Genomic DNA, 56058 nt, shown 5'->3' on the forward strand with positions numbered 1-56058 from the left:
GCGTCTATGCCAACGGGAGCTTCCCGCAGATCCTCGCGTTTCGACTGTCCGAGATCGGGGCGATCGCGCCGCTGCATCTGTGGATCTTTCCGCGCACGCTCGCGCTGTTTCTGGCTGGCATCATGATCTGGCGTTCCGGTGTCCTGCGCGATGTGTCTGGTCGCCACACCATGTTGCTGCTGACGGCGCTGGCCGCCTTCGCCGTGACCATCGATGCCGGCTCATCGCTTGCGACGGTCAGTCTGGCACTGGCGTATGGCGCGCTGGTCGTGTCGGCTGCGAGCACCGGATGCGGCATCCGCCTGCTCGGCTGGGCGGCTCCGATCGGCCGGATGGCCTTCACCAACTACCTCATGCAGTCCATCATCTTCGGCCTCGTGTTCTACGGCTACGGCCTCGGCCTGTTCGGCCGGCTCAGCGTCTCGTTCGCCCTCGCCCTCGGCATCGTCGTCTATGTGCTGCAGGCGGTCATCAGCTCGTTCTGGCTGAAGCTGTATCAGTTCGGCCCGGTCGAATGGCTATGGCGCAGCCTGATGTATCATCAGCTCCAGCCGATGCGGGTACCTGCGAAAGCCTGATGCGCTCATCCGATCGATTTGCCCGTCGGGTTACTATGTCGCACCCTCAGGCCTGTTGCGCCGTCGGGCAAATCAGCTGCACATTTCCCGACGTCACGGCCTACGAGAGGGGCGCCTCGCGAACGTCACGAGCGTTGGGCCGGTGATGCGATGGCCGTCGCGGCATCAGGCGCGTTTGCGCAAGACGACTGGTGCGGCGGCGGACGGCGAAATCGTGTGGTCCTGACATCCCGACGCTGATGTCAACTCGCGACGAGGCTTCGCCTCGCGCGGGGATGGTGGCCAGAAAGCCCGGCGCACCAGGGAGATCACGTATAAGCCGTAAGCCCATCGCGCAGGGAAGGCCGGAAGTTGCGGCCAAACCTGTGGTGACTGCCGCCTGCTTTCTTGTCTGCAGGCGGGCCATGGGGGCGGCGAGCTCCCGGCCTTCCCTGCGCCCTCTTGCTTGAGAGGGCTGAGATCAGGACAAAACTCGGGCGCTGAGCGCCGCGAGATCGCGGATGCATGCGTACCTATGTAGACGGAAATTTTAGGGTGAAAGCCGTACTGGCACCCCACGGTCATCGCCCGCGAAGGCGGGCGATCCAGTATTCCAGAGGCCGTTGTGATCAAGCCGAGAGGTCTCGGCGTACGGGATGCTCCGCCTGCGCGGAGCATGACAGCGAGTCCGACAGAACCGCCGTGGAGAGCGCTCCCTCCCGCCAACTACTTCCCCGGCCACACCGGCTTGCGCTTCTCGGCGAACGCTTTCAGACCTTCCTTGGCGTCCTCGGTCATCGCCAGCAGCGCGATCTGGCTTTCGAGATAGGCGATGGACTCGTCGAACGACATCGAGGCGATCGCGCGCATCGCGTATTTGCCGCGACGGATGGCGGTCGGCGACTTGTCGACGAGGCGACCGATCAGCCAGTCGATCTTGGCATCGAGCTCGGCGGCGGGGACGACATGGTTGAGCAGACCTGCAGCTTGCGCGGCCCGCGCATCAAACGGCTCGCCCGTCAGCGCCCATTCGTTGACGAGCCGCGGCGGCGCGATGCGCTGCAACAGGCTCAGCACCTGCATCGGGAACACGCCGACCTTCACCTCCGGCAGACCAAAGACCACGTGCTCGGCGGCGACCGCCATGTCGGTCATGCACAACAGGCCCATGCCGCCGGCCATGCAGACGCCGCCGACACGCGCGATCGCGGGCTTGGTGGCGTTCTGCGAGAGTCTGAGGAGATCGGCGTAATCGACATTCGGCCGCGAGAAATCCATCGCAAACGCCGCGCCGGAATTCTGCAGGTCGGCGCCCGCGCAGAATGCCTTGTCCCCTGCTCCCGTGAGGACGATGACGCGGACATCCGGATCGTCATGCGCCTGACGATAGCCGCGCGAGATCCCCGCGATAACGTCGCCGTTGAGCGCGTTGCGCTTCTCGGGCCGGTTGATGGTGATCCAGAGGGCCTGGCCGCGCTTGTCGAGAATCACGCTGTCGTCGGTCATCGCCTTGCCTGTCGCTTGCTGTGGGACGCGAGATTGTCGCGGGATAGCCGCGAGGAGCAAGGAAAACTTGCGTCAGGAGGCCGCGCGGCGGCCGATCTCACTGATGACGCCGCGCAGCAGCGGGCGGGCCGGCTCGAACTGTCCGTCGCGCAGGAACGCGATGGTCTGCCGGAACGACGTCGGATGCACCAGCAGGCCCATATGCGAGGCCTTGATCACGGTGTAGTCCGTCATCTCGGCGAGCTTGCAGCTCTCGACCGAGACGCGGCCGTCATTGGGCCACGGCAAGAGGAACAGCCCTGCAATCGGGTCGAGGAAGCGGTTTCCGGCGATGACACCGATTTCGTAGTCGGCCGGCGGGAGCGAGGCGAGCGCGACGTTGTTCTTCGTCACCAGCTGCAGACCGGCCGGCCCGAAATAGGCGCGATAGAGCGCGACGTTCTGCAGCCGATCGGCAACTTCGCTGCCACCATTGGGCGTGCCCAGCATGACGACGCGGCCAAGCCGCGGAGGACGGTGACGGGCGATGGTGACCCGGGCCAGCAGTCCGCCCATCGAATGGGTCACGAAATGGACCGGGCCGTCGATAGCAGCGGCAAAATCCGCGATGGCCGGATCGATGTCCTCGGCGAGACGCTCCAGCGGCTTCTTGCGGCTCTCATAGTCGAGGTTCAGCGTGGCGAAGCCCGCGCGTTGCAGCCGCTTCTCCAGCGGGCGCAGCATCAATGAGCGGCCGGCGATGCCATGCAGCAGCACGACCCCCGCGTCGCGGGGGCCATTCTGTTGGCGACGTCGGCGCAGCGATGCCATCACGCGACTTCTCGCTCCTCCGCCTCGCGGTCCGGAGCAGCCCCCTTGGCGGCATCCTCGGCGAGCGTCTTCGCACCGACATAGTCGGTCTTGCCCGAGCCGAGCAGCGGGATCTTGTCCACGACCATCACGACAGCCGGCACCGCAAGCTCCGGCGCGCCTTGTGCCTTGGCCTGGCGCTGCATGGCGGCGCGCTCGGCATCCTTCTGCGTGGTGATCAGAACGATGCGCTCACCCTTGCGCTGGTCGGGGATCGACACGGCCACCGAAGTCGCCTGTGGCCACAAGGTCGCGGCGATCTGCTCGACCACCGTCAGCGACACCATCTCTCCCGCGATCTTGGCGAAGCGCTTGGCGCGGCCCTTGATCGTGATGAAGCCCTGCTCGTCGATGGTGACGATGTCGCCGGTGTCGTGCCAGCCCTCAGGCAAGGCTTCGAGCACCCCGGGATTTTCAGCACGGACATAGCCGAGCATGACGTTGGGGCCGCGGACCGAGAGACGGCCGCCCTCCTCGATGCCCGGCACCTTGTCGAGCCGATACTCCATCAGCGGCGACAGGCGGCCGACGGTGCCGACACGGTTGGCCATCGGCGTATTCATCGCCAGCACCGGCGCGGTCTCGGTCACGCCGTAGCCTTCGAGCACGCGGATTCCGTAGCGTTCCATGTAGATCTGTCGTGTGCGATCCTTGACCGGCTCGGCACCGGCGATGACCAGCCGCAGCGTGCGGAAATCATAGGCATGGGCGGAGCGGGCATAACCCGTGAGGAAGGTGTCGGTGCCGAACAGAATGGTGGCGCCGGTCTGGTAGATCAATTCCGGCACGATCCGGTAATGCAACGGCGACGGATACATGTAGATCGGGATGCCCGCCAACATGGGCATCATCATGCCGCCGGTGAGGCCGAAGGAGTGGAACACCGGCAAAACGTTGAACACAAGATCGTTAGCATTGGCGTCGACCCGCGCCAGCGCCTGTGCGGCATTGGCCAGGATGTTGCGGTGGGACAGCACGACGCCCTTCGGCGTGCCCTCCGATCCCGAGGTGAACAGAATCACCGCTGGGTGATCGGCGTTGCGCGCCACGCGCGGCTTGGTGCCGTCGAAAATGCCCTTGATCTTGTCGACCGCACTGACGGAGGCCTTGACGTCCTCCAGATAAACCAGACGGGCCTGGCCCTCGATCGCCGCGATCAGCTTGTCGAGCTTGCCCTTCTCGATGAAGGCTCGCGAGGTCAGCACCGTCGTGACCTGCGCCGCCTTCATCGCCGCCAGCACGTTCACCGGACCGGCGGAAAAGTTGAGCATCGCCGGCACACGGCCAATCGACTGCAACGCCATGAACACGACAGCGACGCCGGCGGAGTTCGGCAGCAACACGCCGATGTTCTCGCCGACCATGGTGCCATGCTCGAGCTTGCGGCTGAGCACCTGCGATCCAAGCAGCAGCTTGCGATAGGTCAGCTTGGTGCCGAGCGGATCCTCGATCATGACCTTGCCGGTGTCATGGTCGCGATGGGCATGCGCCAGCGCCTCGAACAAGGTGCGGTCGAGCATGGCGTTCTTGACCATCGCGTCGATCATGACGTCCTGCAACGCCGCGCCGGCGGCGTTACGACGGGTCTTGCCTTTGAGGGCTGCATCGATCGTGAGCTTGACCGGCGGCAGGATCGTCACGGTGACCTTCGGAAACCAGGACCGCTTGATCTGGCCGTCCTTGAGATAGCTGAGATGCGAGCGCTGCGCGCCCTCGATGCGAACCGGCACGACGACGGCATCGGCCTTGTCCGCAATCATCGCGGTGCCGTCATAGACCTTCATCAGCGAGCCCGACACGGTGATGCGGCCCTCCGGGAAGATCACCACCGGCTCCTGGCTCGCGACGAGCTTGATCAGGTCGCGGGCGCCGAGCGGCTTGGTCGGATCGATCGTGATGTGGCTCACCAGCTTCAGAAAGCCCTTCGCCCACCAGGCTTTGGAGATGCCGGTGTCGACAGCAAAGGTCGCATCGATCGGCAACACCGCATGCAGCAAGGGACCGTCGATCAGGCTGACATGGTTCGGTGCGATCAGCATCCGGGTGCCCACCGGCGGAAGGTTTTCCAGCCCGCGCACCTCGGTGCGGAACAGCGCGCGGAACAGCATCGCGCCGAAGTCGCGCACGCCTTCGCGGCCCCATTTGCTCATGACGAACCAGACGGCGCCGAAGCTCGCCAGCGCGAGGCCGAAGAAGATCCAGGCGATCGAAACGCCAGCGGCCTGAAGACCAGCAACGCCGAGCGAGCCGACCACCATGAAAGCCGCTTGCAGCACGTTGCCGGCAGCGATCACACGGGCGCGCTCATTGGACTGCGACCAGGCCTGCACGGCGGCAAACGCCGGCACCACGAACAGACCGCCGCCGAAGGCGAACAGAGCGAAATCGATCAGCATGCGCGCCCCGGCCCAGGAGCCGATGAAGCCGAGGGGCGTGAGACCACTTGCGGTGTCAGTGGTCGCGATCGCCCAGGACAGATCAAGACCGAGCACGCCCATGATGATGGCGCCAATTGGCACCAAAGCGAGATTCGGGCGGACATGGCTGAGGCTGGCGGCGAACAGCGAGCCGATGGCGATGCCGATTGCGAAGATCGCAAGGCACAGCGTGACGACGCCTTCGGTGCCGCCGACGACCTCCTTGACCAGCGCCGGCAGCAGCGACAGCACGACTGCGCCGACCAGCCAGAACCACGACACGATCACCATGCCATCCCACAGCCGCGGCGCGGCATAGAGCGACTTCAACAGATGCGACGTCGAGCTCCAGGGATTGGCCGTGATACGGAGATCCGGGGCGGACGGCGCGGTGTGCGGAATGCGCGACGCGGACGCCCAGGAGATCACGGCAAGGCCGATCACCGCGAGCGCGACCCAGCCCATATGCGAGGAGCCGGAGACCAGTTGACCGCCCGCGATCGTGCCGATCAGGATCGCCATGAAGGTCGCGCCCTCGACCAGCGCGTTGCCGGTGGCGAGTTCGCCGACCGTCAGCTGATCCGGCAGCATCGCGTATTTTACCGGGCCGAACAGCGCGGCGATGATCCCGAACATCCCCAAGGCGACGAACAGCAACGGGATGGAGTGCAGGAAGAAGCCCAGCGCGGCGAAGCCGGCGGCGAAGATCTCCGCGAATTTAAGTCGGCGCGCAACGACGCCCTTGACGTAACGATCCGCCAACTCGCCTCCGAGCCCGGACAGGATGAAGAACGGAAAAATGAAGACAGCGCCAGCTACCGTGACCAGGGCATCACCATGCGAGGCGACTGCGCCGTAGAGCAGCATGATGACGAGCGCATTCTTCAGGACATTGTCATTCAGCGCGGACGAGAACTGCGCCCAGAACAGCGGGGCGAAGCGGCGCGACGACATCAACTGCTTGATCATGGTCGTTTCCTGGTGTGCAGCGGCGGCTTGGCCGCAAGGATCGCAAGAACGTTGGAGCTTGGTGCTGAAATAAAAACGCGTGAGGTCCGAGATCTCTCTTATGCGCGGCCACTAACCTGTTTCCGTGGCCGGCTGCTCCGCAGCGGGCTTCGCGACAGCAGCGCCATCGTGTCGGCCAGCGTCAAGGAGGACCACACCAGCGCCACCAGCCCTGCTGCGAGGCCACTGCGCAGCTGCGAGCCGAGCGGCAGCGCAACGATGCCGCCGCCGACCAGCATGAAGGATATCCCGAAGGTCATGTGCGAAATGCTTATCCAGAGAGAGCGCAGTTGCACGGAAACGATGGGACCTGAGCACATGGTGACCGCTTCGTTGCATAGGGACCCGGGATTTGAGCTGAGGTCAGCTCAGTTCGCTCAGATAGTGGAAGCAGCCGAACAGGCCACCACGGCGAAGCCGGTGCCCTTCCCGAGCCGCGGCCCGGTAGAGCTGGTCGCCTGCGCCCCGCCGTGCTCGCCGCGCCGCCAGGAGACCGGCCACGTCACAAGCATTGGCAATGCGCTCAACGCGCGCCGCTACAAGGTGAGACGCTGCCCGGGCCAAACCGTTCAGCAGAGGCTGAAGTTCGACGGAAAAAGGCTGCGCACCGGGAGAACTAAGAATTTGCATCGGACGACTCCTGATATTTTGAGCAATGTTCAAAACATCTACCGCATATATGAGCGACGCTCAAGGAATTTTTCCGGGCCGGCGCGAAAGGGTGAACAGATCCTTCCCGGCGCGGCCAGCACGCCACGCCGGAACTTCAAGATACTGATAATATTGTAATTTTTGGCCGACGAAACGCCGGGCTACCCCACCGACTTACGCAGCCAGACCTTGTTGTCGTGGAAGGCCGCGCCGCCGATGGGCGCGACGGTGTCGGCCGCGGTGAGCGAGTTGATGCCGCGCCCCCCGACATGGGCGCGGTTCGGGTGGATCGATTCAGCGATCAGCACCCCACGCTGAACGCCGTCGAACAATCGGGCCAGCAGCGAGGTTTGCCCGCGCGTATTGCCGAGTGTCACGACATCGCCATCGGCGATGCCGAGCGAGGCAGCATCGAGCGGATGGATCGTCACCGACGGCGCCCCTTCCCGCGCCTGGGAGGATGGAGTCTCGTTGAACGATGTGTTGAGGAACGAGCGGGCGGGGCTCGTCGCGAGGCGGAACGGATGCCGCTCGTCCGTCTCTTCCGTCACCGCCCAGTGGTCCGGCAGAGATGGCATCCGTTCAGGCTGGCCCATGACGCGACCAAACGGCGGATGAACCCAATCCGCCTTGAAGTGAAATCTGCCGTCCTTGTGCGCAAAGCCGTCGAGGTAATGCGAGGTACGAAAATCCGGCTGCAGGTCGCGCCAGACATCGGCCTCGAGCGCGGCGATGTCGCCATGGCCGCTCTTTCTCAAAGTGGCGTCGATCAATTCGCGCGGCGTCATTTCGAACCCGGGATGGGCCGCGCCCAGCCGGCGAGCCAATCCTTGCAGCACCTCATGGTTCGAGCGGCACTCGCCTGGCGGCTCGATCAGCTTCGGCCCGACCGAGATGTGCTGATGACCACCACCGTAATAAAGGTCGTCATGCTCCATGAACATCGTCGCCGGCAGCACGATGTCGGCCATCTGCGCCGTCTCGGTCATGAACTGCTCATGGACCGCAACGAACAGATCCTCGCGTGCGAAGCCCTGGCGAACCAGATCCTGCTCAGGGGCCACCGTCATCGGGTTCGTGTTCTGGATCAGCATCGCCTTGACCGGCGGCCCACCACAGAGCGCGTCGCGATCTCCCGTCAGGATACGCCCAATCTGCGACTGGTCGAGGAAACGGATCGAGTGATCGACCGCGTCATGGCCCTCGATGATCGACTCGTCGAAGTGCCACAAAGCGGCATTGTTGAAGAACGCCCCGCCCCCCTCATATTGCCAAGCGCCGGTCACAGCGGGGATGCAGGACGCCGCATGCATTTGCGTTGCACCATTCCGGCTGCGGGTGAAGCCGTAGCCAAGCCGGAAAAACGTCCGCTTGGTCTCTCCGATCAGTCTTGCAAAGGCTTCGATCTCGTCCACCGGAACACCGCAAATCTGCGAGGCCCATTCCGGGGTGCGCGTTTGCAGGTGAGCCTCCAACTCGTCCGGACAATCCGTGTACTTGGCCATGTAGGCGCGATCGGCATGACCATCGCGAAACAGAACGTGCATCACGCCGCAAGCGAACGCGCCGTCGGTCCCGGGACGCAGGATGATCTTGATATCCGCCTGCTTCATCGTCTCGTTGTCGTAGATATCGACCGCCGCAATCTTGGCACCGCGCTCTTTTCGCGCGCGCGCCGCATGGGTCATGACATTGACCTGCGTGTTGACAGGGTTCGTGCCCCAGATGACGACCAGATCCGACAGCGCCATCTCGCGCGGATCGACGCCTGCAATCTTTCCGGTGCCGATCGCAAAGCCGATGCGCGCGACGTTGGCGCAAATCGTCGAATAGAACCGCGAGTACTTCTTGACATGCGTGAGCCGATTAAGGCCGTCGCGCATCACCAGTCCCATCGTGCCAGCATAGTAATAAGGCCAGACGGATTGCGAGCCGAACTCGCGCTCGGTCTGGAGAAACCGCTCCGCGATCTCGTCGAGCGCTTCATCCCAGGACATGCGCGCGAACTCGCCCGAGCCTTTGGGCCCGACGCGACGCATGGGATGCATGAGACGTTCGGGATGATGAATGCGCTCGGCATATCGCGCCACCTTGGCGCAGACCACCCCGGCCGTATATGTCTGCCGTTTTGAGCCGCGAACACGCCCGATCGTGTTCTGATCGATCACCTCCACGTCGAGCGCGCAGGCCGACGGGCAATCGTGCGGACAGGTGGAGTGGCGGATATCAATGCGAGTCTGCTGGTTCATGAGCCGATTGTTAACATCAAACACGGCTCCAGCCGAGAGCGTTTGCGAAACGGTCGCATGAACAAAACGCGACGGTCTCCCGCCTGGGAAGCATCCCTCTCTTGGAGATCGTCCGGCGCATCCTCCTGTCGCGACGAGCCTGAACGCGCGACATGGCGCCCGCGATTTGCTCCCATCGGGTCGTCACCGAAAAAGGCGGCTATAGTTGCAACACGCACCAACGCCTCCCATCGAGGGCCTGCTTGGCGGGGGCCGGCGCTTTGCGCCGCACCATGAGGTTGCCTCGAGTATCAGGCGTTTACTGTTGCCAAGGGAGTTTCATATATTAGTATATCAGTTGAGGAGCAATGATGCCCAGCCGTGTCCCAAGGAAATTGGCGTCTGCGCCACGCCCGGTCGCCTCTCGCATCCGCAGGAACAGACGGCCTCGCGGCGAAACCGCCGCGTCGCGGATCTATACGGATCTCCGAGCTGAGCTGGTATCGCTGGCGCGCCGACCGGGCGAGCCCATTTCGGAAGCACAGATCGCAACAGCCTACGGCGTGAGTCGTACGCCCGTTCGCGAAGCTATTCTGAAGCTTTCGGACGAGGGACTGGTGGAGATCTTCCCGCAGTCCGGCATCTTCGTATCGAGAATTCCGATTGCTGCGCTGCCGGAGACAATCATCATCCGCAAGTCTCTCGAGGAGACCACCGCGAGGACGGCGGCGGAGCGCGCGTCCCCCAGTCAGCTCCTCGATCTGCACGCAACGATCGAACGTCAGCGCGAGGCATGCGCTGCGAAGGATCGCGAAGCCTTTCACCAAGCGGACGAGATGTTCCATGCAGGTATCGCTGAGGTTGCAGGCTATCCTGGAATATGGAAGCTGATCCTGCAAGTGAAGGTTCACGTCGATCGCTATCGCCGACTGACATTGCCCCAGATCGGACGAATGTCGGAAGTGATCGCCGAACATGGATCAATCCTGGCGGCGATCGAAAAGCACAAGCCGGACATTGCGCGAGCCGCCATGGCCAGTCATCTGGAACGGCTTCTGGACAACATCTCCGAAATCCAAACTCTCAATCCAGAGTATTTCGACCAACCTACCTGGTAAACGATGGCCGCGGCATCCGACTGCCGTTCGCGATCAGGCAAAAGTCGGCGGAGGAACGCCATGAAGAGACGCGACTTCATCAAATTGACGGCCGCAATCGCCGGGGCAACGACTCTGCCGCCGTTCTCGGCCGCGCTCGCGCAATCGAATGCAGCGTTCAAAGCCTCCGATGTCCAGCCGCCCGGCTATCCAACCGTCGCAGCGACGGAAAGCCTTGGCAAGAAACTGGCGGCTGCGACGAATGGCCGACTGACAATCCAGATGTATCCATCCGCGCAACTCGGCGGTGAGAAGGAGACCATCGAACAGACCCAGATCGGGACGATTCAGATGCTGCGCGTGAGCGCCGGATCATTGGGACCGATCGTCGATGACATCAACGTCGTCAACATGCCGTTCCTGTTCAAGAGCATCGAACACTCCGAGAAGATGATGGACGGCCCGATCGGTCAGGACCTGCTCGACCGCATCAGCGCTCATCCGAGCGCGAACCTCGTAGCCCTCTGCTGGATGAACTCCGGCGCGCGCAGCATCTACAACACCAAGAGGCCGATCCGGAAGGTGGAGGACGTCAAGGGCCTCAAGATCCGCGTGATCGGCAATCCGATTTTCATCGATATGATGAATGCGCTCGGCGGGAGCGGCGTGGCGATGAGTTACGAGCAAGTCTTCAGCGCGCTACAGACAGGCGTGATCGATGGAGCTGAGAACAACCCACCGAGTTATGTCTTCAGCAATCACTACACCGCGGCGAACTACTACTCGCTGACGCAGCATCTGGTCATTCCGGAGGTCCTGGTGTTCTCGAAGCGGGCTTGGGCCAATCTTTCGAACGACGATCAGGCATTGATCAAGAAATTCGCGCGCGAAGCTCAGATGGAAGAGCGCGAACTCTGGAAGGCCTACGAGCGCGAGGCCATGGAGAAGGCCAAGGCGGGCGGAAGCGAGATCATTGCAATCACGGACAAGGCGCCTTTCCAGAAGGCGGTCAGGCCGGTCTGGGACAAATACGGCCCGAAGTACCAGGACATGATCAAGCGTATTCAGGACATCGCTTAGCGATCCGCGCACGAGGTTCAGATGATCAGGGGATTTGGGATGGCCTGATCCTGTCCCACGGAGATGAATCGTTCCATTTCGCCTGCGTTACTCCAGGCGTTATCGCACTCGTGCTGACCTCAGCAGTCATTCCGATGCGATCCTCACCCGCTCCGTTCTGAAGACCGCAGCTTCGCCGGCCGAACCATTGCCGTTGTCGACATCTGCCCTGGCAATCGTTGGGACTCCCGCCGGTTTACTCGCAACGTTCCATGAGCCTACTCGTCTCCGTCTTCTCCCGCCTCGGCGAGCCCGCGTAGCGGCTCCGGATTCAGGAGCACGATCGCCCCATGCTCGAGGCGAACCCAATCGCGCGCAGCCCAGGCGCGCAGTTGCTTGTTGATGCTTTCGCGCGTCATGCCCACCATCTCGCTGATCTCCTGCTGGGTGATGGCGATGGTGCGGCTCGCATCCACCTTCTGCTTTTCGGTGAGACCGAGCAGAGCACTGGCGAGACGTCGAGGAAGATCCTGCAGGATGACCTGTTCGACCTGGTCGCTGGTCCAGCGCAACCGATCGCAAAGCAGCTCGATGAACTTCATCGCAAGCACTGGCTGGCTCTTGACGAAGGGCAGGAACTCGCGGCGATCGATGACCAGTATTTCGCAATTCGTGTTGGCAGTCGCGTCCGCGGTTCGCTCTCTTCCGTCGAGCACCGCGACCTCGCCGAAGATTTCCCCGGCGCTGATCAGGTTCAGGATGGCGTTGCGACCGTCAGGCGACGAGACGCTGATTTTGACTGTGCCGCTGATCACGGCATACAGGCTCGAGCCGGGATCGCCTTTTGAGAAGATGGTGGCGCCGCGCTTGAGTGTGGTCGGCTTCGCGTAACGGCAGAGCTGATCCAGGGCATCCGACTCGAGTTCGCGAAAAATCGGATGCTGCCGCAGCACCGAGAGCTTGCCGCTACTCGATGATCGGCTGTTGGCCTTCTTCTCCTCAGTCACACCGCATCTCCCAGGCGCCCCTACCCTACCCACCAAGGAGATGTCCGAGCCGGTGACGGAGGCCCTGATGGCGTCAGGGCACCACGGGCTCGTCTATCGCCACCGGCGCAGACGCCCCTTCGGTCCCGACCACCCATCCCTCGATGTCCGCTTCCCCTTCGGAATACGGCAGATCGGCAGTTTGTCCAGGAAAATACAGTGAAGATCAATTGGAAGGCGGCCAAAGCCACCGTCCCGGCGGCCGGCGTGAGGCGGCTGAGGAGCCCGCGGGAGCCCCTCCTGTGTGCCCATCGGTGACTTCCCGCGCCTATCGCAAGCCACCCCCTGCTCCCGGAAACCAGTCCCGGGAGAGTCGGCTGCTCAGGCCCGGACGTATCCCGGCGTCAGGTCCGAGGCTTGGTCTGCGAATCGGCCCAGAGCAGGACCGCCGCAAAAGCCACAAAAACCGCGACCACTGCAAAGCTGACCATCATGGCATCGAACGGCATCTCTCTCCCCCTTCTTCGAGTTTGAGACACTGTCCCTCAGCGGACGCACAACAGTCTTTGATTCAAATCAATGCAAAGCGCCGCGAGCGCCTCAGGCAGCCGCCAGAGCCTCGGCACGGGCCGAATCCCGGAGCGATACGCCGCCCGGCAGGATGACAATGACTCCGTCCCGCTCGAGCTTCGTAAACGTCCTGCTCACCGTCTCGATGGTGAGTCCCAGATAGTCGGCAATGTCCTGCCGGCTCATCGGGAGCGGCACGATGTTCGACGGGCCTCGCAGTTCGACGAGCCGATCCCTCCAGCCGACCAGGAAGGTCGCGACCTTTTCCTCGGCCGATCTGCGGCCGAGCAGCACCATGTGATCCCGCGCCTGATTGAGCTCCTGGACGGCCAGTTGGTTCATCCTGCGCAGGAGGTTTGGCTTGTCTTCGGCGAAACGACCAAACGGCAGCTTGGCGAACTGACACACGGTGACCGGACCGATCGCATCGGCCGAAAATCCATGCCGTTCCTCGGTCGTCATCCCCACGAAGTCGCCGGGCAACACAAATCCGACGATCTGCCTGCGACCATCGGGCAAGAGCTTGTAGAGCCTCATGACCCCATCGAGGAGATTGTAAAAGCAGGACGACGTATCCTCCTGCGCGAAAACGGTCTCGCAGGAGCCGAAGCTGACGCGACGGCTGAGTTGCTCGAACTCCCGCATCTCGAACTGGTCCAGCGATGCGCAAACGCTGAACCCTCGCACGGCACAATCGGCGCAGCCCTGTCCGTGGAAATCGACTGCAACCAGAGACGTCTTCATACAGGGCTCCGCTGGGCCAAGCGCAAGGAGAATAGCCGCATTCTAACGGATGCTCGGAGTTCCAGTTGACTCAAATCAAATGAGGGGACGATCCGGGCACTATCGTGGCAGAAAATACCTTGTGACTTGGACGTGATGCATGCAGCGGTCTGCCTTCTGCGCTCTCCTTCTGACCCTCTCGTTTTCCCTCCCGTCCCATGCTGCATCAACTCCGGAACAGCGCGGCCGGGTCTATGTGAAGGCGCACTGCGCAAGGTGCCACGCCATCGGCAAGGTCGGAGACAGTCCATTTCGACCGGCCCCTCCGTTTCGAACGCTGCACCTGCGTTACCCGATCGAGACCTTGGGTGAAGCGCTTGCCGAAGGGATCGTCACCGGCCACCCGGCGATGCCGCAATTTGAGCTCTCTCCCCCGGAGATCAACGACCTGCTGTCCTATCTGAAGAGCCTCGAATAGATCCGGCGAACGCATCGACTAGAGAGATTGGACGGTCCAGACCAGGATTGATTTGGCGATACGGCCGAAGGCTTGGTCGAAAGCAGCGACCGTCTCAGCGGGATCGAGCTTGGCCACGGGTTGAGTATCGTCGAACAGCCGGGAAGCGATGACCTTGCCGCTCTTGTCGACGAGCCGTGCCGACAACCCGATCTCAGCCACAGCCGCCGCATCGGCATTGATCCGAAAACGACGAACGTCGATCAACAACTGAAAATCCGGCTGGCCGAGATCAGACGCCCGCAGGGGCGCGTGGCTCACGTCATAGTTCTCGAATGCATCGATCAGACGCGCCTGCAGCAGCTTGGGAATGCTGTCCGCCCACAGGAAGTCAGCGAAGCCCAGGTAATCCTTGGCCGGCGAGAACAGCATGCGCTGGGTCTGCAGCATCGCCACCGCCGTCGGGTCGGGGATCGCAAGCTGTCCCTTGATGACCTTGTTGACCGGCCCGAGATCGCGCGGTGCGGCCAGATCATAGGTGATCTTCTGGGCTGGAGTGCCGCCCCCCGTCATCTTCTCGAGCCCCGAGACGATGCCGTCGAGCTTGCCGGTATTTCGCGCCAGCCCTTCCGAGAACGTCTTGAGATTGGCGATCGTGTCCTTCAACGGCCCAGCATTCTCCGCAAGAACAGCGTCGACGCGCCGCAATGCGTCGCGTGCAGCCTGCGTCATGCTCTGGCCAGCCCCCGCCTCTGCGACCAAGATCGACACGGCGCCAGCCGCAGCGGACGACGAGCCGCCTTCCAATGCGATGACGGGAACGCCTGTCAGTCCCTGGAATTCCAGGCCGACCTTGGTATCCGCGCGCACCGGCGTGGCCGACGAGACCGAGATCGTCGCATTGACCCGGCGCGGGTTTTCCGGCGCCAAACCGAGCTCCGTCACCTCGCCAACCCGGATGCCGTTGAACAGGACCGCAGCGCCGACCAGCAGACCGGGGACGGATCCCTCGAAGTGCACATGATAGGTCGTCCTTGGCCCGAGGCCCCCCGTATTGTTGAGCCAATACACGAAGCCAAAGATTGCGACGATGGCCGCCAGCACGAAGCCGCCGATCACAGCAAAAGGGGCACGTGTTTCCATCTTTAACTCGCTTTCGGTTGCAGCATCTGGGATCGCTTGCCGTGGAAATAGGCCTTGACCCAGGGGTGTTCGGATCGGAGCAGATCGCTCATCGGACCAATCGCAACGATCTTGCCGTCGGCCAGCGCAGCGACACGATCACAGACAGTATTCAGACTGGCCAGATCATGCGTCACCATGAACACAGTCAGTCCCAAGGTCTGCTGGAGGGTCTTGATCAAAGCATCGAAATCGCCGGCGGAGATCGGATCGAGACCGGAGGTCGGCTCGTCGAGAAACACAATCGCCGGGTCGAGCGCGAGTGCCCGCGCCAGCGCCGCGCGTTTGGTCATGCCGCCGGAGAGTTCAGCTGGAAATTTGTCGCCATCCTCGGCGCGAAGGCCGACCATCTCGAGCTTGGCGATGGCAATCTCATCCATCAGACCCTGCGACATCTGCAGGTTCTCGCGCAACGGAAACTGGACGTTCTGCTTGACGGTGAGCGATGAGAACAGCGCTCCCTGTTGAAACAAGATGCCCCAGCGCGTCGCCGCCTTCTGCGTAGCACGCTCCGCTGCGCCACCAAGCGGCACGCCCATGACCTCGATGGTCCCGCTGCGCCGTGGAATGAGCCCGATGATCGTTCGCATCAGGACCGATTTGCCGCCACCGGATGCGCCGACCAATCCCAGAATCTCGCCACGACGAACATCCAGAGAGAGCTCGTTCAACACGACCTGCCTGCCGAAGCCCACGACGAGGTCGGTCACCCGAATGGCGCTCGATGTCCCAGCATCATCCATTGCTACATTCCAATGGATGCGAAGAACACGGCGAACAGACCATCAAGCACGATCACCAGAAAGATCGACTTCACGACCGATGTCGTCGTCTGTTGTCCCAATGATTCTGCGCTCCCTTTGACGCGAAGGCCCTCGCTGCAGGCAACGATGCCGATCACCAGGGCCATAAACGGCGCCTTCAACATGCCCACCTCGAAATGCGTGACGGAGATGGCCTCATGCAGTCTCGCGATGAAGATAGCCGGCCCCATGCCGCCGTAGAGCTGGGCGACCAATCCGCCGCCATAAAGCGCGGCCATTGAACCGATGAAGGCCAGTATCGGCAACGTCAAGACCAACGCGACGATACGCGGCAAAATCAGGACCTCGACGGGATCGAGCCCCATCGTCACCAGGGCATCGATTTCTTCCCGCATCTTCATCGATCCGAGCTCAGCGGTGTAGGCGCTCCCCGATCGCCCCGCGACCATAATCGCAACGATCAGAACACCCAGCTCGCGGAGGACGAGAATCCCGACCATGTCGACGACGTAGGATTCCGCGCCGAAACGCCGAAAGTGGAAGATGCCCTGCTGAGCGATGATTGCGCCGATCAGGAACGTGATCAAAATCACGATTGGAATCGCCTGCCATCCGATCCGATACATCTGATAGACGAGCGACGTAATGCGCAGCGATTGCGGCCGACGCAACGCTCGCGCCAATGCGAACGACAGCGCCGCGAGCATGTCCAGAAATACGGTGATGTCACGGGCTGCGGATAGCGTCGAACGACCGAGGTCCGTGAGCTTGGCCACGATCAGGTTCTGGTGCGGCACCGGCGCGATCTCGCGCCGGTTGACCTGTCGAACCTCCTTCACCAGTCCGAGGTAGTTCTCGGCAACGCCGGTCATTTCGACGTGGCGACCGTCAGCGGAAGCCCGGCGACCAAGCTTTTCGAGCAGCCAGGCTCCGACGGTGTCGATCTCGGTGACCTCCCGGAGGTCGAGCTTCACAGCCCTCGCGGCGCCCAGCTTGGCGCTGGCCGAGCCGGTCAAGCTCTCGAGCTCAGCGACGTTGAGAGAGACCCAGGGGCCGCTCGGACGGAGCTCGAGCACCTCTTCCGTCGCCTCGGCGGTCAATCCCGGATGAGAACGCAATCGAATGTCTCCCTCGCTCTGCTTGTCCCTGGACACAGCACGTTCCTAGATCCCACCGGCCTTCCCCGCTTGACATGCATCAAACGGCACATGGCACACGATTGAGCGAAATCAAGCTTCCCGCTGTTGCTGCTTCTACAATGGATTGACACAGGACAAAACATGGCGATCGACGCTGCAACCCTCAGGAACGAGCTGGATGCTCTGACGGACGAACTCGGGCATCTGTTGCGGCACGCTGCCGCACATCGCGGCGGCGTCAATGCGCAGACGGCGTCAGAGCCGATCGCGGCAGCGATCAGCGCCTTGGGCGTGAGTCTGAGCGATGCCGATCTTCAGCTGGAACGGCTGATACGGGCTCGTCCGATCATGGCCACGGCTGCAGCCTTTACGATCGGCGTGGCCATCGGCCTTCTCTTGCGGAGAACTTAAGTGGATACGGAGAATGTCGCTAAACATTTACGCCTTCTCTGGCGCACCGACCGCGTCATCGCGGACATCAGGCTTCGACATCTGCTCATGGGCCTCGGCCTGCGCGCCTTCGCCGCGCTGATTGCCGTTTTCGGTCTGCTGATGCTCGAACTGGCGGCCTATCTTGCGCTGGTCCAGGTCACCTCCGCAGTCCTGGCCGCCGCAGCGCTTGGCGGCTGCAATTTCGTCATTGCAGCGATCCTGCTGATCCTCGCGTCCCGCGCCCCGTCGGGTCGCGAGCTCGAGCTGGCCAACGAGATTCATTCCTCATCGATGGATGCGCTTCAACTCGAAGCGCGATCCCTGCAGGCGCACATCTCGAGCGTGGTCAATCATCCCCTCAACAAGCTCATTCCGCTTCTCATCGTTCCCCTTGCAACGATGATCATCAAGACGTTGCGCACGCATGCCGGATCTGAGACCGACTCGGCCACTCCGCCGCCCGATCGCGCCTCAGCAACCTGAACCCGCATCAGCCGGAAGCTTGCGTCGACAATCTAAAGCTTCAACTTGACGTTACAGAGGTCACGCTCGGTCGGATCGGTTCTGACCTCGAATCCAAGATTCCGGCACATTTCCAACATCACGACGTTCTCCTGCAGTACGTCGCCAGAGATCATCTTCAGGCCTTCCGCCTTCGCATATTCGATGATCAGCTGCATCAGCGCCCAACCGAGACCCCTGCCCTTCAGGTCCGACCGCAACAGGATGGCGTACTCTCCGCTTTCATAGACCGAATCGGAGTGAATCCTCACGACGCCGACCAGTTCGTTGGTCGCTTCGTCGAGGGCAACGAAAGCCATCGCGCGCGCATAGTCGAGCTGCGTCAGGCGCGCGATGAACTCGTGCGTGAATTCCTTCATCGGCGCAAAGAAACGCAGACGCAGATCCTCAGCCGTCACGTGCTTGAGGAGCTCATGAATGATCGGTTCGTCCTCAGGTCGGATCGGTCGCGCAAAGATGCGCCAGCCATCCTTCACCTGAAGATGACGCTCCCATTGGCTCGGATAGGGCCGAACGGCGAAATTCGAAGGCCCGGAGCCCTTGAATTTGGGCGGGACCTCTCCGACCGCGATCCGCGCGTCCACCGCCAGGACGCCGCTCTCGTCCGCGAGCAGCGGGTTGATGTCCAGCTCACGGATTTCAGGAACGTCAGCAGCGAGCTGTGCAAGCTTCACCAGGACCAACGCAACCGCATCCGGCTTGACGGCGGGGACGTCGCGATAGGCCCGCAGCAATCGTGAGACCCGCGTTCGCTCGATGAGGTTGCGCGCCAGCTGGAGATCAAGCGGCGGCAGAGCAAGCGCCTTGTCATTGATGATCTCGACAGCCGTGCCGCCACGACCAAACACGATCACGGTGCCGAATGTTGGATCATCGGCGAGGCCCATGATGAGCTCCCGCGCCTTGGCGCGCACCACCATGGCCTGCACGATAACCCCGGAAATCCTCGCGTCGGGCCGAACAGCCTTGGCGCGGGCCATGATTTCGTTCGCCGCGTTGCGCACGGCTTCCACCGTAGTCAGGTTGAGGACGACACCGCCGACATCCGACTTGTGAACGATATCGCGCGACAGGATCTTCAGCACGACCGTCGCCCCCTGGGCAAACAGCTGGCTTGCATAGGCGACCGCCTCGTCCACCGTCGACGCCGCGAAGGTCGGCACCATCGCGATATCGTAAGCCTCCAGCAGCCGGCTGATTTCGACGGGATCGAGCCAGGTTCGCCCGTCGGCGAGCGCGGTGTCGACGATCTTGCGAGCCGTCTCGACGTCCGGCGCAAATGAGCTCGGCATCGCCGGCGGGACGGCCGCGAGCGACTCGACCACCTCACGGTGGCGAACGAGATGCATGAAGCCCCGGACGGCATCATCCTCGGTCGGATAGTTCGGGATCCCCGCGCCGCTCAAGGTCTCGATGACCGGCTGCTCTGCGCCAACCCATGCCGCCAGCACCGGCTTCGCCCACCGTCGGTGTTGTTTGCGATAGGCGCTGACGAACTGGGTGACCGCAGTCGCGATGTCGCTGGCCGATGCAATCGCAGTCTGAACGTTCATCACGAGGATTGCGTCATTGGCCTGATCGGCCAGGAGGGCCTCGAGTGAAGCGGTGTATCGGGCAGCATCTGCATCGCCGACGATATCGACCGGGTTCGATCCGGACCAGGTCGGCGGCAGCACGGCGTCGAGCTTGTCATGGACGGGAGGTGACAGGGCCGCCGGAACTCCTCCGAGCTCGACCAGGCGATCAACGGCGAGCACGCCGATCCCACCGCCATTTGTCAAAATCGCGAGCCGCTTGCCGGTTGGAGATTCGACCCGGCCCAGCGTCTCGGCACAATCGAACAGCTCTCGCAGATCCGAGACCCGCAGAACGCCCGCGCGGCGAAACGCCGCTTCGTAGACCGCATCTGCCCCGGCCAATGCGCCGGTATGCGTTGCGGCGGCTTTGGCGCCAAGCGCGCCGCGGCCCGACTTGACCACGACGACCGGCTTGACTCTGGCTGCAGCGCGCGCCGCGGACATGAACTTTCGGGCGTCCTTGACGGCTTCGATGTAGAGCAGAATCGCGCGGGTTCCACCGTCGAGCGCGAAATGATCCAGCAGATCGGCAAGATCGACATCCAGTTGATCACCGATCGAGACGATGCCGGAAAACCCCACGCCACGCTGTGCGGCCCAATCCACCATTCCGGCAGCAATGGCACCGGATTGCGAGATCAGCGCCAAGCTCCCTGCGATCGGCATATGCGCCGAAAAACTCGCATTGAGCTTGATGGTCGGCATCATGATGCCCAGGCAATTCGGCCCGATCAAACGCATGCCGTACTTTTGCGCGGCCTTCTCGGCCTGATCCGCCAGCGATCCTGCTCCGTGTCCAAGCCCTGAGGTAATGATCAGCGCCCCCGAAGTCCCCAACGCGCCCGCGCGATCGATCAGATCAGGAATCGAAGCCGGCGGCGTCGTGATCACGATCAATTCCGGCACGAAAGGCAATTCGGCTAGACTGCCGACCGACGAAATGCCGGAGATATCCGAATATCGCGAGTTGACGAGGCCGAGCTTGCCCTCGAACTGCGCCTTGACGATATTGTCGAGAATGGCCCTTCCGACCGAGTTCGGCCGCGGACTTCCGCCGACGAGCGCGACGGAGCGAGGCAACAGCAGGTTCCGCAATCGATAAGTCGACATTTCGATATCCAGCATGAGCCTGCGAACGGCGGCCGTGTCCCGCACAAGCATCTTAGTTTCAATCCGCGACAGGTCCAGCGCGGCTTATCATCCCAGTACGGGAGAGATGTGACGCTGCTCCGTTCTCGCAGGCCCACCTCGCTCCACCGGCCGGCATTTGATAGGCTCTCCAGCGCGCATGCGACCTTGACGGACATCAAACCCCTGCGTCCTGGCATGACTTATGTCACAGGCGCGACCCTGCCCAGGAGTCCTCGATGCACGCGATGGTGTTGCAACGACCAGGAGGAGTTCTTCAGTCCGAGACACTCCCGGATCCCGAGCCTGGTCCCGGCGAGATTCGCATCCGGGTCAGCGCATGCGGCGTTTGTCGCACCGATCTGCATCTCTGTGATGGAGAACTGCCGGACATTCGCTATCCGATCATTCCTGGCCACGAGATCGTCGGCCATGTCGACCGGATCGGTGCGGGCGTCACGACGCATCAGCTTGGCGCGCGCGTGGGCGTTCCCTGGCTAGGGCACACCTGCGGCCACTGCGCGTTCTGCTCGCACGGAATGGAGAATCTGTGCGATGAGCCTCGCTTCACCGGCTACACCCGCGATGGCGGCTATGCGAGCCACGCGCTCGCCGACTCAAATTATGCCTTCCCTCTCGACGGCCTCGGTGATGACGTCGCGGCTGCGCCGCTGTTGTGCGCCGGGCTGATCGGCTGGCGGTCTCTCGTCATGGCCGGAGATGCAGAAAGGCTTGGGATTTACGGTTTCGGAGCCGCGGGACACATCGTCGCCCAGGTTGCCCGCTGGCAAGGCCGGCAGATCTACGCGTTCACTCGCGAATGTGATCGAACGGCACAGGATCTTGCCCGCCGGCTCGGCGCAACCTGGACTGGAGCATCGGACCGGCGTCCCGATGTTGCTCTGGATGCGGCCATCATCTACGCGCCTACCGGCGAACTCGTTCCAGCCGCTCTGCGGGCCGTTAGAAAAGGCGGCCGGGTCGTCTGTGCGGGTATTCACATGAGCGACATTCCGAGCTTCCCCTATTCGCTCCTCTGGGGAGAGCGTCAGATCATGTCCGTCGCCAACCTGACCCGACAAGACGGCATCGATTTCCTGCGCGTGGCTCGGGACTCCCACATCGAGACACATACGACCGCTTATCCTCTGTCGGACGCAAATGCCGTTCTTGCTCGATTGCGGCGCGGCGAGATTCTTGGTGCAGCCGTTCTTGTGCCGGACGTCTGAATGCCAACAAGGGAAGCCGCGCTCATGACGTCACCGTCCGGTCAGGATCTCGTCTTGGCGTTCTTGGGCGACGGCAACCGGCACCCAGACGTTCGCCGCATCGATACACATGCGGCGTCTGTCTTCCTGTTCAGCGACCGCGCGCTGAAGGTCAAGCGTGCAATTCAGCTCCCATTCCTGGACTATTCGACGCTCGCGCTCCGCAAAGCTGCATGCGAGAAAGAGTTGGAGATCAATCGCCCGTTTGCCCCCGACATCTATCGCCGCGTCGTTGCCATCACGAAGGCGCCGAATGGGACATTCGCTATCGATGAGGCGGGTGATCCGATCGAATATGCGGTCGAGATGCGTCGCTTCGATGACAGCCAGACGTTGGATCATCTCGCGGAACATGCGCAGATGAACGCTGATCTGGCCGACCATCTGGCGGAGACCATCGCAGCGTCACATCAGGCTGCCGCAAAGGTCACGGATAGTGCGTGGATCGATTCCGTCCCGCGCTGGATCGACGCGTCCATTACCAGCTTTGAGGCCAGCCGGCGATTTCCGGCAGGGGAGATCGCGGAGCTTCATGCGCTCTGTCGTTCGGCCTTCTTGCGTCTCAAGCCATTGCTCGAGCGGCGCGCTGCCAACGGGAATGTCCGACGCTGTCACGGCGACCTCCATCTGGCCAACATCGTCATGATCGACGGCAAGCCGGTGCTGTTCGACGCCATCGAATTCGACGACCGCATCGCCACGATCGACGTGCTCTACGATCTCGCATTTCCGCTGATGGATCTGCTGCACTTCAAGCTGGCGGTCGCGGCCAATCATCTCCTGAACCGCTACCTCCTCGTCGCGGAGCCCGAACAGACGGACGGCCTTGCTGCTCTGCCCCTGTTCCTGGCCATGAGAGCAGCCATTCGAGCTCAAGTCTTCCTTGCGAAACTCGATCGCGGAGCGGCCGAACACAGCGATCCCCATCTCTCAACGACATTTGAGATCGCCAAAAGCTACTTTCAGCTGGCGCGCCGGCTCATTCAGCCGGCCGCTCCAATGATGGTCGCCGTCGGCGGCCTGTCAGGAACTGGCAAGTCTGCTTTGGCGCGCGCGCTCGCCCCTGAGCTTGCGCCGATACCGGGAGCGATCGTTCTGCGCAGCGACGTGCTACGAAAGCAGCTGTTTGGAGTATCCCCGAGCGAACGGCTGCCGACGACCGCCTACACGCCTGAATCAAGTGCGAGGGTATATCACGAACTGATGAACCAGGCCGCGCAGGTTCTGGCTCAAGGCTTCACCGTCATCGTCGACGCCGTGTTTGCACGTGAGGCCGAACGTCAGGCAATCCAGCAATTGGCAAATCGACTGCAAGTGCCCTTTGCTGGCCTCTTCCTCGTTGCAGACCTGCGCGTCCGGCAGGAGCGTATCCAGCGCCGGGTCAACGATGCGTCCGACGCCACAGCCGAGGTCGCTCGAGAGCAGGAACGCTATGATATCGGCGCTCAGGATTGGCTGCAGGTCGATGCGTCGGGAACGCCGGAAACGACGCTGGACCGAAGCATATCGCAACTGCGGATCAACCGCTGAGGACGGCGCCGCCCGATCCGGGCAAAGGCCCGAGACGAATGCCGGGCCTAGGTGTGGACGTAGTCGCCCGGCGCACTCCCAAGCTCATTCGAATGGTCCGTCCCCAGTTGCGGCGGGGCGCACGGCGATCCAGACTGCTGCGCCAGCCAAGCGGTCCAGGTCGGCCACCACGATCCCTCGATCCGCGGCGACGTGCTCTGCCACTCGTCTGGGCCAAGGTAAGGCGCGTCAGCCGCCTTGGTGCGCACCTGATGCGAATGTCCGGGCTCACCTGGCGGCGCCACGATGCCGGCATTGTGCCCACCGCTCGCCAGGACAAAGGTGACGTCGGCGTCGACCTCGTAATGGATCTTGTAAGTCGATTTCCACGGGGCGACGTGGTCGCGCAGCGTGCCGACAACGAACATCGGGGTATGGATGTCCGAGAGGGACACCGGCTTTCCTTCGACCCTGTACCGTCCTTCGGCAAGATCGTTGTTCAAAAACAGCTTGCGCAGGTATTCGGAGTGCATCCGATACGGCAGGCGCGTGGCGTCTGCATTCCACGCCATCAGGTCACTCGGATTGGCCCGCTCACCGAGAAGATAGTCACGCGAGACCCGCGACCAGATCAGATCGTTGGACCGCAATAATTGAAAGGCGCCCGCCATCTGCGTTGTGTCGAGATAGCCACGCTCCCACATCATGTCTTCCAGAAAAGCCACCTGGCTTTCATTGATGAAAAGCGTCAGCTCTCCCGCTTCTGTAAAATCGGTCTGAGCCGCAAACAGCGTGATCGTCTTGAGACGGGCGTCTCCGTCCCGCGCCATGGCCGCCGCGGTGATCGAGAGCAGCGTTCCCCCAAGGCAGTAGCCGACGGCATGGACCGGCGTGTCCGGCACGATCTTCCCGATCTCGCCCAATGCGGCCATGACGCCCAGCGACCGGTAGTCGTCGAAGGCAAGATCCCGGTCCTTCGCTCCTGGATTTCGCCAAGAGATCATAAACACCGTGAAGCCCTGGTCGGTCAGATACCTGACCAGGGAATTGTGCGGCGACAGATCGAGGATGTAGAACTTCATGATCCATGCGGGCACGATCAGCAACGGTTCTGGGCGCACCTTTTCGGTTGTCGGCGCATATTGGATCAGCTCGATCAGACGATTTCGGAACACCACCTTGCCTGCCGCAGTCGCGACCGTCCGGCCGACAACGAACTCGGCGCTGCTCGACGTCTTTCCGGGCTGCATCACCTGCATGAGATCGGCGAGCCAATTCTGCCAGCCGAAAACGAAGTTCTCGCCACCGCTTCGAACTGCTTTTTCCAGCACCTCGGGATTGGTCGCAGCGAAGTTGGATGGCGCGAACATATCGAGCAGCTGACGAAGCGAGAAATCTACGACGGCTTCGTTGGCCGGGTTGACTCCGCGAACGCCCGTGGTCGTCTTGTGCCACCAGTCCTCGCCCAGCAGGAAAGCCTGCGCGAACAGGTTGAACGGCTGCATCGTCCATTGCGGCTTGGAAAAGCGATGATCGTTGGCCTGCGGCCTGATCAGATCCCAGGGAGCCCGGTCCGGGTCCGCAAGATGTAACGACCGCTCGGCGAGTTGCCGAGCACCGTGCCAAGCATGACGGACGATTTCGATTTGGCGTTGAGGCGCCGCCGCCAGGTGGCACGCCCAGTCCAGATAGGCCATCGATAGCGCAGCCGGCGAGATTCCGCCCGTCAGGCGTGCCAGCACCGCGCTGAAGGCCTTGTCCAGCTCATGATCCTCGCGACTGAACTCCCTGCCAATCGCCTCGGCATCCTGAGGGAGCGGCTTCGCGTCGAGGCGGGCCAGTTGGCCCGATTCCGCCAACACCGGAGCGACACCGACAACGTCCTGCGCCCGCCCTTGGTCCTGGAGGGTCTTTGCTTCGCGACGATCCGGACGCGACGGCCCCCCACTCTTCAGTTTCGCCACCGTTGCCCCACGAGATTCACACTGGCATCAATGAGGCGCTGCCCGTGCCGGAAGAGCCGGTCGCAATCCCGCCTGACAAAGTCGAGCTGATGCTGTCCGCATTCCTGGACCATCGTTTGAATTCCCTTGACGGAATGCACCCCGGCCAGCTTCGACACGAACTCGGCCAGCAGATGCGTTTCCGTCCGCGTGCGGTCCAGCGCCTCATTACTGGCGAAGAGGATCTCTTCCAGAATGATCTGCTGCGAGCCGATGAGCAACTCAAGGGCATGCTTATTGGACAGGGCGACACGCTCGGACAGCTTGGCCGTTTCCTCGGCCACGACATTTGCCCCGGAGAGCTCAGACATGGGCACCTCTCCTCTTGCTGATCGATTCACTTTTAGCCCACGTCGCGGCCGAAACCTTGAGCTGCATCAATAGCCGGGCAACCTCCTCTTTGACCTGGGTCAATTCACCGCTTGACCGCGGGATTACGGTTCTGCAGCTTTTGACATCGGAGTTCGCCATGCGCGCCCATCAGATCATGACCCGTCCCGTCATCACCGTCACGCCGGATACGACGATTGTGGACGCGGCCAACATCATGCTCCAACGCCACGTCAGCGGCCTGCCGGTGGTCGATAGCAGCGGCAAGCTGGTCGGCGTCGTCTCTGAAGGAGATTTTATCCGCCGAACGGAGATCGGCACGGGACGCAAGCGCGGCCGCTGGCTCCGCTTTATTCTCGGGCCCGGAAAATCGGCCGCCGACTTCGTCCATGAACATGGACGCAAGGTATCGGAGGTCATGACCAGGTCTCCCCTGACGATCACGGAGGACGCCGCCCTGGCGGAGATCGTGGAGCTGATGGAAAAAAACCATGTGAAGCGGCTGCCTGTGGTCAAGGGTGACCAGGTCATCGGCATCGTGTCGCGGGCGAATCTGCTGCAGGCGGTCGCCACCCTCGGCCGGCAGGTCCCGGATCCCACGGCCGATGACGATCACATCCGCAATCGCGTGATCGACGCCCTCGAGAAGAATGACTGGTGTCCTTTCGGACTGTCCGTCATCGCCAAGGACGGCATCGTTCATTTGAGCGGCGTCATCACCGAAGAACGCTCGCGGCAGGCGGCCATCGTCGCCACCGAAAACGTCACTGGTGTGAAGAAGGTGCACGACCATTTGTGCTGGGTCGATACCATGTCCGGCATGTACCTCAACTCACCGGAAGACGAGGATATGGCAAAGGCCAGCTGAGGATCTATCGAGGCCCGGCCATCTTCATTGCCAGTCACGTACGGCCAGCACGCTTGCGCTTGGCTCAAGCGACCGTCTTGATCGGCCCAAACGCGCCCTGCTGACGGAAGGCTTCGATCTCCAGGTCGCTGTGCCCCAGCCGGTCGCGCAGAATATCCGTCGTATGCTCGCCAAGACGCGGCGCGGCCCGGGGCTCGACCGCGGGCGTCATCTGCATGGTGATCGCCGGCTCGACGTTCGGGACCGAGCCCGCAGTCGGGTGCGGAATGCGACACACGCGATCCCGCGCGCGGACCTCCGGAGCGTTGAAGGCCTGCTCCACCGTGCGAACACGGCCGACGGGAACGCCGGCTTGGTTCATCCGCGAGATCCAAACCTCCATGCGATCGGTGGCGATGAGGTCGGCGAGGATGCCGCGGAGTTGGGCGCGGTTGGTCCATCTCGCCCTCCGGGTGGCAAAGCGGGGATCGCTGAGAAGATCAGCGCGGCCAAGAACCTCCGTCATGAGGCGGTGGCAGAGCCGGTCGTTCCCGCATGCGATGTAGAGCGGACCATCCGACGCCTCGAACACGCCGACCGTCGGCGAATCGTTCGGCGAATTGCCTGTCCGAGAAGGGTTCACACCGCTCATGAGATAGGCCATTCCGGAGAAGCCCGTCATCGCCAAGGCAATATCGAACAATGCGACCTCGACGTGCTGTCCCCGGCCGAGTCGCTGCCTGGCCGCGAGTGCGAGGAGGATGGCATTGCACGCCGACATGCCCGTCGCGAAGTCGATGACCGGCGGGCCGGTTCGAATCGGCGGCCCGTCGGCAAATCCGTTGAGCGACATGAAGCCGCTTTCGGCCTGAGTAATCGGATCGAAACCCGAACGCCACGCAAACGGGCCCGTGCGGCCGTAGGCCGAGATCGAGCAATAGATCAGTCCCGGATTGGTCCGCGACACCGCCGGATAGTCGAGCCCATACTTTTCCATCACCGACGACGAAAAATTTTCGACCACGATGTCGGCCTTGGCGATGAGCGCGCGGGCAATGTCTCTGGCCTGTGCGACCGCGAGATCCAACACCATCCCCTGCTTGTTGCGATTGAGGCTGAGGAAAGCTGCGCTTTCACCGCCGAGTTCAGCATGCTCATAGGCACGGGTATCGTCCCCCTTGATCGGCTGCTCGATCTTGATGACCTCGGCCCCGAAATCCGCCAAGGTTTGTGTGCATGCAGGCCCGGCGACGACACGCGTGAAATCGATCACGAGCAATCCCGCCAAGGCGGCAGGCGCATCGCTCGGCCGCGGCTTGCGATCTGACAAGACGACCTCAGCCGGCATCCCCGGAGTCCTTCCCTCACGTCGATCGTCTGAAGCGATCGTTGCATGCGCGGATCAGCGCATGGTGCAACCAAGCACAAAACTGGCCTGCGCGCCAATTCCGTTGGCCAAACCAACCTCTGCTGCGACGCAGAAAGAGGCTGATTGGCTCACGCGCGGATCATCTTGCGCCAGTAGAGCGAGTTCCCCCATGCCCAAGGCTGAGCCGGCTCGAACAGCACATATCCGCAGCGAATGAAGTTGTTCGCCGAGATGATATTGCTCGTCGTGTCCGATACGATGCAACGGAGGCCGGAACGTCGCGCGCGCTGCTCGATTGCGCGCATCATGCGGCGCTGAAGACCGTGGCCGCACCGCTCGCGAAGAACCCCCACTCTGGAGAGGTAGCCGATCCCGCTTCCCAAGACGGACGGAACAAGGCCGGCAAAGGCCGTGGGCCGTCCCAACTCGGAGGTCATCCACCAATGGCCGACGTCGAAATCGGGCAGAGGCGCCCGATCCAGAAAGATGCGCGCGTGAAGGTCCTTCAACGTATCGACGACGTCCGGCTCACATGCGTCGACCTCGCGGATGCGGAAGCGGCGCGGACGCCGCAGGGTTTGCTTCGCCACGGCTTCACTTCCCGAGCACGACTTTGATGCCGAGCCAGATCGCGCCGACGATACCGGTCGCAATGACCGTGATGACCGCCTTGAACGTATAGCTCTGCGCCTGCTCCACGCTCTTACGCCAGCGCCGCAGGTGCTGGAAGTCGGCGCGGAGCTCCTTGCGATCCTCCTCCTCGATGCCGAAAGAAGTGAGAATCGTGACGATCGCCCTCATGACCACGGCGTCCATCTCGTCGCGCTCGACCTGGTTCTGCTTGATCAGCGTCTCCGCGACGACGGCCCTGATCTCGTCATGGGTGATGTTCATCGTCTGATGATCCTTGCAACGTTTTCGAAGCCACGCTTGGCGAAGTAGAAGGAAATAACGAGGTTGGCCGTCGTCGACGCAAAACCCGCCAACGGATCGGTCGAACCAAGGCCCAGCACCTTGTCCCACACCAAAAGCTTGGCGAAATAGATCGAGACGCAGTAGCCGATGAGCTTGTCCGGCTCGTACCAGCAGCCGATTTCGGCCGCGCGCAGCCGCAGCGTCGCCTCGTTCTCCGACACCTGGGCAGCGATTTCCGTCGCCGCCAGGTCTGCGGCGATCTTCGCGTCCGTGTTGCCCGCCTTGAGCTTCGCCTGGTAGGCGTCGATCAATCCTTTGATGACGGGCCCGCCGAGGAACCCCAGAATGCTCATCCACATGTCACGGCGCCCTCTTGAGCGAACGCAGCCGCGCGACGATCGTGATGAGCGAGATCAGCAGCAAGATCCGTCCGACCGCGCGGCTGTCGCCGACCGCAGCGCTGATCTGATCCTTGAGGGCCGGATCTCCCAGCGCGTCGCTGAGACCGTCGATGATCGAGAGGAGACATCCGATGAACGCCAATACATACCCCCACGCGATCGTCAGCGAATGACGGCACGCAGCCTTGACTCTTGCCCACATGGCCTGGCCTTTCCTTGAGATGTGAAGATTGTGCCGCGCATTTCGTCGACCGCCCGAGGCGCGATGCACTGCTTGCGATTTCCGCGTCACCACCTCGGCGACCTGTCGGTGGCGCAACACCAGGCGCCAGCTCGGCAGCAGAAGCGGTTCAGCGACGGCCGAGAACGCGCATCACAAGGTCAACAAAAAGGGCTCCAATGGAGCCCTTTGCCGGATGCCTGATCGATGCTCGTGATGGGGCCGGCGGCCCACTCCGGGGCGGCGGTTTCGCCTCCTCCGGCCCTGCCGCGAAACTGATGCTCGGATCGATCTCCATCATGGCCTTCAGCAGGCCTGCACAACCTGGCTGCCGGTCGACCGCCCGGGGATCATACACCCCGTCCCTGACATATTTTCCAGCGCGATACTGGTCGGTCCCCGCCCACACGTAAGGCGAGGGCACGCCACGACGCGCATAGCCCAGCCCGTTATACTGCTCGAGCAGTGTCAAGGCGCCCCCAATCGACCAGTCCTGCCAACGCGCCGCATACGGCGCACAGTTGACGAGAGCATCGACAGCCGCCTCTTCCCACGACTCGAACGGCCCGCGCCCAGCCGGAACATGGACCGACACACGATCCCAAGGATCCCCTTGCGCCAGCGACCGTGACCAGCTTTGAGACGACTCCCGCTCGTGAATCACGGCAATGATCGCCCAGGGGACGCCGGTCCGTTTGGCCACGGACTGATACCGCGGCCTGGCTGCAACCAGGCGGCGGGCTATTGAACTGACCTCACGTGTCGCTCTAACTTTGTCCCATCGTTCACCATTCATCCTTGACAGACTCGCCACCATATCCATCGAACAAATCTCCCAACTATGGCAATAGTCGTCGCCGCGCCCTTGCTCGCCAGGACGTTGTGTGTTTTTTTGTTGCGATCAGTTTCTGACGCTTACAGGAAATGCATGAAGTACCGGCAAATTTGTGATCTGACGGTCTCAGAGGTCGCTCTGGGCTGTTCAGGTTTCTGGGGAAACAAACGGTTCGAAGAAAGAAAAGCGATTCGGATTGTGCGCGAAGCCTTCGAACTAGGTATCAATTACTTCGACACTGGGCACAACTATTGCAACTATAACGCCGAACCTAGGCTTGGAAGAGCCTTGTCGGAAATAGTAGCCTCTACGGATCGCTCAAAACTGGTAGTTTCGACCAAGGCAGGAACAATCCGTGCGCGGCCCCTACTTTCATGGAAGGAAGTGAGGACTACAGATCACAGCCCGGAATATATCGAGAGGGCCTGCATCCAAGCGATCAAGAACTTGGGGGTAGGCTACATTGACATCTTCTATCTTCATAATTTTTCCAAAGAATCTATCACCGATGAGCTTTTGACTCGCCTGCAACGCATGCAGCGGAGCGGCATGTTCCGCCTGCTAGGCATAAACACTCACCGGGAAAGTCAGATGCGATATGCTGCCGACTTGAATGGCGTATTCGATGTAGTCTTAATCGATCTAAACGTAGCCCAACTGGACCGCATTCCTATTATTGAGTATATGCACAATGCGGGACTCTCCATAGTTGCCGGGACAGTGCTTGCACAAGGCCACCTAATCACCGGGAAGATCGGACATATACGGAGGGCAGCGGATTTATGGTATCTTGCCCGAGCGACGCTCAAGCCGGAATCTCGAAAGCTCGCGGATGCAGCGCGTTTCGTCCGCCCGGCACTCGCATCAATTCGCAGCATGACTCCTGCTCAAGCAGCCATCGCTTATGTCCTATCGCTTCCTCAGGTCTCTTCCTGTGTGATCGGGACGACCGATCTTCGCAATCTCCACGAAGTTGCGGGTTCGACAGAGAAAGCTCTGTCCTCACTTGAGGTTGATTCAATTTTATCGGCGTTCCAGAAGCAGTCCGGTCGAGTAAGTGCTTAGATTATTCGGATGATGTAGTTCGTCAGGATCGTGGGCTGCAGTATGTTGTGCGAGCTTCCACCTCCCGTGTATCCGATTGAGACGCTTATACCTGTTACCGCTGCGCCCGTTGTGGTTACAGAGTTTCCATAAGTCGACGATTGGGCTCCGCCACCTGCGTTCCATTGGTTGGAAGCGTAGACTGCGATCGTCGAACTATGGACGTGAGACGGATCGTTTACCGCAGCACCATGGCTGTGGGACGGAAGCTGATCTATCGTAAGTGTATGAGTGTCAGATCCTCCAACTCCCCCCAGAGAGTGGCGGAGGGCTGCAAGGCTGCCAGCTACGAGGCGGTTTGCCGTTGCACCTCCCATATTGTCCAAACAGGCACGTACCCTCCCACGAAGATCGGGCAAATTGAACGTCGTACTGCCGTCCCCGCCGCCATACGTTGTACCGATCAGGGCGAACAATGTCGCATAAGTCGCACGGCTGATCGCCTGTCCATAAGGGAACGCGAAAGAGCTGTTGGGCGCGATCGCGCCCCAGAAGTCGAGGCCGGCGGCCAGAGGGATGTTGTAGGGGTTGCCGTAGAACCCATGCAGGTAGAAGCTACCGTCAGGGTGATTGTAGATGGCCACATAGGGCGTCCCCTGGATGATCGTTCCTGGCAAGAGGTCCGCATTCGGTCCGCTGCGGAGCGGTTTGGCGCCGAGGGAGTCGACATTGAGGGTGACCGGTGCGCCGTTGGTGACATGCGGCGTGAAGGCGATGATCTGGCCGTTGAGATTTGGCAGCGTATCGAACTGCTGATTGCTTCTCACTGCATAGGCGGTGCTCGTCCCGCTCGTCGCGAGCGCCCCCGCGATATCGTCACGGTATTTTGCGGTCGCCGCCATCATGGCGCGGGCGGAGTCGTTGATGCTCGAGGGCGCCTGCCCTTCTGACCAGTTGATCGACGGATCTGCCGTGGCGTCCGCCGATGCGGTCTGCGACCAGCGATAGAGTGTCATGCTGCTCCTCGAATAAAAAAGGCAGCCATACGGGCTGCCCGGATATCGATCCTGAACTTAGAAATGGGTGCACATCGGCAAGCCGGACGCGAGCCGCGTTTGCGGCGCCGCTACGCCTGCCGCTTCAACATCAGATATTGCTCGCACGCACATGACGGCGCCTTGGCGATCAGGAGATTGCGGATCACGCCCCTGGGCACGCCGGGACTTTCCTTTGCAATAGCGTCGACGCGGTCCTGAACGACCTGGTCGACCTCGGCGCGGATCAGCTCAATCCTGTCTTCCAGGCTGAGCACGCTGCGGTTCTGCTTCATTGGTCTGGTCCTTTTCCATTGGGGGCCGCGCAGCCCGAAGCCGGGCGAGCATCTTGTTGGCATGAGCAAGGGCGTGCTGTGTGCGCCTCAGACTCTTTTCGCGTCCGATCTCGTGGGCGGCGATGAAGACTTTGAGATCATGAGGCAGCGCCTTGAAGCGCTGCTTCCACGCATCCGGCCACGACAGAGGTGGCGAGAGCTCGGCGATATCGTCGAGCGCGAGCGCGACCGGCCCTCCCACGGTCGGATCAGCCAGCCCCAGCGTCACATGCGTGCATGAGATCTCCTGAATGGCTTGCCAGAGCGCCTCAATCCCCATGCCCGCGTGATCTCTCACGAAGCGGGCAACCACCGCCGGCGAGGCCGGGCAAAACATTTCGCGCTCGCGCTCACACCAGCGAGCGAACAGCGGCGCACGCTGCCTGCGCGCAGCAGCGAGCGCCGCAAGAACCGGGTTCGCCACGACCGGACTCACGGCCGCTCCGACCTACGAGCCTGGTAGAGCGCGACGGCGTCCTTGAGATCCCCTGATGATGTCAAGCGAGCGTTGAGCGCGCGCAGGTCGGTTCGCCCACGTTGGCCGGACGAGCCGGAGACGCCGGGACGCACCACGGGCGGAACAGCCTTCGTGACGACGGAGTCCTTCGCTTTCATCATCAGTCGATAGCGCGCCGCGTCGTACATCATTCGTTGAAATGTCGCGTGACGCATCAATGGCTCGGTCTGAAACAAGCGATTGAGTTCCGACTGAGTAATGCCGCTTTCTTTCGCTACTTCCAAGATCTCTGCCGCCACCGCTTGGCGGACGGCCGTCGGCTCATGTTTGAGCAGGCCCTCGAGCTTGCTGTCCTGCTCGTGGGCGAAGGACTGGAAACTGTTCTGAGCGAATTCCGCCTGGCGGCGCTGCTCCTGGGCCTGCTGCGCCAGCAATTGATCGGACATCGCAACCGCGGCCTGGATCCGCCCAAACTTGCCGGGATCATCCCGCGACATTCGTTCGAGCGCCAAAGGCATCTGCTCGGCCGGCATACCCGCAAACTCAGGGAATTGACTGAGAAAGCTCGCCTGGGCGATCTGAACGGCAGATGCCAGTCCATCTCGATAGGACTGGCGGGCAGCTTCGGCCTCGCCAATCCTCTGCTCGATTGCCTGCAGCACCTGCGGATGGCTCAGCGCCCGCTCCAGTTCCGACGCGAGGCGGTCGGCCTCGTCCGCCTCCGCCCTGCCCGGCTCAGGAGCGAAGTCTGCCTCCCCGCCGTCAGCCGGCCCGGATGTCGCGCCATTCCTCTCCTGCCTGGCCCCGGGATCCATCTCCGCCGTCGCATCATCCCGCTCGGCGAGTCTGATCCTGGCATGATCCCGTGCAGCCCGGTCCAAGGTGACAGCCTCTGTCGGGTCGACGACATTGCCGGACTCGTCGACATACTCCCGGACCATCACCGGCGAGCGGGAGGAGCTCCTTTGCTCGGCGGCTTCGCGCAGCGACGCTGCATCGCTCTCGATCGCCTCGCGATCCGGCCGCTCCTCGGGGTCCGGCATCGGCTTATAGCCGGCGCTCTGCAGCTCAAAGGAGGCTCCAGTCAAGAGAGCCTCGGGTTCATCGGACATTCGCAACCGCTCCATTCTAATTGGCGCCCAGCAGCACGACCGGCACCTGACTATTTCTTGATCGCGCCGATCAGGCCGCTGATGCCGCCAGCAATCTTGGCGAACTGATCCGCTCCGGACATCTCCTGTGTCCCAGTCATGGTCCCGCTGGATTGCTGGCCAAGCTGGGCGATCGGGGTCCCGATCTGTGCCAGCAGCCCGAGCGCCTGCACCGGGATGCCGCGGCGCTGCGCCTCCTCGGCGAGCGTTGCATTGGCGCCGTAGTTCTTGGCGTCGAGCGCGGCCTGCGAGGCCGTCACGCCCTGGCCCTGGTTCGCAAGATATTGCTGCTGCATGCCGCCGAGCATGCTGGCCGTCGTGTTGCCGGCGCCGTAGAGCGCGTTCGCCGCGGCGAGCTGGTTCTGGACATCCTGATTGTACTGGGCCGCGATGACAGGCGCTTCTGCCGCCGCGACGCCACGGCCGTAAGCCATCTGATTGGCGCCGCTGAAGTCGCGGCCCGCGGCTGCGAACTGGCCGTTGATGGAGGCGCCGACATCGTTCTGGATCTGCGCCAGTTGCGCCGCAAGCGCCGGATTGTTGCCGATCATACTGCCGTTGGCGTAGGGCGTCAGCTGGCCCTGCAGCGCCTGCAGATTGGCTTGAGCCGCTGGCGCCTGCGCCAGCGCATTGCCGCCATTGAGCAGCGACTGCGCATAGGAGCCGATGCCGCCCGCATAGGGATTGCCCTGCGCCGCATTCTGCTTCAGCTGATCGAGCGCGCCGGTTTCGGCGCCGGTCAGCGCGGTGTTGTTGAGGCCGCCTGACACCTGCGAGAGAATGCTCTGCAGCATCGGCTGCGCCGGCTGCCACGGCTGCGTCTGGGATTGCTGTGTCTGGGTGCTGGTTGATTGTCCGCCCATCGTATGAAAGTCCGTTCTTGTGAAACCGAATGTTCTAAATCTGCAGTCAAAAGAACCTATCGCTGCTCCAATCGCAAATTCGGCTGACTCGCTCAGCGAGCAGATGGTCTTGAGATGAGCTGTCGTGTTATGCGCGGCTTAGAAAGTGTAGGAGACGATGAGGGCGGTGGGGCTTCCCCAGGCGCGATAGAACCAAGCTTATTCATCTTCTGATAGAACTCTTCAGCGTATTGACCGCGCTCGAGATGCGCGCCGGGCACTTTCCAGTTCTTCGGACGTTCGAAGAGGAGCATCGCTTGTCCTGCTTCTGCCGGCGTCGAGGCTCCCAAAAGAGCACGATAAGCTCGCTTTTCTGGACCCTGCAATTCTGAGTGCAAGAATTCCAATTGCGTTTCGAAGTCCGTCCAGGGCACTCCTTTGGAAGCTGCATATTTCCGGAGAGCCTCCGCCCTTGTCGAATTCCATTGCGCGATCCCAATACTGTCAGTTTTATCTTGCCCGTCGCCCGGATTGATGTGAGCCGGATTGAGATCGTGACCACTTTCCCCCATGAGATTGCCGACGATGCCAGCCGCTTGATGTGGAGGGAGACCTTGTTTGACGTAGTACTCAAAGGCTCGGCGAGCATTACCAAGCTTGGTGGCTGTCCCGAGAGAGGGCCCTTGCGTCTGATCAGAGCGTTTCGGAACTACAGGATTGCCGGGCGCGCCGTTATATCCAGCGGCGAGCTGAGAAGGCTGGTATGCAGCCTGCTCCTGCTGCAGCCCGCGCAACCGATCGATCAGCGCCATCGAAGGATTGATCTCCGACCTCACGCTCAGCCCAAGTCCTGGCCCGGCGCTCTGGTCCGGCGCCGGCGGCTGCGGCTGCACCATACCTTGCAGTGTCTTCAGCAGCGCCGGTCCCCAGCCACTATACGTCTGCGGGTCGAACTCGCTCTCATCGAAACCAGCCATCACCTCATCTCCTTTTCCATGACCACATGTGTCTGCGCGTAGCCGTCGAGCACGCGTTGCCAGCCCTTCCGGCCGAAGATGCGCACGCTCCGGCATCCCTCGGCCTTGGCATAAGCCTCGATGCCGCCGATCAGCGACAGCCAGCGGCGGCATTCGGAGCCTGCACAAGCGACGATCACGCAAACCTTGCCCGCATCCGTCGCCTCGAGTCGCGTCGTGGCGACCGCTTCGATCACCACCACACCAGCGTCCCTGCCCAGCGCCAGCCACAGCAGCGCGCACCCATCCAGCACCTCGCGCTCGACATCGGCAAAAGCTGACAGCTTGGTGCGCGCTACCGCACGCCGCACGCGTGCCGCGACCAGCGGCCATATCAATCCCACCTGGCCCGGATCGACGCAGGCAAGCTCAGCCGAGCAGTGCATAGAGGAACGTCCGGGTCGACGCGGCGCTGTTGGCGTGGGTCAGCGTGAACGAGCCGTTGCTCACGGCGCTCACAAAGACCGTGCCGTTGCCGAGCTCGGTCGCCGCCGCAGCTGTGGCCGGGGTGAGGATCGGCGTCGAGCCGGCCGAGCAATTCTTGTCGGCGACCACGGTGCTCACAGCGCCCGCGGCCAGCGTGACACTGCCAACCGCATTGGATCGTCCGGATGCGAGCTGCTGCAGTGCCAGGATGATCTTCTTGAGATCCGTCTCGGTAATACCGGGAACGTAGGCTGTCATAGAGTCCCACTCACTGTCAGGTCAGGAACGACACCGGCACAGAACGTCCATGAGGACGCTGCGGGAATGCGGACCTTGAAACGGGCGTAGCGTGTGTCTCGTCGGACGTCGCAGCGGCCGGTACGATCATTGACGGCGATCTCTGCCCCCGGTGCGGCCGGCTTCGAGGGCGCGTCCCGGGAGGACACCGATCCATAAAGTGCTGTGGCATCCGTCACCGGCCGGAAGCCGCGGATCATGATCCGGTTGTCATCCGTGCCCTGCTCTGCGGTTTCGATCGTCGCCTCGAGATTGCTGCCCCGGAAGAAGCCGAGCACATGGCCTGCCGAGAACTGCGCGATCTCGGGCTGCACAGCCGTCGCATAGGCGTCGAGACTCAACGTCATCGCGTCGATCGAGGACGAGATGCTGTCGAGATTTTCGAGCGTGACGCCCGTCTGCGACATGCCGAGCAGATACTCGCCTGCCGCCGAGATCGAGAAGAAGCGATCGAGCAGGAAATCGTAGCCGAGCAGCTTGTCATAGGTACCGATCGCGCCGGAGACGGATTTGTAGGACCAGAACACCCGGGTCGAGCGCGGATCCGCTGCGCCGATCAGCAATTGCAGATTGCCCTTGTCGAGATCGGCAAGGAACGTGCGGTCCACCTTCTCGCGGCCGATCGGCTGCGGCACGCCGCCAGGCTCGATCTTGTGAAAGCCCTGCCCTGCGTAGAAGAAGATCCGTTCACCGGCGCGAATGATCGAGTATGGCGCGTAAAGCCCCTTGTCCTGGGTGATGCGGTCGATCTGAAAGATGATCGGCGACCCCGGAACGTAGGACATCCGCCGGATCGCCTGATCCTGGAAGATGATCCCGGCTTCGCCGCCGGCAACGCCGCGGACGATGCCGCCGTCGGGAAAGTCCTGATGGTCGGATCCCGCAGTAAGGCCATCCCAGGCTGTTGCGGAGTTGAAGTTGTTGAGGCCCGACCATTGGATCCGGTACGGCGTCGAGAGCAGTCCGGATAGCACGAGAAACCGTCCGACGACGCTGATATAGGCCGCCTGCGGTGGCGCTCCCAACGCGTTGTCGAATGCGGTCGACGACGTCAGATCGAACACCTGAAGCAGCGCGTTGGCCTGCGTGGCGAACACGAGATTGCCCGTCTGGGCAAACTGCCATTGCGCCGACGAGGACAGCTGCGCATAGCTCGCGCCGCCCTTGGAGACATCGAGCCAAGTGAAGTCCGTGTTGTTGAGGCGGTAGAGCCTCGTGGCCGTTCCCGCAAACGTGACGACGGTGCCGTCCGACTTCAGCGCGTAGAATGCGCCACGGCAGGACTCCGGCAGCGCCGACGTATAGGGCGAGAAGGATGGAAACGGACCGTAGCCATCGCCGCGCGGCACGACATTCTGAATGTTGCGCGTCGCCTGACCTTCATAGTCGCTCACGTCGGGCCTGTATTCGCCGAAGGCAAGAAGAGGCATGTCACATCCAAACACGGGTTGCCGCCGGCAGTTTCGCCGCGGTCGAGAAGACGTCGGATATTCGAAAGACGCGCGGGCGACGCTTGCGCCGGGCAGGGTCAGCTGATGCTGACACCTGCGCGGACGATCAGCGCACGGAGGTCAGTGGCTTTGCCAACGCTGGATCGGCAGGGGCGCGGCGTCCCACGATGTGGGTGAGACGGAAACCTCCGACCACTCGCCGGCCTCAGCCGGCGCAGGCGACCAGGATGGAGCGGGATCTTCCCCCCCTTCCCACGCGCTCTCAATGGAGCGGAGAGCGTACCAGGCTTCGAACCCGCGTCCATACGCGACGTCGCCTCCGGCACTCCAGTAAGCGCCACCTTCCACGCTCATCGCAGCGGCGAAGATCGATGCCTGCCCGTCCACAGCAACAGCTCTGCTGACCGCCAGCATCTTGCCAGTTACGGCCGTTGGAAGTCCCGAGGCCGCAAATCCGCCGCCGGAGACGGACGTCACGAGGGAATACCGGACGGATTGACCGGACATCAGGCAGGCGGCCTGCGCGCCGAAGAATACCAAACGAGCACCGACGGCGAGCCCGGCGTAACCGAGATTCCCAGAAGCGGCAGTCAGCGCGCCCTGGAACTTGAGCGCGTTGCCCGCCACTGCGAGAGTGGATGGTCCCGCTGCGAAGACGGTGTTGGTTGCGGCGTTGCGCGGGATCTGCCCGATCGCCGATCGGCCGATCGTATCGAATCCTAGCAGCGACATCAGTAGTACTCATCGATGATGATGAGGCCGGAGCCACCCGTGCCGCCGGTGGAGGGATTAGATCCTCCTCCAGGGCTGCCGCCGCTACCGCCGACGCCGATCGAATAGGAGTACGAGGCAAGAGGCGCAGTGATCAGCTTTTCGCAGTAGCCAGCCGCCTGACCGCCACCGCCGCCCGCGCCAGCGACGCCCGAGCCGCCACCGCCTCCGCCCGAGCCCGGCACAGGAGATGGTCCGCCACCAGCTCCGGACCACCCGCCATAGCCGCCACCGCCGAAGAAGGACGCCCCACCAACACCGCCCTGAATCACCGACGAGGCGCCGCCGGCGCCGAACGAGACTTGACCATAGCCGCCGGTCAAATTGAGGTCGCCGCCACTTGCTCCCCCGGGCGACAAGGCGCCGCCGCCGGCGCCGCCGCCGCCTTGACCACCAAAGGCACTGAGAAAGTTCGTCCCGAAGGTCGTCGTGCCGCCGGCGCTCCCGTTTGAGCTTCCTCCGCCTCCGCCGCCACCACCGCCGCCGCCGCCGACCATACGTACAAGCAGCGCCTTGCAGCCGGTCTTGGTCGTATACGTGCCTGAACCGCTGCCGATGACCGTTCGCGTCCAACTGCCGGGGATCGCCGCCGCCGCGATGTTCGCGCGCGCCTGCGCTTGTTGTGTGGTGCTGAACCCGTTCGGCTCCTCGATCGAGATCAGATCCTCCTTCAGCGCAACGATCGCGACCTGCGGCGCAGCGGAGAAACTGATCTTCCCCGTGCTCCCCGCCGACGTGAACAGGATGGTCGTGCGGGCCAACGTGCCGGTCGAGGAGGTGTACACCCCCTCTCCGATTTCCCATTGCGTCAGGTCGGCACTCTCGGCCCTGTATTTGTAGAGCCGACCGTTGACGGCGCCGGCCGCAGTCGGGCTCTGATAGCCCTGGACGGTCGCGGCATAGGTCCAGTCGGTCGTGCCGCCGGCCGTCGGCAGGAATCTGCAGATGTCGAGAAAGGCTGCCATCTAAAAACTACCCTGTCAGGTGATCGTCAGAATGCCGTTGACCTGGTCGAGATCGACCGTGAAGGTGTTGCCGTTGGTCAGCGTGATGGAGGTGCCGTAGTCCCACCAACCGATCAGGGGCCTGGTGGCCGAGGTCGCGTTGTAGAGCACGGCGTATTGGAACGGCCCGATGGAGCCGCCGGCCGCAGTCCATGAAGGATCGCTGCCGCCGATGAAGCGAAAGGTGCCTGAGGTCTGCCCACCGGTGATGGTGCCGATGGATACACCGCCGGCCGTATAGCCGTTCCCTGTCGCGAGGTCGGCGGGCGTGTTGTAGACGGTGTTGGTCGCCACGGGCGCCGTGTTGGTGAGATAGATCCTGTAGACCTGCGACGTTCCCGTGAGCATGTCATGCAGGGCGTGCGCGACGTCTTGAACGAAGCAGTTGAACTTGTTGAATGCGGCCATGTGAGTCTCTCGTGAGATGACGCGTCAGACGACCTGGCCCGACAGCCGCATCGTCATCGGCCCGGCGTTGAATGTCGAAGTCAGGCCCAGCGAATTGAGGTCGGCGAGCGCGCTGGTGAAGCCAAGCCCCCAGGTCTGGATGCGCGCGTCCTCCTTGAGATAGGGCGCCGATTCCAGCAAGGCGCCGTAGAGATAGAGATCCGGCGCCAACGCGAGCAGCCAGTTCGAGTCGTTCGATGCGAGCGGAGGAATGCTCCGCCGATAGACCATCTCGATCGTGTAGGCTGCATCCGGCCTCGGCGCGAGCTCGATCTGATCGCCGAAGATGGAGAAGTAGCGCGGCTGCCCGGCAACGTCGGACACGCGGAAGCGATACTCGTCGAGCTGAACGCCCGACTTGAATTCCAGCGCGGGCTGGCCGCGAGCACTGGTCAGCCGGATCCGTCGCATCGACTGAAAATCCGACGGCAACGCAATGAACTCCGGTTGAGACGCGGCGAGATTGACGACCGCGATCGCCCGCTGCTCCATCTGGCGGACGAACAGCTGCCGGTTGAACTTGGCTTCCGACAGCTGGATGAAGCTCGGAATCCGCGCAATCAGCGTGGTGTCCTGGTCACGCGCCAGATATTCGGCCACGGCAGCCTGGAGCGAGGCGTAGTTCGAGATCAGCGGCATGGTGGCCTCAATTTCCAGCCGCTCTGGAGAGCGGCCTTGTCCGTGCGTAGGTACGCCCAATCGGGATCACTGAGCTTCTTCTGCACGATCGCGTCGAATTCCGGCGTGAACAGGCGGAGCCGGGTGTTGCCCCTGGCATATTCCTCGTTCAGCCATTTGACGTAGATGACGTTCGGAATGCGCGCGACGTGGCGGCCCCAGTCGCTGTGCTGCTCGTCGCGCCGCGCCTCACGATTCCAGTCGAGGATCGGCGCGACATCCTGGACATGCTCGATGACGAGGCCCGAGCCGTCGGGATCGAGATGCGGTCGGATGCTGAGCCCCATCACGCCAGCTCCGTGACCCACAGCGTGCCGGCGGTCGCGGTGACCAGACCGTTGCTGGCGGCCTTGATCGCCGCGATGTTCTGTCCCGGCGTCACGGTGACGTACTCGACCGTATTGGCTGGAAGAAACACGTCCGCCGTGGTCGCGGTCTGGGCGCCGTCGCCGATCCGGTAGCAGCAGGCTGAGTTGGCGGCGAGCCGCAGTTGAAACGTGCCTGGCCCGAACTTGTTGGTCGCGCCGACGCTGGCGTCAAACGCAATGGTTTGCGTGGCGCCGATTCTGGAGGACGGCTGCTTGGGAAAGAACGACATCTCAGGCCCCCCGGATTGCGATCGAGAAGTGCATCGGCACTGCGGCGCCGGACGCCCCGGCGGGGGTCAGCGCGATGACGTCGTCTTCGTTGAGATAGACGGGCGATGCCGGCACGACCGAAAACAGCTGCCCTGCAGCAGAGCCGGATTGGGGAACGGTGAAGCTGGCGACGGCTGCGCCATTCACCGCGACGGTGATGGTGCCGTCGGTCGTGGTGATGGCGCCACCGAGGATGCCGGCGACCTTGAGCAGCCGACTGCGAAACGGGGCGCGAACATAGGCCGCGACGGGACTGGCGCCGCAGGACGGCGTATAGGCCGTCAGATCAGTCGTATTCAACGTGCGATTGCCGGGGAGCGGCATGAATGAACCTCCAATAAACTCCAAGAAAAAAGGCGGCCCGAGGGCCGCCCAAAGGTCAGAGTGATGAACGAACGAGCTAAGCCGTCGTGTTGTCGAAGATGCCGCCGCTTGCCTTCTCGTTGCGTGCGACCAGCGCATACTCGGCGAGGATCTGGCGCCGGTCGGAGTCACCGGTCTTGGCGAGCGGGATCGAGATCATGTTGCGGCCGTTCAGATAGGCCACGGCCCATTTGTCCATCTCGAGCACGAGCACGTCGCGCGCACGCTGGAAGCGACTGGCGACCACCTTGAGCTTGCCGAAATCAGATTCATACGCATCGACCGATGCGACGATCTTCTTCGACTTCGCCTCCTCGATGGCCGTCGAGCGGCCGGTGAAGGTCGAGAACACCTGCTTGTTGAAGGCGCCGGTCAGGATGGTGCCCGGCTTGCCGCCGTTGATCCAGATCGCCGACAGCACCGTCTTCAGCCGTGCCTCGGTGAAGGCGATCTGGGTGCCGTCCGTCCGCGTGCCCGTGCCGTCGGCTGCGGCAGGATCAGCGGCGCCGCCGGCGCTGCCCTTTGACGTATTCGACGCGATCCAGGACAGGATCGAGGCCGTCTTGCGCGGCGTCGTCGTGTTGCCGACGACCTTGGCCTGGTTGGTGCCGCACAGGATGGTCTCGAGGTCGCGCTTGAGCTCGAGGCCCTTCAGCATTTCCTGATAGGCGAGCTCGTTGTCGCGGCCGGCGTGGTCGACCGCCTGCTGGGTGCCGGAGACTCGCGCCACCTTGTAGGAGATCTGGCACTGATTGCCGAGACGAACGGTCGGCGTGGTCACATTGGTGTTGGGGTCGTCGCCTTCGAGCTGGGCATTGGTCCCGTCGGCGGGCGCCAGCGCCTGGGTCTGCCATTCGTGGTTGACGGCGGTCGCCTTCTCCTTGTCGACGCCGCTCATGAACGGAGTGTCGACCGGATCGATGCGATAGATCATGTCGCTGAGATCTTCGCGGTTGCCGACGGCTTGGTAGGTGACGAACGTAGAGGTGGGAGTTGTCATCGATGATCCCTGATGATGAAGGCGCAACCCACGGCATTGCGAGCAATCGTGCCGCCGCTTCCGGACGTCAGGATCGCGCGCTTTGCCAGACGGCGCTGCGCAGCTCTGAAGATGGTCTGAGACGTTCAGGTCCCGCAGGCACGATCGTGCGGGAGATCACTCCCGGTTCGCCCAACGAGACGTCGAAGCCGTGGCGCCCGTCGCGGACGGGGTCGGCAGTGCCGTCTTCTGCGAGCCCCCACGTCTCTCAACGCGATCAAGCTCGACAGCACGGCACATTGGTTCCAAAGCCGGATCAGTTCACCGGCTGACGAAAAAGCCCGCGGCCGGTGTGACCCGGCGCGGGCTTCGTATAAATCTTGCGATGATGCCCTTATGACGGTGATTTGCCCGACGTGTCAACGGCTGTCCTGTACAGCAAGCATCAAACTCGCCCGGTCGGGACGATCACCTCCGAACTCGACACGTGACGGTCAACTACGCGCCAACACCTTGTGACCTCGACCGGCAAACAGACCAAGACCATCGCCGCGGCGAGCGAGAGAGCGCCCCGCGAAGAAGCGCAAACGTTCCATGCGACGGGCCCTCCAATGTCTCGCTTGATCACCCCAGCGAGGACTGATCGTCAGGATTGCGGGCCACCAGTGTGGCCAGCAAATCGGCCAGAGCGCCGCCTCCGGTCTGGTCGTAGCGAGGCGCGGGAGGCGAGCCGCCGAGGCCGAACAGAACAGCCGGCCCGGCCGGACGCGACACCAGTGTACCCAGCCCTTGTCCGGGGGCGCCATTCGCTCCCGAAGCACGGCCGAGTGCGGCAAGCGCCATCAGCGCCTTCAGAGTCGCAGACGGCGTGGGTCCAGCCATCAGATCTGACGCCGACCCGGGCAGAGAGGACTGCGGATCACGCGAGGGCGGCGTCTCCCTGTAGTTCGGCAGCCACGGCGAATTGCCGGGATTGTCTCTCGCGGGATCGTCGCCAGGAAGATAGAGAGGTGATCGGCCACGAGCGAGATCCTCGACACTCGGCACCGTCCACTGCTGGCCATATCCGCGAAGCTCTCCGGCCTGGTTCGGATTGGGAACGGTTTGCATCGAAGGCAATGAAGTCCAGTCTCTCATGCTTGAGCACTCCAAAAAACAATGGTCTTGATGTTAATGCCGGTGCGAGGGCGATCATGGATCGTAGATGACATCCCGCGCACCGTAATGGTTCGCCAACGCGGTCGCCTCCTCCTGCGATTGAGGATAGGATTCGTAAATGATCTCGGCCTGGAATATTCGCTTGAGCGAGGCTGGACTCAACATCCACCCAATGAGCGGAAACCGACCTGTCTGATCATAGAGCGACTTCAGACGCTTTCGGACATGCTCACTGTCGGGGAGCGGTTGAAAATGATATCGGTCGACCACTCTGTCCTGATAGAAGCGCCCGAGCCCCGGAGCGTCGCTCGAAAAAGCGAGACGCCATTCATCACCTTTCGGACACTCAGCGCGCCAGAGCTTTGGGACCTTGGAATCGTACGACTCGCGAAACGTGACTTGGCAATCCGCCAGATTGTGCTGCCATATGACGAGCGTATTCTTCACGACATAGGTTCTCGTCGACGCCACGAAGTAATAGTTGGCGCAATGATGGATGCAGACGCCAAACACGATCACCGTCACGTTACGGCTGCGCAGCAGATCGGAGATGCTCATCGCGGCATCGCGCTTGCCTCCCAGGCCGCGCACGACGAAGAGCCCGTTTTGAGCAATCTGGCTCACGACGGACAGGTCGGGATCGATGCCGGACGTGTCGGCGAAGCAGACGATCGTCCGGTCAGGGCTGATCGCAGTAGGCTGCGGCACGTCTCCACGGCAGTAATCGACTGCGCGATGATAGGCTTCTGGGTCTAACCCGACCTGTTGCGCAGCTAGGCGTTGCGGAATGACGAGGACGAGCAGAGCAAGGCCGGCAAACAGCCCCCGACTAATGAACCGCGTCAGCTTTCGCCACATATGACACCACGATTGATCTGCCCACCAGTGACACAGCAGTTGACAGGCTATCCGACGCCACCAGCCGATCGGACCGATGCACCTTCGCATCCCCCACCACTGTCGAGCCGCCGCTTTTCGTTGCTCCGCGGCTGCTGTCTCCGCGACCATTGCGCGGCGGGAGCATATAGAACAAAGAGCGAACATGTCAACGTCGCTCTCGGCCTACCGCGCGCTCGAGCTGCTCAAAGCAGGCCGAAGCGCTTCCTTCGTTCTGCCGTTTGCGCCAGCTCCCGCAATTCGGCCTCCGCCAGCTTGCCGTTGGCGATGATCGCGCCGAGATGGTCGCGCACCTTGCCGACGATGTTGATTGCGAGGAAGAGTTTCTCACGGCCGGCAACGTCGTCGATCAGAGTCTGTCGCCAGGCTGCGCTATAGCTCGCCTCAAGCACATCGAAAGCGCCGGTGAGCAGCTCGTCGTCGAGCAGAGCCTTCACGCGCGCGCCTCGTGCCGCCGTCTGTTGCAGGTTGCTCTCGTCAGTCATCGCCCTGCTCCATCTTGCCTTGGGTCTCACGAGTATGTGCAGCGGCGGCCGCAAGGCCCACCGCGGCTTCAGCAATCTTCATGTCGTGAGCCGTGTGCGCCTGCTCGCGCTTCTGCGCCGCCTCGACCGACTTGAGATGCGCATCGAGCAGCGCGATCTTCGCATCCAGCCCGGCCTTGATCTTGGCCAGCTCGATCTCGGCTTGCATCTTCACCTGCTGATGGACGAGATCGTTGTGCGCCTGCTGTTGCGCCAGTTGCGCCTTGTGCGCGGCGATCGCCTGCTCGGTCTGAACGCGCGCCTGCGCCGCGAGCAGCTTCGGATCGGGCGGCGGCTGCGGCGGGGCCGGCGGCGCATGCAGCAGGCGCCCGGTCTGCGGATCGACGGCGGCCGGATCGTTGAAGAAGCGGCCGGGATTCTTGTGACCCATGATCCGCGTCAGCTCGGCCGCCGTGTTGTAGAGCTCGCGGTCGCCGACCAGGTTGGCCTTGCCGGCCATTGCCAGCTCCTTCTGCACATTGGCGATCGCCATCGTCTGTGCGAACTGTTGCGCTTTGCCGCCCGAGCCGAGGCCGACCTCGATCGTCATGTCGTCCCGCGTCTTCCAGCTGCGCGGATCGACCTGGACCCAGGCATTGCGAAGGCGCACCGTCTGGCGCTGCTGGCCATGCTTGCGGATCGTTGCATGCAGCAGGCCGAACATGTCGCGGACGCCCTCGGCCATGATCCGCGCCATCAGCTTGATACGCATCTGCGAGGCCGAAAACACCTGGGCCACTGCGGTCGCAGACTGGTTCTGCAGCGCGTTGGCGTCGATGCCCTGCGCCTGCCGGGACAGCCCCGAGCGGCTCTCGAGCTCGGCGTCGATGTATTGCAACATCGGATAGATCGAGCTGGTGATATCAGGCACCACCTGCCAGTTCAGGCCGCCCGCGGTCTTGGTGCGGACGACGCCGCCGGGGCGCGAGACCAGGAGATCGTCGAGCGTGTTCGGCCCGGCGTTCTGCTCGGCCACCTCGACGCGTGGATTGTTGTGCAGATAGAGATTGTCCAGCGCCCCGCGCTTCAGCGCGGTCTTCTCCCGCTGCAACGGCATCACCAGGTCGGCGATGGACCGGCCGAAGAAGCGGTGCGTCATCGGCACCGGCGTGGTCGCGGCGAAGGGAATGGCATCGAAAGGCGTGATGCAGTCCTGGCCGTCCTTGCGCAGGATCTCGCCTTGGTCGCCGCCGGTGATGATCTGGTACAGACACGGCCTGCCCTCGCCTTCATAGTCGATCCGAACATAATGCTCGGTGATCCGGACCAGCCTGGTGCCCGAATTCGACGCACTCGACGATGCCGGCGAATGCTCGTCGACCGTATCGCGCGCCAAGGTTTCGACCCGGGTGGTCCCGGTATAGTCGCCGAGCGATTTGATCTGCGCAGCGTCGAAGCCTTCGGCGATCAGTTGCGCCTCGGTCTTGGTGACGATCTCGTGGAAGCAATAGTTGCAGTCGCGGATCGAGCGCGCGCTGCGCTCGATGCCGAACTCCTCGGGCGGCACGCCCATCACCCGCGCCTGCGCGAATTTTCGCGTCGTGACGATGGTGACGTCGTGCGTGATCGGGGCCGGCGCCGGTTGCAGCGGCGCGGACTGAAGAGGCATGGTCATGCGGTGGACTCGTTGCGTGATGGAGAAACAGATCCGGGCAGCGTCTGCCGGCTATTAATTCGAGACGGCCGGGTCCCGGAGATAATCCTGGATCATGCCGAGAAGGCCGCCGGCAGATCCCACGGGTCCGCCGGCTCCCGAGCCGCCGCTCACAAAGGAAGCAGCGCGATCCGAGGGAGCTCCGAACGTTGCACGCCCGTCCTTGATGTAGGGAATGGCCGAGGCACCATCGAGGAACGCACGGTCGGAAGCGCCTCCCGAAACGGCGCGAGCTGGAGGCTCACGTACGCCGGCATAGTCGGAGAACCACGGAGAGATCCCCGAAGCAAATGGCTCGCTGCCGGCCGAATATCCAGCATAAGGCATGGGCCGCTCAGCGCCGGGCTGCATTCGGATCGGCAGACTCTGGGGCCTGCCTTGAGGCACCGCGGACTGATCTGTCGCCCCCATGATGGGGGTCAGCACGTGCTTCCTGATGAAGGTGGCGATTTGTTCCGGTGTGGCCGTAAAGTTCGCACTGACACCGGGAAGTCCAGCTCCTACTCCGATCGACGATACTTTCGCCTTCCAGGGCAGCGGAATGCCGGATTCGTCCGGAATGGTTGCGTTGACATTGAACGACGGCACGTTGACCGACGCGCCATACCTCAGAGTATCTTCGGAGGACATGCCTCTTCTAAGGTGGATGAGGTGCACCCCGCCTCCTCCCTTGCACACTCCCCCTGTCACAGTGATCCTCGGCGCGGACGGGGTCCCCGGATTCCAATAGTATGTCGCTCCGAGCCCGATCGGGCCAAACGGCAGCTCCAAGGAGATGCCGTCCGGGCGAAGATTGCCTTTCTCATTGACCGACATTAGGCTACCTATCATCTATGAAAATAACGCGATCAGGCTTGATCGGCACCTCATCAGCTCCGCAGACATGTCCTACACGGCCATCGGCATCCTGAGTTTTTGGGCGATCGCAGGCCTGCCGCTGTGGGGACTCTGTTTGAATGATATCCGCGTCATCCACAACCATATTGCCCCGAGCGCCTCGGACATGCGCTACCTAAAGCCGGGCTCTTGGTTTTGGACGTGGTCCGGCTTTTACTTCACGGCAATGGATCCCGCGAAACTGACGGAGCCCGGTCGAGATCATCTGAGACTCGCGATCCGGCACGAGTGGATGCTGTGGGGATGGATGGTCGGATCCGCGCCGATTATCGTGGCTATAGCCATGCTGAGCTGACACATTCGAACAAATGGGATGCGATAAGCCCTGCGACTTGTTGACGTTACTATACTGGTCGTCCGCTCCGAGGCCCGGCGAGCCTTGCGCGGTCCGGCTTGTGAGCAGCACTGCTCTCGCCGGATGAGTATGCTTGCTATCGGCTCAGCGTGGCCCCTCGAGGCTGAATTGCGACCTGATCCGGCGCGTTCAACACGAACATCGCCTTCACAATCGTCCACCACCGCGACGGGCCAGTGCATCCTGGTCGGCGCGCCGCAGATGAGCGGCCTGCTCTCGGCTGCGCATCGTATGCGCCACGATCCGCATCGCGGCGTCCGAGTCCATGACCGACTGCGCCAGACGGCACGATGATCTCCGAAGCCATTTGCCTGAGTTGCAGCCGCCTCTGCGTTCCGGCGCCGTGCAAGCTCGCGCAACAGGGCCGGTTGCGGCCGCGAGCTGAAGCGATCAGCGCGGTCCGCCCGGTTGCTGCCGGAGATAGTCCTGGATCAGCCCCGGCAGACCACGCGCCTGCCCATGATCGCGCGTCGGGTTGCCCCCGTCTTGGGCGGCGATCGATGCGATCAGACTCGGAAGGCCTCCCGGAAACACGGCCCTGCCGTCGGCGAATGCGCCCCTGGGCGAGGCCGATGCCGGGCCGGACTCGACATCCCCTCTCCTTCCAAGCCCGGACGGACCGCGCGTTGGGCCGGCAGGGATGGGCACCCGAGTGATCGTCGCGGCATAATCGCCAAAGCCGGGCGACGGACGCGTCCAGGGTGCGGCGTCGCCGCTTGGCGCCTCGAAGTTCAGCGGATTCCCGTTGAACGACGGCGCAATCCGAGGGTCCCTCCGGGTTGCGATCAGCCGGCCCGAACTGAGCGCATCCAGAATGAGATCCTGAATCTGCTCACGCGGAAGGCCATTCTTCTTGGCGTAGTCGGCGATGTTCCGACCGACTTGGTTGTTGTACATGTCCTTGAAGGTGTCCCACGCCTCCGGCGGCTGCCGTCCAAAATAGGACTTCAGCTCACGCGCAAACCCGAGCGCTGACGCTTCCGTCGTCGAATGGTCATGAGCCAGATAGGCGCTCGTCAACGCGTGGGCAATCGCATTGACGCTGGCTGCGCCGAGTTCGAGCGGCTTGTCTGCTGAATCGCGCAGAACCGGATCATATCCATGCAGCGAATTGGCGTCGGCAAGACGTTCGCTCGTCTTGCTCATGTCGTTCAGATAGTTTTGAAAATTGAAAATGGGGTCAGCCATGGCAATCCCTAATGACCTCGTGTTTCGGCAATGTAAGCTTTCGCGCGACCATCGACCGTTTCAACCTGCAGCGTCACCCGATCATGACACACCCATCCGGGCGCCATCACTTCAGCCTCGCGGCCGTAGAGGATGCGATAGGTCTTGTCGGTGTCATTGATCAGAACCAGCGGCCAGACCATGTCGGGATCATGGGCGGTCGTCGGATCGAGGCGTGTGTACCCACGCTGGTACAGATCGCCATCGCCCTGCTCGCCCACCGAATGAGTGCACGCTCGTTCAAACGAAAAATGCTCGGCAGGATCATAGCGGCCGTTACGAACCAACTCGCCTGTCAGGTCCGCTCGCCGGAAGGCCTGATCGTCGCGGACAATCTGCAGGCCCAGACTGACGACAGGCACTAGAAGCACCAGCACGACGATGCCAACGATCCATCTTGCAAATCGAAGCACGACGATCTCCCACGACGATACGAGCCTGCGATCCGTACCCAGAGGCCCAAAGCCGCGGATGCGATCTGATCGCTGCGATCACATGGCATTGCCGTAGAAAACGCGGGCTCAGCCATCAGCCGCAGGCAGCTTCCGCTGCGTCAACGTAAACTAGAACAAATATAGAACCTCTACAACATGCTCGTGGCATTCTTTTCAAGAGCCGCACTGCTCCCACCTTCTCGGCCGGCCTCTGAATGCAAACCCGCCTAAACCGGTTCGCCGCGCGAGCGAACTGAGCGACATCGGCCTCAGGACAGCGGTGCGTCGTTTGAACGTGACGACGAAGCGCTCTCTGCATCGTGCCTCGTATGCGCCACGATGCGCATAGCACCGTCCGATTCCATCACCGATTGTGCCAGCAGCGCGAACTGGTCCTCGGTGAGATCATAGTAGGTCTCCCGGCTCTCCTCCTCGCGCTCTTCCCACCACACCTTCACGATGCCGACCTTAGAGAGAAGCGCATCCTTGATGAACGAGTAGAGAATCATGAATCCGGGGTTCTGCTGCATGAAGACGTGATTGACGTAGTCGGTCTCCTGCGAGGCCGCGGCCTCGTCCTCCGGACCGACGGGCTCGAACCGCACGACCTCGTCGGAGCCGGCGAAGATATCCATCAAATGCGGCATCAGGCCTTCGACCGTATCGGCGACATCGGTGGAGACGGCGCGTGAGCGCCCCTCCTGCGCCGGCATGTCCTTCTTCATATTGCCGAGATAGTAGTCAATGGCGTCGGCGCGCTCCTCGGCGAGCCGAGCAGCCGAGATCGCGGCGAGCGCATCGGCCTTCTCGGCTGCGAGCATGGTCTTGAGGTCGGAGATGGACATCCTGGGCATGGTCTCTGATCCATATCTTTGACAGCGTCGCTCGCGTATCGGCGCATGCTGGCCGTGGCGAGCTTTTCATCGAGGTCGTTCAGCGCGAGGGCCACCATGGCGGACGCTGCGTCCGGGTTCCGGCCCAGTCTTCCTGGCCAGGCGGCGTGTCTCCGAATTCCGGAAGCTGGAAAGGATAATCCGGCATTGCGTCCCCTGCGAGCACACCGACTGACGCCCGCGACGTCGGCATCGGCAGGAGTTGCTGATACGGCGACAGCGGCGCCGTTGTCTTGCCGGACGCTGCCCAGCTCCCGAACCGGTCATCGAAGGATGGATCCTGGTCCGTCCCCGCGAACTGATTGGGCCCAATCCCCGGGGAACCAGCGGGGTCTGCCGACGGCATCTGATCCGCGCGGCGCGATCGCAGGATGCGGATCGGCGCCCGCACCGTATCGGGCACACCTGGTCTGGTGACGCCCTCGGTCACGCCGAGCGTCCCCTGCCCGTCCTGGATCGATAGCGACGGCGCGGTGATGCCTGGAGGCATTGCCTGAGCTGCAGCTGCTTCCGCGTTCCGGCGCCGTGCGAGCTCGCGCAACAGCGCCGACTGCGACATGTCGTTGCCGGATTCGGGAAGCCAACGGCCGAAGCGGTCAGCGAACCAGGCTGGCATGTCCTGAGCGCTGGATTGATCCTGCCGTACAGTGCGTGCGTCCTGCCTGCCCGGCGCGCCGCCGTCCGCTGAAGGGACGGTCACATCGGGCGCCGACCAATCATCCTTTTCCCAAGCCTTCGCCTCGAACGCGCGCTTGGCATAATACGGCGTCGACTTGATTTCCTTGTTCACGTAGGTGCGATCGTGCGACAGGCTGTTGTAGAGCGCGTAGACGTTCTCGACGCTTGGATCGTCCAGCCGCTTGGCGATCCCGGCGATCAGCCTCGCGGTGAGCTCGATGTTGTCTTCGGGCTTGTGGACGTCGGAGTTGGGAATGAGCTGCTGCCAGCTGGGATCGAGGTTGCCCGGAAGGATCGTATGGCTCAGATGATCGCGCTTGAATCCCAAGGCTGACCGCAACGATTGATCCGCCGCCTCGAAATAATAGCCGTATCCGCCTCTCGAAGCTTCCGTGTAGATGATGGCTCTCACGAGATCTGGATTGATCCCATTGCGCCTGGCTGCGGCCTCGATCAAGGGATCGTATGACTTGATCGCCTGAGCCGCCTTCGCGTGCCACTGTATGGGATTGTTGATCGCTGGCCGTTTGCCTTTCGGAATGTCAGCGAAATTCTGACTCTCGAACTCGAATTTGGTGTCGGGAGCATCATCCAGGATCGCTCGCTTTCGGTCCTCCGCGCGTCGCAAATACGTCGTCATGAAACTCCTCTATGAACGTCCAGCCATGATCTTGATGAAGAGACTCGAAACAAGCAGAATGGCGTAAAATGCGACGGCAAGCATGCCAGCAAGGAGATAGAAGTCGACCTCCACATTGCGCGCCGTGCGACTAATGACAGGCGCCCAGAACAAATGCCAGCCGCAGTCGATGCACCCATAGAACGAGTCGTGTCGCCGGGCATAAAGCCAAATGCCAAGCTGAAGCGGCAATGAGATCACCGGAGGAACAATCAGCCAGAACCATACGCTCAGGCGCGCGCTCAGCTTCACTCCCAGCCTTTCGGACAAGGCACTCAGCGCGAGCAGGAGAATTGCGAGCAGATATCCTGCAACGACGACCGCCAGGAGCAGCTGCGGCACACCCCGTACGACGGCGTATTGAGCGGGAAACCAGATGATGAGGATGGAGACCACCAAACCGTATTTAAGAACATTCAAAAGAGCACGCATGTGAATTTCAGCCTGAGCGGACGAGGGACGATTGTTCGTCTGCGCGAAGAGGGATGAGACAACGAATGGCTCTTGCGTCGGACGTTACTCCTGATTTCGCGCGGCACTTGGAGATAAAAAACGGACACGAAGTGCCATCCGATTATCAAGAGAAGCTCGTATGCCCCGGATCCTTGATCTCAACCGCCGCGTGGCCCGGAATCCCCGAGCCTATGACCAATGTGATAGAATACCTCTTAGCCATTTCTGAATACTCCGACGATCGACTGCACGGCATTGAAGATGAAGGTCGTCAACACATGTGCTGACCAGAGGAAAACCACGACAAGAGAAAGCCCCCCGATGACGGTGGCCCCGAGATCGGCCTCGGTGAGTTTCCGTAGAACCGAAGCTCCATACATGACGACCCGCAGGCAATCATAAAGCCGCAAAACCAAGATCGCTGACAATGCCAACGCGAGCAGGATCGTCGCGGAGGGAGAACGACGGACGATCCACAATGCCGCAATCGGGGCAAGCCAAATGACATGCGCTACGAAGTAGGAATAATCCCAGGGTCCGTCAGCGCTCGGCCTGGAGATGACAAGATCCGTCATTATCACCCACATGACCTGAGATGCGCAGCCCAGCCTGAGAGCGATCAATGATATCCTGTTTGCATCCCCACTTTCGATCATCGACGTCTCGCTCCTCAGCTGATGACACGTATTATCGGACCGGCTGAACCACAGTGACACTGAACCAAACCGGCGGCACACAGAACAAACTATTATATCGCTCGTGGCTGTCAAAAGTGATGCGGGGAAGCAGGCCGGAACATCACTCTCGCAAGAGCTCGGCTGGTCGCCACACGTTGGGAGCAGACGACGCAAGGTCACCGCCATCCCGCATCCTGGTATCGGATCGGCCGGTTGAAGCTCCCGCTACGACCAGGTGCCTCGTAGCAGATCGCCATCAGACCGAGCGCATCGGCGGCATGGGACGACCAGTCGTGCTCGGGACCGAGCCCGACATTGCGCGTCTCGTCCTTCCGCTCGTGATAGAAGCCGAGCGCCTCGCGGCCGGCCTCGGTCGTCGTCTCATTGAACCACAGTTGCGGACCGAGCCGGCGCAGCGCCTCGATCCGCATCATCGCAGCGCCCCTGCCCTGGTTCTTGAGCGGCGGCTCGACGGCGAAGCCGGCTTCACGCAGATGGTCGGCGTAGCGCTTGCCGGTCACCGCGTTGGTTGCGAGGCCGTCGTGCGGAAGATAGAGGATCGCGTTCTGATAGCCCCGCGCGCGCAGCCAGTTGACATGGAAGGCCAGCACCTGGCCGACGGCCTCGTAGTAGTCGAGCACGCGAACTTCGTTACCCACCCACTGCACGATCCAGATCGTGAAGGCGTCGGCGGTCGCTCCGGCCCCGCCGATGTCGATGAAGGCGCGCAACGGCAGCAGCGGATCCGCCGCCACCTTGCCGATCCGCCCGTCGCGCTTCGCCTGCGCCAGCAGATCGGCGAAATAGGCGCCTTCGAATGCACGCACGTAGTCGCCCTCCCAGATGTGCTCGTAGCGGTCCGGATAGAGCGAAAGATCGAGCCGCCGCTCTTCGTCCAGCACCGCCGGAAACCACGGATTGTCGCGCCAACTCGCCTTGACGACGACCGCGCCGTCCGGCTTGCGCCCGCGCAGGAAATCGTCCACGGCATCCGACTTGCGGCGCGGATTCCAGCTCGCCCACAGCTCCGAACGCGGCGCCCGGATCGTCGGCCGCAGCAGCGACAGCGACCGCGCGCTCAGCGTCTGAGCCTCGTCGATCCAGGCGATGCGAAATCCTTCCAGCGACTTGATCGACTCCGCGGTGTGATCCTGCATGCCGCGGAAGATGATGAGCCCGTCGCCGGGCGTCGCGATGCGGTCACTGAAAGGCCGGAAGCCCTGGCCGAGACCGAGGCTTGCGATCTTGTCCTCGATCAGCCGCTTGGACGATTGCGCAAGCGTCCGCTGCGCCTCGCGAATGCACACCGCGAGCGTGCCGCGCTCGGCCTGGCAAGTCTCGACCAGCATCTCGCCGAAGAAATGCGACTTGCCCGAGCCGCGGCCGCCGAACGCGCCCTTGTAGCGCGCCGGCGCGAGCAGCGGCTCGAACACTTTCGCGGTGGGGATCTTCAATGTCGACAATGGTCACCTGCTGCTGCCAGGCGGTTGAGCCGTCCACGGGGCCGACACGAAGGGCACAGGCGGCGCCCCGGCATCGAATACGGATGGATCAGGGGTCGCCTGCCGCGATCGAAGACGTCGAACCGGCTGACGCTGTTCCTCGATGACGACGCCGGGCTCGACCCAGCTCGGCAGGGCCTCTCCGGCCATTGGGTTGACTTGATCGACAAAGCGCTCGTCGAAGGATGACGCTGGTACGGACGGCCCATCGCTGCTCGACCGACTGGGAACACGTCCCAATCGTTCGGAGGGCGTATCGGCGCCACCGCCAACATATGCGTAGTCTTTCTGAAGTCCGCGGAGGGCATCAGGGATCGGCAATCCCGTTCGAGCCAATCGCTGCGCCTTTGGATCCTTCGCGAGCGTATCGGCGATATCGGACAGATACTCGTAATTGGCTTGCGGCACCGGATAAAGGTGTTTTCCAAGGCCCGCGGCTTCAGTGATCCTGTTCACGACCGAAGTACAGATGCGGGGATCTCGCGAGAAACGGGCAAGATCCCAGCCATTGTACAAGAGAGGTTCGGCCCCGATCTTCGCGATCTCCC

The 56058-nt window shown here is 62.4% G+C and carries 61 protein-coding genes (2 of these 61 running past the window's edge); 12 read left to right on the forward strand and 49 right to left on the reverse strand.

Features of this window, described 5'->3' with window-relative positions; genetic code table 11:
* Window positions 1-578 carry the end of a DUF418 domain-containing protein gene (locus tag NLR35_RS21580; protein ID WP_306577669.1) on the forward strand. It extends 715 nt beyond the left edge of the window, so 578 of the gene's 1293 nt are visible here — the last part of the coding sequence; the start codon falls outside the window, past its left edge; its stop codon occupies window positions 576-578.
* A 705-nt stretch (window positions 579-1283) separates the two neighbouring features.
* Here NLR35_RS21580 and NLR35_RS21585 read toward each other — a convergent pair.
* The 4 genes from NLR35_RS21585 to NLR35_RS21600 all read right to left on the reverse strand — a co-directional run bounded on the left by NLR35_RS21585 (window position 1284) and on the right by NLR35_RS21600 (window position 6597).
* Window positions 1284-2063, reverse strand: coding sequence for an enoyl-CoA hydratase/isomerase family protein (locus tag NLR35_RS21585; protein WP_257168543.1), 780 nt, complete (start codon window positions 2061-2063; stop codon window positions 1284-1286).
* 72 nt (window positions 2064-2135) lie between these two features.
* A complete protein-coding gene (locus tag NLR35_RS21590) occupies window positions 2136-2873 on the reverse strand; it encodes an alpha/beta fold hydrolase (RefSeq protein WP_257168544.1) in 738 nt (245 codons plus the stop codon).
* A complete protein-coding gene (locus NLR35_RS21595; RefSeq protein ID WP_257168545.1) occupies window positions 2873-6298 on the reverse strand; it encodes an acyl-[ACP]--phospholipid O-acyltransferase in 3426 nt (1141 codons plus the stop codon). The genes NLR35_RS21590 and NLR35_RS21595 overlap by 1 nt, the downstream gene beginning before the upstream one ends.
* Window positions 6299-6396: 98 nt before the next feature.
* A complete protein-coding gene (locus tag NLR35_RS21600; protein ID WP_257168546.1) occupies window positions 6397-6597 on the reverse strand; it encodes a hypothetical protein in 201 nt (66 codons plus the stop codon).
* Between the two features lie 58 nt (window positions 6598-6655).
* Here NLR35_RS21600 and NLR35_RS21605 point away from each other — a divergent pair, with 58 nt between their 5' ends.
* Complete coding sequence (locus NLR35_RS21605; RefSeq protein ID WP_257168547.1) at window positions 6656-7126, forward strand: hypothetical protein; 471 nt, start codon at window positions 6656-6658, stop codon at window positions 7124-7126.
* A gap of 23 nt (window positions 7127-7149) precedes the next feature.
* Here NLR35_RS21605 and NLR35_RS21610 read toward each other — a convergent pair whose 3' ends face one another.
* A complete protein-coding gene (locus NLR35_RS21610) occupies window positions 7150-9237 on the reverse strand; it encodes a molybdopterin oxidoreductase family protein (protein WP_257168548.1) in 2088 nt (695 codons plus the stop codon).
* 407 nt (window positions 9238-9644) lie between these two features.
* Between NLR35_RS21610 and NLR35_RS21615 the strand changes: the two genes are divergently transcribed.
* On the forward strand, window positions 9645-10334 hold the full coding sequence (locus NLR35_RS21615; RefSeq protein WP_257168678.1) for a GntR family transcriptional regulator: 690 nt from the start codon (window positions 9645-9647) through the stop codon (window positions 10332-10334).
* 60 nt (window positions 10335-10394) lie between these two features.
* A complete protein-coding gene (gene dctP, locus NLR35_RS21620; protein ID WP_306577678.1) occupies window positions 10395-11393 on the forward strand; it encodes a TRAP transporter substrate-binding protein in 999 nt (332 codons plus the stop codon).
* Window positions 11394-11650: 257 nt separating this feature from the next.
* On the opposite strand, the gene NLR35_RS21625 is transcribed toward dctP, so the two are convergent.
* Window positions 11651-12379: a Crp/Fnr family transcriptional regulator gene (locus NLR35_RS21625; protein WP_257168550.1), complete on the reverse strand. Its 729-nt coding sequence runs from the start codon at window positions 12377-12379 to the stop codon at window positions 11651-11653.
* A gap of 579 nt (window positions 12380-12958) precedes the next feature.
* A complete protein-coding gene (locus NLR35_RS21630) occupies window positions 12959-13672 on the reverse strand; it encodes a helix-turn-helix domain-containing protein (protein ID WP_257168551.1) in 714 nt (237 codons plus the stop codon).
* 139 nt (window positions 13673-13811) lie between these two features.
* On the opposite strand from NLR35_RS21630, the gene NLR35_RS21635 reads away from it, so the two are divergent.
* Window positions 13812-14129, forward strand: coding sequence for a cytochrome c (locus tag NLR35_RS21635; RefSeq protein WP_257168552.1), 318 nt, complete (start codon window positions 13812-13814; stop codon window positions 14127-14129).
* Between the two features lie 18 nt (window positions 14130-14147).
* Here the strand turns inward: NLR35_RS21635 and NLR35_RS21640 are convergent, their stop codons facing one another.
* From NLR35_RS21640 to NLR35_RS21650, 3 genes are read right to left on the reverse strand one after another with little or no spacing between them, the layout of a single operon-like run.
* The gene (locus NLR35_RS21640; protein WP_257168553.1) at window positions 14148-15251 is read right to left on the reverse strand and encodes an MlaD family protein; all 1104 of its coding nucleotides are present in this window, start codon (window positions 15249-15251) and stop codon (window positions 14148-14150) included.
* Window positions 15252-15253: 2 nt separating this feature from the next.
* Complete coding sequence (locus NLR35_RS21645; protein ID WP_257168554.1) at window positions 15254-16033, reverse strand: ABC transporter ATP-binding protein; 780 nt, start codon at window positions 16031-16033, stop codon at window positions 15254-15256.
* Window positions 16034-16035: 2 nt separating this feature from the next.
* A complete protein-coding gene (locus NLR35_RS21650; protein ID WP_257168679.1) occupies window positions 16036-17172 on the reverse strand; it encodes an MlaE family lipid ABC transporter permease subunit in 1137 nt (378 codons plus the stop codon).
* A gap of 162 nt (window positions 17173-17334) precedes the next feature.
* Here NLR35_RS21650 and NLR35_RS21655 point away from each other — a divergent pair, with 162 nt between their 5' ends.
* Window positions 17335-17604: a hypothetical protein gene (locus tag NLR35_RS21655; protein WP_257168555.1), complete on the forward strand. Its 270-nt coding sequence runs from the start codon at window positions 17335-17337 to the stop codon at window positions 17602-17604.
* The gene (locus NLR35_RS21660) at window positions 17605-18108 is read left to right on the forward strand and encodes a phage holin family protein (protein WP_257168556.1); all 504 of its coding nucleotides are present in this window, start codon (window positions 17605-17607) and stop codon (window positions 18106-18108) included.
* A 32-nt stretch (window positions 18109-18140) separates the two neighbouring features.
* On the opposite strand, the gene NLR35_RS21665 is transcribed toward NLR35_RS21660, so the two are convergent.
* Window positions 18141-20834 (reverse strand): bifunctional acetate--CoA ligase family protein/GNAT family N-acetyltransferase, encoded by a 2694-nt coding sequence (locus NLR35_RS21665; protein WP_257168680.1) that lies wholly within the window; start codon window positions 20832-20834, stop codon window positions 18141-18143.
* A 257-nt stretch (window positions 20835-21091) separates the two neighbouring features.
* Here NLR35_RS21665 and NLR35_RS21670 point away from each other — a divergent pair, with 257 nt between their 5' ends.
* Both NLR35_RS21670 and NLR35_RS21675 read left to right on the forward strand, forming a co-directional pair.
* A complete protein-coding gene (locus tag NLR35_RS21670; RefSeq protein ID WP_257168557.1) occupies window positions 21092-22081 on the forward strand; it encodes a zinc-dependent alcohol dehydrogenase family protein in 990 nt (329 codons plus the stop codon).
* 24 nt (window positions 22082-22105) lie between these two features.
* A complete protein-coding gene (locus NLR35_RS21675; protein WP_257168558.1) occupies window positions 22106-23650 on the forward strand; it encodes a bifunctional aminoglycoside phosphotransferase/ATP-binding protein in 1545 nt (514 codons plus the stop codon).
* 47 nt (window positions 23651-23697) lie between these two features.
* Here the strand turns inward: NLR35_RS21675 and NLR35_RS21680 are convergent, their stop codons facing one another.
* Together NLR35_RS21680 and NLR35_RS21685 are read right to left on the reverse strand one after the other, a co-directional pair.
* On the reverse strand, window positions 23698-25425 hold the full coding sequence (locus NLR35_RS21680; protein ID WP_257168681.1) for an alpha/beta fold hydrolase: 1728 nt from the start codon (window positions 25423-25425) through the stop codon (window positions 23698-23700).
* Between the two features lie 155 nt (window positions 25426-25580).
* A complete protein-coding gene (locus tag NLR35_RS21685; RefSeq protein WP_257168559.1) occupies window positions 25581-25943 on the reverse strand; it encodes a hypothetical protein in 363 nt (120 codons plus the stop codon).
* A gap of 158 nt (window positions 25944-26101) precedes the next feature.
* Here NLR35_RS21685 and NLR35_RS21690 point away from each other — a divergent pair, with 158 nt between their 5' ends.
* Window positions 26102-26830 carry a CBS domain-containing protein gene (locus tag NLR35_RS21690; protein ID WP_257168682.1) on the forward strand — a complete coding sequence of 243 codons (729 nt, stop codon included), beginning with the start codon at window positions 26102-26104 and terminating at the stop codon, window positions 26828-26830.
* A gap of 64 nt (window positions 26831-26894) precedes the next feature.
* Here the strand turns inward: NLR35_RS21690 and NLR35_RS21695 are convergent, their stop codons facing one another.
* From NLR35_RS21695 to NLR35_RS21720, 6 genes are all read right to left on the reverse strand, one after another.
* Entirely contained in the window at window positions 26895-28157 is a 1263-nt protein-coding gene (locus NLR35_RS21695) for a CaiB/BaiF CoA-transferase family protein (protein WP_257168560.1), read from the reverse strand.
* A 149-nt stretch (window positions 28158-28306) separates the two neighbouring features.
* On the reverse strand, window positions 28307-28768 hold the full coding sequence (locus tag NLR35_RS21700; protein ID WP_257168561.1) for a GNAT family N-acetyltransferase: 462 nt from the start codon (window positions 28766-28768) through the stop codon (window positions 28307-28309).
* Window positions 28769-28772: 4 nt separating this feature from the next.
* Entirely contained in the window at window positions 28773-29072 is a 300-nt protein-coding gene (locus NLR35_RS21705; RefSeq protein WP_257168562.1) for a hypothetical protein, read from the reverse strand.
* Window positions 29069-29452 (reverse strand): hypothetical protein, encoded by a 384-nt coding sequence (locus NLR35_RS21710; RefSeq protein ID WP_257168563.1) that lies wholly within the window; start codon window positions 29450-29452, stop codon window positions 29069-29071. Before NLR35_RS21710 ends, NLR35_RS21705 begins: the two co-directional genes overlap by 4 nt.
* A gap of 1 nt (window position 29453) precedes the next feature.
* Window positions 29454-29813 carry a hypothetical protein gene (locus NLR35_RS21715; RefSeq protein ID WP_257168564.1) on the reverse strand — a complete coding sequence of 120 codons (360 nt, stop codon included), beginning with the start codon at window positions 29811-29813 and terminating at the stop codon, window positions 29454-29456.
* Between the two features lie 31 nt (window positions 29814-29844).
* Window positions 29845-30537 carry a hypothetical protein gene (locus tag NLR35_RS21720; RefSeq protein ID WP_257168565.1) on the reverse strand — a complete coding sequence of 231 codons (693 nt, stop codon included), beginning with the start codon at window positions 30535-30537 and terminating at the stop codon, window positions 29845-29847.
* A gap of 105 nt (window positions 30538-30642) precedes the next feature.
* Here NLR35_RS21720 and NLR35_RS21725 point away from each other — a divergent pair, with 105 nt between their 5' ends.
* On the forward strand, window positions 30643-31614 hold the full coding sequence (locus NLR35_RS21725; RefSeq protein WP_257168566.1) for an aldo/keto reductase: 972 nt from the start codon (window positions 30643-30645) through the stop codon (window positions 31612-31614).
* Here NLR35_RS21725 and NLR35_RS21730 read toward each other — a convergent pair.
* From NLR35_RS21730 to NLR35_RS21835, 22 genes are all read right to left on the reverse strand, one after another.
* On the reverse strand, window positions 31611-32609 hold the full coding sequence (locus tag NLR35_RS21730) for a phage tail protein (protein ID WP_257168567.1): 999 nt from the start codon (window positions 32607-32609) through the stop codon (window positions 31611-31613). The two genes, NLR35_RS21725 and NLR35_RS21730, sit on opposite strands and share 4 nt — an antisense overlap.
* Before the next feature lie 110 nt (window positions 32610-32719).
* A complete protein-coding gene (locus NLR35_RS21735; RefSeq protein ID WP_257168568.1) occupies window positions 32720-32923 on the reverse strand; it encodes a hypothetical protein in 204 nt (67 codons plus the stop codon).
* Window positions 32880-33386, reverse strand: a complete 507-nt coding sequence (locus NLR35_RS21740) for a hypothetical protein (RefSeq protein ID WP_257168569.1) — start codon at window positions 33384-33386, stop codon at window positions 32880-32882. Before NLR35_RS21740 ends, NLR35_RS21735 begins: the two co-directional genes overlap by 44 nt.
* An 8-nt stretch (window positions 33387-33394) precedes the next feature.
* Window positions 33395-34531 (reverse strand): hypothetical protein, encoded by a 1137-nt coding sequence (locus NLR35_RS21745; protein ID WP_257168570.1) that lies wholly within the window; start codon window positions 34529-34531, stop codon window positions 33395-33397.
* A 50-nt stretch (window positions 34532-34581) separates the two neighbouring features.
* Window positions 34582-35433, reverse strand: coding sequence for a tail fiber domain-containing protein (locus NLR35_RS21750; RefSeq protein ID WP_257168571.1), 852 nt, complete (start codon window positions 35431-35433; stop codon window positions 34582-34584).
* Window positions 35434-35525: 92 nt separating this feature from the next.
* A complete protein-coding gene (locus NLR35_RS21755; RefSeq protein WP_257168572.1) occupies window positions 35526-36389 on the reverse strand; it encodes a phage tail tip lysozyme in 864 nt (287 codons plus the stop codon).
* Window positions 36389-36814 (reverse strand): hypothetical protein, encoded by a 426-nt coding sequence (locus NLR35_RS21760; protein ID WP_257168573.1) that lies wholly within the window; start codon window positions 36812-36814, stop codon window positions 36389-36391. Before NLR35_RS21760 ends, NLR35_RS21755 begins: the two co-directional genes overlap by 1 nt.
* Window positions 36798-37112 (reverse strand): hypothetical protein, encoded by a 315-nt coding sequence (locus tag NLR35_RS21765; RefSeq protein WP_257168574.1) that lies wholly within the window; start codon window positions 37110-37112, stop codon window positions 36798-36800. The genes NLR35_RS21760 and NLR35_RS21765 overlap by 17 nt, the downstream gene beginning before the upstream one ends.
* On the reverse strand, window positions 37109-38581 hold the full coding sequence (locus NLR35_RS21770; RefSeq protein WP_257168575.1) for a hypothetical protein: 1473 nt from the start codon (window positions 38579-38581) through the stop codon (window positions 37109-37111). Before NLR35_RS21770 ends, NLR35_RS21765 begins: the two co-directional genes overlap by 4 nt.
* Before the next feature lie 141 nt (window positions 38582-38722).
* Window positions 38723-39334, reverse strand: coding sequence for a hypothetical protein (locus NLR35_RS21775; RefSeq protein WP_257168576.1), 612 nt, complete (start codon window positions 39332-39334; stop codon window positions 38723-38725).
* Window positions 39334-40338 (reverse strand): hypothetical protein, encoded by a 1005-nt coding sequence (locus tag NLR35_RS21780; RefSeq protein WP_257168577.1) that lies wholly within the window; start codon window positions 40336-40338, stop codon window positions 39334-39336. Before NLR35_RS21780 ends, NLR35_RS21775 begins: the two co-directional genes overlap by 1 nt.
* 15 nt (window positions 40339-40353) lie before the next feature.
* Window positions 40354-40785 (reverse strand): hypothetical protein, encoded by a 432-nt coding sequence (locus NLR35_RS21785; protein WP_257168578.1) that lies wholly within the window; start codon window positions 40783-40785, stop codon window positions 40354-40356.
* 24 nt (window positions 40786-40809) lie between these two features.
* Window positions 40810-41463 (reverse strand): hypothetical protein, encoded by a 654-nt coding sequence (locus tag NLR35_RS21790; RefSeq protein WP_257168579.1) that lies wholly within the window; start codon window positions 41461-41463, stop codon window positions 40810-40812.
* The gene (locus tag NLR35_RS21795; protein ID WP_257168580.1) at window positions 41454-41789 is read right to left on the reverse strand and encodes a hypothetical protein; all 336 of its coding nucleotides are present in this window, start codon (window positions 41787-41789) and stop codon (window positions 41454-41456) included. Before NLR35_RS21795 ends, NLR35_RS21790 begins: the two co-directional genes overlap by 10 nt.
* A complete protein-coding gene (locus NLR35_RS21800; RefSeq protein WP_257168581.1) occupies window positions 41789-42100 on the reverse strand; it encodes a hypothetical protein in 312 nt (103 codons plus the stop codon). The genes NLR35_RS21795 and NLR35_RS21800 overlap by 1 nt, the downstream gene beginning before the upstream one ends.
* 1 nt (window position 42101) lies before the next feature.
* Window positions 42102-42464 carry a hypothetical protein gene (locus tag NLR35_RS21805; RefSeq protein WP_257168582.1) on the reverse strand — a complete coding sequence of 121 codons (363 nt, stop codon included), beginning with the start codon at window positions 42462-42464 and terminating at the stop codon, window positions 42102-42104.
* A 76-nt stretch (window positions 42465-42540) separates the two neighbouring features.
* Complete coding sequence (locus NLR35_RS21810; protein WP_257168583.1) at window positions 42541-43503, reverse strand: DUF5309 domain-containing protein; 963 nt, start codon at window positions 43501-43503, stop codon at window positions 42541-42543.
* 603 nt (window positions 43504-44106) lie between these two features.
* Window positions 44107-44592, reverse strand: coding sequence for a hypothetical protein (locus NLR35_RS21815; RefSeq protein WP_257168584.1), 486 nt, complete (start codon window positions 44590-44592; stop codon window positions 44107-44109).
* An 81-nt stretch (window positions 44593-44673) separates the two neighbouring features.
* Window positions 44674-45498 (reverse strand): hypothetical protein, encoded by an 825-nt coding sequence (locus tag NLR35_RS21820; protein ID WP_257168585.1) that lies wholly within the window; start codon window positions 45496-45498, stop codon window positions 44674-44676.
* Between the two features lie 224 nt (window positions 45499-45722).
* Window positions 45723-45974, reverse strand: a complete 252-nt coding sequence (locus NLR35_RS21825) for a hypothetical protein (protein WP_257168586.1) — start codon at window positions 45972-45974, stop codon at window positions 45723-45725.
* A gap of 40 nt (window positions 45975-46014) precedes the next feature.
* A complete protein-coding gene (locus NLR35_RS21830; RefSeq protein WP_257168587.1) occupies window positions 46015-47676 on the reverse strand; it encodes a hypothetical protein in 1662 nt (553 codons plus the stop codon).
* Between the two features lie 54 nt (window positions 47677-47730).
* Entirely contained in the window at window positions 47731-48345 is a 615-nt protein-coding gene (locus tag NLR35_RS21835) for a hypothetical protein (protein WP_257168588.1), read from the reverse strand.
* Window positions 48346-48598: 253 nt separating this feature from the next.
* Here NLR35_RS21835 and NLR35_RS21840 point away from each other — a divergent pair, with 253 nt between their 5' ends.
* A complete protein-coding gene (locus NLR35_RS21840; RefSeq protein ID WP_257168589.1) occupies window positions 48599-48907 on the forward strand; it encodes a hypothetical protein in 309 nt (102 codons plus the stop codon).
* A 450-nt stretch (window positions 48908-49357) separates the two neighbouring features.
* On the opposite strand, the gene NLR35_RS21845 is transcribed toward NLR35_RS21840, so the two are convergent.
* The 8 genes from NLR35_RS21845 to NLR35_RS21880 all read right to left on the reverse strand — a co-directional run.
* Entirely contained in the window at window positions 49358-50155 is a 798-nt protein-coding gene (locus NLR35_RS21845) for a hypothetical protein (RefSeq protein WP_257168590.1), read from the reverse strand.
* 8 nt (window positions 50156-50163) lie between these two features.
* Window positions 50164-50607: a hypothetical protein gene (locus NLR35_RS21850; protein ID WP_257168591.1), complete on the reverse strand. Its 444-nt coding sequence runs from the start codon at window positions 50605-50607 to the stop codon at window positions 50164-50166.
* A gap of 290 nt (window positions 50608-50897) precedes the next feature.
* Window positions 50898-51482 (reverse strand): hypothetical protein, encoded by a 585-nt coding sequence (locus NLR35_RS21855; protein ID WP_257168592.1) that lies wholly within the window; start codon window positions 51480-51482, stop codon window positions 50898-50900.
* Between the two features lie 79 nt (window positions 51483-51561).
* Window positions 51562-52839, reverse strand: a complete 1278-nt coding sequence (locus tag NLR35_RS21860) for a hypothetical protein (protein ID WP_257168593.1) — start codon at window positions 52837-52839, stop codon at window positions 51562-51564.
* A gap of 9 nt (window positions 52840-52848) precedes the next feature.
* The gene (locus NLR35_RS21865; RefSeq protein ID WP_257168594.1) at window positions 52849-53310 is read right to left on the reverse strand and encodes a hypothetical protein; all 462 of its coding nucleotides are present in this window, start codon (window positions 53308-53310) and stop codon (window positions 52849-52851) included.
* A gap of 236 nt (window positions 53311-53546) precedes the next feature.
* Window positions 53547-53987, reverse strand: coding sequence for a hypothetical protein (locus NLR35_RS21870; RefSeq protein WP_257168595.1), 441 nt, complete (start codon window positions 53985-53987; stop codon window positions 53547-53549).
* Between the two features lie 197 nt (window positions 53988-54184).
* Window positions 54185-55471 (reverse strand): PBSX family phage terminase large subunit, encoded by a 1287-nt coding sequence (locus NLR35_RS21875; RefSeq protein WP_257168596.1) that lies wholly within the window; start codon window positions 55469-55471, stop codon window positions 54185-54187.
* A 3-nt stretch (window positions 55472-55474) separates the two neighbouring features.
* A protein-coding gene (locus NLR35_RS21880) for a hypothetical protein (protein WP_257168597.1) crosses the window boundary here: on the reverse strand, window positions 55475-56058 show its 3' portion. It continues 409 nt past the right edge of the window; only the last 584 of its 993 coding nucleotides appear in the window; its start codon lies beyond the right edge, outside the window — the gene reads right to left on this strand; the stop codon is at window positions 55475-55477.

The organism is Bradyrhizobium sp. SRS-191 (assembly GCF_024586915.1).
Taxonomy (GTDB): domain Bacteria; phylum Pseudomonadota; class Alphaproteobacteria; order Rhizobiales; family Xanthobacteraceae; genus Bradyrhizobium.

Coding starts and splice junctions, on each gene's coding strand:
- NLR35_RS21675 (WP_257168558.1), top strand. CDS start 22,106: ATGACGTCACCGTCCGGTCAGGATCTCGTCTTGGCGTTCTTGGGCGAC.
- NLR35_RS21590 (WP_257168544.1), bottom strand. CDS start 2,873: ATGGCATCGCTGCGCCGACGTCGCCAACAGAATGGCCCCCGCGACGCG.
- NLR35_RS21775 (WP_257168576.1), bottom strand. CDS start 39,334: ATGTCGCTGCTAGGATTCGATACGATCGGCCGATCGGCGATCGGGCAG.
- NLR35_RS21635 (WP_257168552.1), top strand. CDS start 13,812: ATGCAGCGGTCTGCCTTCTGCGCTCTCCTTCTGACCCTCTCGTTTTCC.
- NLR35_RS21815 (WP_257168584.1), bottom strand. CDS start 44,592: ATGCAAACCGTTCCCAATCCGAACCAGGCCGGAGAGCTTCGCGGATAT.
- NLR35_RS21790 (WP_257168579.1), bottom strand. CDS start 41,463: ATGCCGCTGATCTCGAACTACGCCTCGCTCCAGGCTGCCGTGGCCGAA.
- NLR35_RS21670 (WP_257168557.1), top strand. CDS start 21,092: ATGCACGCGATGGTGTTGCAACGACCAGGAGGAGTTCTTCAGTCCGAG.
- NLR35_RS21805 (WP_257168582.1), bottom strand. CDS start 42,464: ATGCCGCTCCCCGGCAATCGCACGTTGAATACGACTGATCTGACGGCC.
- NLR35_RS21705 (WP_257168562.1), bottom strand. CDS start 29,072: ATGAACATCACCCATGACGAGATCAGGGCCGTCGTCGCGGAGACGCTG.
- NLR35_RS21695 (WP_257168560.1), bottom strand. CDS start 28,157: ATGCCGGCTGAGGTCGTCTTGTCAGATCGCAAGCCGCGGCCGAGCGAT.
- NLR35_RS21795 (WP_257168580.1), bottom strand. CDS start 41,789: ATGGGGCTCAGCATCCGACCGCATCTCGATCCCGACGGCTCGGGCCTC.
- NLR35_RS21770 (WP_257168575.1), bottom strand. CDS start 38,581: ATGCCTCTTCTTGCCTTCGGCGAATACAGGCCCGACGTGAGCGACTAT.
- NLR35_RS21585 (WP_257168543.1), bottom strand. CDS start 2,063: ATGACCGACGACAGCGTGATTCTCGACAAGCGCGGCCAGGCCCTCTGG.
- NLR35_RS21605 (WP_257168547.1), top strand. CDS start 6,656: ATGGTGACCGCTTCGTTGCATAGGGACCCGGGATTTGAGCTGAGGTCA.
- NLR35_RS21600 (WP_257168546.1), bottom strand. CDS start 6,597: ATGACCTTCGGGATATCCTTCATGCTGGTCGGCGGCGGCATCGTTGCG.
- NLR35_RS21655 (WP_257168555.1), top strand. CDS start 17,335: ATGGCGATCGACGCTGCAACCCTCAGGAACGAGCTGGATGCTCTGACG.
- NLR35_RS21800 (WP_257168581.1), bottom strand. CDS start 42,100: ATGTCGTTCTTTCCCAAGCAGCCGTCCTCCAGAATCGGCGCCACGCAA.
- NLR35_RS21745 (WP_257168570.1), bottom strand. CDS start 34,531: ATGTCCGATGAACCCGAGGCTCTCTTGACTGGAGCCTCCTTTGAGCTG.
- NLR35_RS21645 (WP_257168554.1), bottom strand. CDS start 16,033: ATGGATGATGCTGGGACATCGAGCGCCATTCGGGTGACCGACCTCGTC.
- NLR35_RS21640 (WP_257168553.1), bottom strand. CDS start 15,251: ATGGAAACACGTGCCCCTTTTGCTGTGATCGGCGGCTTCGTGCTGGCG.
- NLR35_RS21780 (WP_257168577.1), bottom strand. CDS start 40,338: ATGGCAGCCTTTCTCGACATCTGCAGATTCCTGCCGACGGCCGGCGGC.
- NLR35_RS21855 (WP_257168592.1), bottom strand. CDS start 51,482: ATGCCCAGGATGTCCATCTCCGACCTCAAGACCATGCTCGCAGCCGAG.
- NLR35_RS21835 (WP_257168588.1), bottom strand. CDS start 48,345: ATGTCCTCCGAAGATACTCTGAGGTATGGCGCGTCGGTCAACGTGCCG.
- NLR35_RS21730 (WP_257168567.1), bottom strand. CDS start 32,609: ATGACACTCTATCGCTGGTCGCAGACCGCATCGGCGGACGCCACGGCA.
- NLR35_RS21870 (WP_257168595.1), bottom strand. CDS start 53,987: ATGATCGAAAGTGGGGATGCAAACAGGATATCATTGATCGCTCTCAGG.
- NLR35_RS21755 (WP_257168572.1), bottom strand. CDS start 36,389: ATGGCTGGTTTCGATGAGAGCGAGTTCGACCCGCAGACGTATAGTGGC.
- NLR35_RS21865 (WP_257168594.1), bottom strand. CDS start 53,310: ATGCGTGCTCTTTTGAATGTTCTTAAATACGGTTTGGTGGTCTCCATC.
- NLR35_RS21610 (WP_257168548.1), bottom strand. CDS start 9,237: ATGAACCAGCAGACTCGCATTGATATCCGCCACTCCACCTGTCCGCAC.
- NLR35_RS21665 (WP_257168680.1), bottom strand. CDS start 20,834: ATGTCGACTTATCGATTGCGGAACCTGCTGTTGCCTCGCTCCGTCGCG.
- NLR35_RS21840 (WP_257168589.1), top strand. CDS start 48,599: ATGTCCTACACGGCCATCGGCATCCTGAGTTTTTGGGCGATCGCAGGC.
- NLR35_RS21860 (WP_257168593.1), bottom strand. CDS start 52,839: ATGACGACGTATTTGCGACGCGCGGAGGACCGAAAGCGAGCGATCCTG.
- NLR35_RS21810 (WP_257168583.1), bottom strand. CDS start 43,503: ATGACAACTCCCACCTCTACGTTCGTCACCTACCAAGCCGTCGGCAAC.
- NLR35_RS21845 (WP_257168590.1), bottom strand. CDS start 50,155: ATGGCTGACCCCATTTTCAATTTTCAAAACTATCTGAACGACATGAGC.
- NLR35_RS21785 (WP_257168578.1), bottom strand. CDS start 40,785: ATGGCCGCATTCAACAAGTTCAACTGCTTCGTTCAAGACGTCGCGCAC.
- NLR35_RS21630 (WP_257168551.1), bottom strand. CDS start 13,672: ATGAAGACGTCTCTGGTTGCAGTCGATTTCCACGGACAGGGCTGCGCC.
- NLR35_RS21765 (WP_257168574.1), bottom strand. CDS start 37,112: ATGACAGCCTACGTTCCCGGTATTACCGAGACGGATCTCAAGAAGATC.
- NLR35_RS21830 (WP_257168587.1), bottom strand. CDS start 47,676: ATGACCATGCCTCTTCAGTCCGCGCCGCTGCAACCGGCGCCGGCCCCG.
- NLR35_RS21710 (WP_257168563.1), bottom strand. CDS start 29,452: ATGTGGATGAGCATTCTGGGGTTCCTCGGCGGGCCCGTCATCAAAGGA.
- NLR35_RS21820 (WP_257168585.1), bottom strand. CDS start 45,498: ATGTGGCGAAAGCTGACGCGGTTCATTAGTCGGGGGCTGTTTGCCGGC.
- NLR35_RS21595 (WP_257168545.1), bottom strand. CDS start 6,298: ATGATCAAGCAGTTGATGTCGTCGCGCCGCTTCGCCCCGCTGTTCTGG.
- NLR35_RS21750 (WP_257168571.1), bottom strand. CDS start 35,433: ATGGGCGGACAATCAACCAGCACCCAGACACAGCAATCCCAGACGCAG.
- NLR35_RS21685 (WP_257168559.1), bottom strand. CDS start 25,943: ATGTCTGAGCTCTCCGGGGCAAATGTCGTGGCCGAGGAAACGGCCAAG.
- NLR35_RS21690 (WP_257168682.1), top strand. CDS start 26,102: ATGCGCGCCCATCAGATCATGACCCGTCCCGTCATCACCGTCACGCCG.
- NLR35_RS21720 (WP_257168565.1), bottom strand. CDS start 30,537: ATGGATATGGTGGCGAGTCTGTCAAGGATGAATGGTGAACGATGGGAC.
- NLR35_RS21735 (WP_257168568.1), bottom strand. CDS start 32,923: ATGAAGCAGAACCGCAGCGTGCTCAGCCTGGAAGACAGGATTGAGCTG.
- dctP (WP_306577678.1), top strand. CDS start 10,395: ATGAAGAGACGCGACTTCATCAAATTGACGGCCGCAATCGCCGGGGCA.
- NLR35_RS21725 (WP_257168566.1), top strand. CDS start 30,643: ATGAAGTACCGGCAAATTTGTGATCTGACGGTCTCAGAGGTCGCTCTG.
- NLR35_RS21760 (WP_257168573.1), bottom strand. CDS start 36,814: ATGCACTGCTCGGCTGAGCTTGCCTGCGTCGATCCGGGCCAGGTGGGA.